This is a genomic window from Vibrio sp. Vb1127, assembly GCF_033338735.1.
Taxonomy (GTDB): domain Bacteria; phylum Pseudomonadota; class Gammaproteobacteria; order Enterobacterales; family Vibrionaceae; genus Vibrio; species Vibrio alginolyticus.
In genome coordinates, this window is sequence record NZ_JAWOTF010000003.1 from 158,536 (window position 1) to 216,206 (window position 57,671).

General features: G+C 44.8%; 48 protein-coding genes and 2 tRNA genes (2 of these 50 only partly in view). 35 read left to right on the plus strand and 15 right to left on the minus strand.

What is annotated here, in order from left to right; translation table 11 throughout:
• The 6 genes from R7H07_RS06855 to hemL all read right to left on the minus strand — a co-directional run.
• Positions 1 to 659: the 5' portion of an ABC transporter permease gene (locus R7H07_RS06855; RefSeq protein ID WP_005380038.1), read on the minus strand. The gene continues 328 nt to the left of window position 1, outside the view; the window shows 659 of its 987 coding nt (coding positions 1–659); it begins with the start codon at positions 657 to 659; its stop codon lies beyond the left edge, outside the window.
• 170 nt (positions 660 to 829) lie between these two features.
• Positions 830 to 2,512, minus strand: coding sequence for an ABC transporter substrate-binding protein (locus R7H07_RS06860; protein ID WP_005380037.1), 1,683 nt, complete (start codon positions 2,510 to 2,512; stop codon positions 830 to 832).
• Positions 2,513 to 3,293: 781 nt separating this feature from the next.
• A complete protein-coding gene (locus R7H07_RS06865; RefSeq protein ID WP_005380036.1) occupies positions 3,294 to 6,680 on the minus strand; it encodes a response regulator in 3,387 nt (1,128 codons plus the stop codon).
• Between the two features lie 226 nt (positions 6,681 to 6,906).
• Entirely contained in the window at positions 6,907 to 7,932 is a 1,026-nt protein-coding gene (gene rsmC, locus R7H07_RS06870; protein WP_025768200.1) for a 16S rRNA (guanine(1207)-N(2))-methyltransferase RsmC, read from the minus strand.
• Between the two features lie 76 nt (positions 7,933 to 8,008).
• Positions 8,009 to 9,094 (minus strand): AI-2E family transporter, encoded by a 1,086-nt coding sequence (locus R7H07_RS06875; RefSeq protein WP_005386541.1) that lies wholly within the window; start codon positions 9,092 to 9,094, stop codon positions 8,009 to 8,011.
• Between the two features lie 346 nt (positions 9,095 to 9,440).
• Positions 9,441 to 10,736: a glutamate-1-semialdehyde 2,1-aminomutase gene (gene hemL, locus R7H07_RS06880; protein WP_206959602.1), complete on the minus strand. Its 1,296-nt coding sequence runs from the start codon at positions 10,734 to 10,736 to the stop codon at positions 9,441 to 9,443.
• A gap of 246 nt (positions 10,737 to 10,982) precedes the next feature.
• On the opposite strand from hemL, the gene erpA reads away from it, so the two are divergent.
• The 3 genes from erpA (at position 10,983) to vmeK (ending at position 15,659) form a co-directional block, all read left to right on the plus strand.
• Positions 10,983 to 11,324 (plus strand): iron-sulfur cluster insertion protein ErpA, encoded by a 342-nt coding sequence (gene erpA / locus R7H07_RS06885; RefSeq protein WP_005380031.1) that lies wholly within the window; start codon positions 10,983 to 10,985, stop codon positions 11,322 to 11,324.
• A 105-nt stretch (positions 11,325 to 11,429) separates the two neighbouring features.
• A complete protein-coding gene (locus R7H07_RS06890) occupies positions 11,430 to 12,545 on the plus strand; it encodes an efflux RND transporter periplasmic adaptor subunit (RefSeq protein ID WP_206959600.1) in 1,116 nt (371 codons plus the stop codon).
• Between the two features lie 9 nt (positions 12,546 to 12,554).
• Positions 12,555 to 15,659, plus strand: coding sequence for a multidrug efflux RND transporter permease subunit VmeK (gene vmeK / locus R7H07_RS06895; RefSeq protein ID WP_005380029.1), 3,105 nt, complete (start codon positions 12,555 to 12,557; stop codon positions 15,657 to 15,659).
• 64 nt (positions 15,660 to 15,723) lie between these two features.
• Here vmeK and R7H07_RS06900 read toward each other — a convergent pair whose 3' ends face one another.
• Complete coding sequence (locus R7H07_RS06900; protein ID WP_005386530.1) at positions 15,724 to 17,016, minus strand: peptidoglycan DD-metalloendopeptidase family protein; 1,293 nt, start codon at positions 17,014 to 17,016, stop codon at positions 15,724 to 15,726.
• Positions 17,017 to 17,146: 130 nt separating this feature from the next.
• Here R7H07_RS06900 and tyrS point away from each other — a divergent pair, with 130 nt between their 5' ends.
• Together tyrS and R7H07_RS06910 are read left to right on the plus strand one after the other, a co-directional pair.
• On the plus strand, positions 17,147 to 18,334 hold the full coding sequence (tyrS, locus tag R7H07_RS06905) for a tyrosine--tRNA ligase (RefSeq protein WP_017820416.1): 1,188 nt from the start codon (positions 17,147 to 17,149) through the stop codon (positions 18,332 to 18,334).
• 418 nt (positions 18,335 to 18,752) lie between these two features.
• Complete coding sequence (locus R7H07_RS06910; RefSeq protein ID WP_005380062.1) at positions 18,753 to 19,598, plus strand: magnesium transporter; 846 nt, start codon at positions 18,753 to 18,755, stop codon at positions 19,596 to 19,598.
• Here the strand turns inward: R7H07_RS06910 and dacB are convergent.
• Complete coding sequence (dacB, locus tag R7H07_RS06915; protein ID WP_053349847.1) at positions 19,577 to 20,998, minus strand: serine-type D-Ala-D-Ala carboxypeptidase; 1,422 nt, start codon at positions 20,996 to 20,998, stop codon at positions 19,577 to 19,579. The two genes, R7H07_RS06910 and dacB, sit on opposite strands and share 22 nt — an antisense overlap.
• A 186-nt stretch (positions 20,999 to 21,184) precedes the next feature.
• Positions 21,185 to 22,207 (minus strand): porin, encoded by a 1,023-nt coding sequence (locus tag R7H07_RS06920; protein WP_005380064.1) that lies wholly within the window; start codon positions 22,205 to 22,207, stop codon positions 21,185 to 21,187.
• 545 nt (positions 22,208 to 22,752) lie between these two features.
• Here R7H07_RS06920 and greA point away from each other — a divergent pair.
• Positions 22,753 to 23,226, plus strand: a complete 474-nt coding sequence (greA, locus tag R7H07_RS06925) for a transcription elongation factor GreA (RefSeq protein ID WP_005380065.1) — start codon at positions 22,753 to 22,755, stop codon at positions 23,224 to 23,226.
• Positions 23,227 to 23,310: 84 nt separating this feature from the next.
• Here the strand turns inward: greA and yhbY are convergent, their stop codons facing one another.
• On the minus strand, positions 23,311 to 23,607 hold the full coding sequence (gene yhbY, locus R7H07_RS06930; RefSeq protein ID WP_005380066.1) for a ribosome assembly RNA-binding protein YhbY: 297 nt from the start codon (positions 23,605 to 23,607) through the stop codon (positions 23,311 to 23,313).
• Positions 23,608 to 23,745: 138 nt separating this feature from the next.
• Between yhbY and rlmE the strand changes: the two genes are divergently transcribed.
• The 17 genes from rlmE (at position 23,746) to R7H07_RS07015 (ending at position 41,825) form a co-directional block, all read left to right on the plus strand.
• Positions 23,746 to 24,375, plus strand: a complete 630-nt coding sequence (gene rlmE / locus R7H07_RS06935) for a 23S rRNA (uridine(2552)-2'-O)-methyltransferase RlmE (RefSeq protein ID WP_104975562.1) — start codon at positions 23,746 to 23,748, stop codon at positions 24,373 to 24,375.
• A 108-nt stretch (positions 24,376 to 24,483) separates the two neighbouring features.
• Positions 24,484 to 26,457, plus strand: coding sequence for an ATP-dependent zinc metalloprotease FtsH (ftsH, locus tag R7H07_RS06940; protein ID WP_017635895.1), 1,974 nt, complete (start codon positions 24,484 to 24,486; stop codon positions 26,455 to 26,457).
• Between the two features lie 52 nt (positions 26,458 to 26,509).
• Positions 26,510 to 27,340: a dihydropteroate synthase gene (gene folP, locus R7H07_RS06945; RefSeq protein ID WP_017820419.1), complete on the plus strand. Its 831-nt coding sequence runs from the start codon at positions 26,510 to 26,512 to the stop codon at positions 27,338 to 27,340.
• A gap of 19 nt (positions 27,341 to 27,359) precedes the next feature.
• Positions 27,360 to 28,700 carry a phosphoglucosamine mutase gene (gene glmM / locus R7H07_RS06950; RefSeq protein WP_005388992.1) on the plus strand — a complete coding sequence of 447 codons (1,341 nt, stop codon included), beginning with the start codon at positions 27,360 to 27,362 and terminating at the stop codon, positions 28,698 to 28,700.
• 220 nt (positions 28,701 to 28,920) lie between these two features.
• A complete protein-coding gene (secG, locus tag R7H07_RS06955) occupies positions 28,921 to 29,259 on the plus strand; it encodes a preprotein translocase subunit SecG (RefSeq protein WP_005380080.1) in 339 nt (112 codons plus the stop codon).
• Positions 29,260 to 29,275: 16 nt separating this feature from the next.
• Positions 29,276 to 29,359 (plus strand) — tRNA-Leu (locus R7H07_RS06960).
• A 56-nt stretch (positions 29,360 to 29,415) separates the two neighbouring features.
• Positions 29,416 to 29,492: transfer RNA gene (locus R7H07_RS06965), tRNA-Met, on the plus strand.
• A gap of 225 nt (positions 29,493 to 29,717) precedes the next feature.
• The gene (gene rimP / locus R7H07_RS06970) at positions 29,718 to 30,173 is read left to right on the plus strand and encodes a ribosome maturation factor RimP (RefSeq protein ID WP_005386424.1); all 456 of its coding nucleotides are present in this window, start codon (positions 29,718 to 29,720) and stop codon (positions 30,171 to 30,173) included.
• Between the two features lie 36 nt (positions 30,174 to 30,209).
• The gene (nusA, locus tag R7H07_RS06975; protein WP_005380084.1) at positions 30,210 to 31,697 is read left to right on the plus strand and encodes a transcription termination factor NusA; all 1,488 of its coding nucleotides are present in this window, start codon (positions 30,210 to 30,212) and stop codon (positions 31,695 to 31,697) included.
• Positions 31,698 to 31,719: 22 nt separating this feature from the next.
• Positions 31,720 to 34,431: a translation initiation factor IF-2 gene (infB, locus tag R7H07_RS06980; protein WP_005380086.1), complete on the plus strand. Its 2,712-nt coding sequence runs from the start codon at positions 31,720 to 31,722 to the stop codon at positions 34,429 to 34,431.
• Positions 34,432 to 34,545: 114 nt separating this feature from the next.
• The gene (gene rbfA / locus R7H07_RS06985; RefSeq protein WP_005380087.1) at positions 34,546 to 34,941 is read left to right on the plus strand and encodes a 30S ribosome-binding factor RbfA; all 396 of its coding nucleotides are present in this window, start codon (positions 34,546 to 34,548) and stop codon (positions 34,939 to 34,941) included.
• A complete protein-coding gene (truB, locus tag R7H07_RS06990; RefSeq protein ID WP_017820421.1) occupies positions 34,941 to 35,894 on the plus strand; it encodes a tRNA pseudouridine(55) synthase TruB in 954 nt (317 codons plus the stop codon). Before rbfA ends, truB begins: the two co-directional genes overlap by 1 nt.
• 141 nt (positions 35,895 to 36,035) lie before the next feature.
• Positions 36,036 to 36,305, plus strand: coding sequence for a 30S ribosomal protein S15 (gene rpsO, locus R7H07_RS06995; protein ID WP_005380094.1), 270 nt, complete (start codon positions 36,036 to 36,038; stop codon positions 36,303 to 36,305).
• 292 nt (positions 36,306 to 36,597) lie between these two features.
• Positions 36,598 to 38,733: a polyribonucleotide nucleotidyltransferase gene (gene pnp / locus R7H07_RS07000; RefSeq protein ID WP_054574827.1), complete on the plus strand. Its 2,136-nt coding sequence runs from the start codon at positions 36,598 to 36,600 to the stop codon at positions 38,731 to 38,733.
• A 178-nt stretch (positions 38,734 to 38,911) separates the two neighbouring features.
• The gene (gene nlpI / locus R7H07_RS07005) at positions 38,912 to 39,832 is read left to right on the plus strand and encodes a lipoprotein NlpI (RefSeq protein ID WP_005380101.1); all 921 of its coding nucleotides are present in this window, start codon (positions 38,912 to 38,914) and stop codon (positions 39,830 to 39,832) included.
• A gap of 99 nt (positions 39,833 to 39,931) precedes the next feature.
• Positions 39,932 to 40,354 carry a MarR family winged helix-turn-helix transcriptional regulator gene (locus tag R7H07_RS07010; protein WP_005380103.1) on the plus strand — a complete coding sequence of 141 codons (423 nt, stop codon included), beginning with the start codon at positions 39,932 to 39,934 and terminating at the stop codon, positions 40,352 to 40,354.
• A gap of 124 nt (positions 40,355 to 40,478) precedes the next feature.
• Entirely contained in the window at positions 40,479 to 41,825 is a 1,347-nt protein-coding gene (locus tag R7H07_RS07015; RefSeq protein WP_206959598.1) for an MATE family efflux transporter, read from the plus strand.
• A gap of 53 nt (positions 41,826 to 41,878) precedes the next feature.
• Here the strand turns inward: R7H07_RS07015 and R7H07_RS07020 are convergent, their stop codons facing one another.
• The 3 genes from R7H07_RS07020 to R7H07_RS07030 all read right to left on the minus strand — a co-directional run bounded on the left by R7H07_RS07020 (position 41,879) and on the right by R7H07_RS07030 (position 45,964).
• Complete coding sequence (locus R7H07_RS07020; RefSeq protein WP_065275085.1) at positions 41,879 to 42,757, minus strand: U32 family peptidase; 879 nt, start codon at positions 42,755 to 42,757, stop codon at positions 41,879 to 41,881.
• A 20-nt stretch (positions 42,758 to 42,777) separates the two neighbouring features.
• Entirely contained in the window at positions 42,778 to 43,791 is a 1,014-nt protein-coding gene (locus tag R7H07_RS07025) for a ubiquinone anaerobic biosynthesis protein UbiU (RefSeq protein ID WP_065274795.1), read from the minus strand.
• A gap of 133 nt (positions 43,792 to 43,924) precedes the next feature.
• Positions 43,925 to 45,964, minus strand: coding sequence for a bifunctional diguanylate cyclase/phosphodiesterase (locus R7H07_RS07030; RefSeq protein WP_065274794.1), 2,040 nt, complete (start codon positions 45,962 to 45,964; stop codon positions 43,925 to 43,927).
• 363 nt (positions 45,965 to 46,327) lie between these two features.
• Here R7H07_RS07030 and R7H07_RS07035 point away from each other — a divergent pair, with 363 nt between their 5' ends.
• Together R7H07_RS07035 and R7H07_RS07040 are read left to right on the plus strand one after the other, a co-directional pair.
• Entirely contained in the window at positions 46,328 to 46,855 is a 528-nt protein-coding gene (locus R7H07_RS07035; RefSeq protein ID WP_005394645.1) for a ubiquinone anaerobic biosynthesis accessory factor UbiT, read from the plus strand.
• Positions 46,839 to 47,342, plus strand: coding sequence for an N-acetyltransferase (locus R7H07_RS07040; RefSeq protein ID WP_318128761.1), 504 nt, complete (start codon positions 46,839 to 46,841; stop codon positions 47,340 to 47,342). Before R7H07_RS07035 ends, R7H07_RS07040 begins: the two co-directional genes overlap by 17 nt.
• Positions 47,343 to 47,404: 62 nt before the next feature.
• Here R7H07_RS07040 and R7H07_RS07045 read toward each other — a convergent pair whose 3' ends face one another.
• Positions 47,405 to 47,851 (minus strand): hypothetical protein, encoded by a 447-nt coding sequence (locus tag R7H07_RS07045; RefSeq protein ID WP_005380120.1) that lies wholly within the window; start codon positions 47,849 to 47,851, stop codon positions 47,405 to 47,407.
• Between the two features lie 159 nt (positions 47,852 to 48,010).
• Here R7H07_RS07045 and R7H07_RS07050 point away from each other — a divergent pair, with 159 nt between their 5' ends.
• The 6 genes from R7H07_RS07050 to R7H07_RS07075 all read left to right on the plus strand — a co-directional run bounded on the left by R7H07_RS07050 (position 48,011) and on the right by R7H07_RS07075 (position 53,295).
• Positions 48,011 to 48,412 (plus strand): DNA polymerase III subunit psi, encoded by a 402-nt coding sequence (locus R7H07_RS07050; RefSeq protein WP_005380121.1) that lies wholly within the window; start codon positions 48,011 to 48,013, stop codon positions 48,410 to 48,412.
• Positions 48,413 to 48,424: 12 nt separating this feature from the next.
• A complete protein-coding gene (rimI, locus tag R7H07_RS07055; protein WP_005380122.1) occupies positions 48,425 to 48,880 on the plus strand; it encodes a ribosomal protein S18-alanine N-acetyltransferase in 456 nt (151 codons plus the stop codon).
• Between the two features lie 285 nt (positions 48,881 to 49,165).
• Positions 49,166 to 50,755 carry a peptide chain release factor 3 gene (gene prfC, locus R7H07_RS07060; RefSeq protein ID WP_005380123.1) on the plus strand — a complete coding sequence of 530 codons (1,590 nt, stop codon included), beginning with the start codon at positions 49,166 to 49,168 and terminating at the stop codon, positions 50,753 to 50,755.
• Positions 50,756 to 50,849: 94 nt separating this feature from the next.
• On the plus strand, positions 50,850 to 51,047 hold the full coding sequence (locus R7H07_RS07065; RefSeq protein WP_005380125.1) for a DUF5363 family protein: 198 nt from the start codon (positions 50,850 to 50,852) through the stop codon (positions 51,045 to 51,047).
• Positions 51,034 to 51,807 carry a TatD family hydrolase gene (locus R7H07_RS07070; RefSeq protein WP_005380129.1) on the plus strand — a complete coding sequence of 258 codons (774 nt, stop codon included), beginning with the start codon at positions 51,034 to 51,036 and terminating at the stop codon, positions 51,805 to 51,807. The genes R7H07_RS07065 and R7H07_RS07070 overlap by 14 nt, the downstream gene beginning before the upstream one ends.
• A 204-nt stretch (positions 51,808 to 52,011) precedes the next feature.
• Positions 52,012 to 53,295, plus strand: a complete 1,284-nt coding sequence (locus tag R7H07_RS07075; RefSeq protein ID WP_005380131.1) for a NupC/NupG family nucleoside CNT transporter — start codon at positions 52,012 to 52,014, stop codon at positions 53,293 to 53,295.
• 358 nt (positions 53,296 to 53,653) lie between these two features.
• Here the strand turns inward: R7H07_RS07075 and R7H07_RS07080 are convergent, their stop codons facing one another.
• On the minus strand, positions 53,654 to 53,788 hold the full coding sequence (locus tag R7H07_RS07080; protein ID WP_005391675.1) for a hypothetical protein: 135 nt from the start codon (positions 53,786 to 53,788) through the stop codon (positions 53,654 to 53,656).
• A 90-nt stretch (positions 53,789 to 53,878) separates the two neighbouring features.
• On the opposite strand from R7H07_RS07080, the gene deoC reads away from it, so the two are divergent.
• From deoC to deoD, 4 genes are all read left to right on the plus strand, one after another.
• The gene (gene deoC / locus R7H07_RS07085; RefSeq protein ID WP_005380133.1) at positions 53,879 to 54,655 is read left to right on the plus strand and encodes a deoxyribose-phosphate aldolase; all 777 of its coding nucleotides are present in this window, start codon (positions 53,879 to 53,881) and stop codon (positions 54,653 to 54,655) included.
• A gap of 97 nt (positions 54,656 to 54,752) precedes the next feature.
• Complete coding sequence (deoA, locus tag R7H07_RS07090; RefSeq protein WP_064376470.1) at positions 54,753 to 56,081, plus strand: thymidine phosphorylase; 1,329 nt, start codon at positions 54,753 to 54,755, stop codon at positions 56,079 to 56,081.
• A 68-nt stretch (positions 56,082 to 56,149) separates the two neighbouring features.
• Positions 56,150 to 57,370, plus strand: coding sequence for a phosphopentomutase (locus tag R7H07_RS07095; protein WP_005386434.1), 1,221 nt, complete (start codon positions 56,150 to 56,152; stop codon positions 57,368 to 57,370).
• 143 nt (positions 57,371 to 57,513) lie between these two features.
• On the plus strand, positions 57,514 to 57,671 hold the 5' end (the start) of the coding sequence (gene deoD / locus R7H07_RS07100; protein ID WP_005380140.1) for a purine-nucleoside phosphorylase. It continues 562 nt past the right edge of the window; only the first 158 of its 720 coding nucleotides appear in the window; it begins with the start codon at positions 57,514 to 57,516; its stop codon lies beyond the right edge, outside the window.

Genomic DNA, 57,671 nt, shown 5'->3' on the forward strand with positions numbered 1-57,671 from the left:
AGAAGGTTGATCATGTTGTTACGCATGTTAACTAGGAAGCCACCAATTTGAACGATGGTTGCACAGAATAGAGGTAATACAGCGTGGTAACCCACGTTCTTGATGAACTCCCAGCTTGTCCAATCAGGAATAGTACCTGGCGTGTAAGCATAGCCAGATGGGAACCATTTCAGGCCAATCGCAAAGGTAAACAGCGCTAACATTGCGATAACCATTTGTGGAATAGCTTGAATGATCAATGTACCAGGCGTTACGAATGCATCGTACTTACTACCGCGCTTCCAGGCGGCAAAAATACCAAGGACAGAAGCGATGGAGAAAGAAAGTACAACCGCAGTACCAGCTAGAAATAGTGACCAGCCAAATGCACTACCTAGTAAAGAATTAACTGAAAGTGGGTAGAACTGGATTGAGGTGCCCAATTCCCAACTTAGAATGTTTTTAATGTACGAGAAGTACTGAATGTAAATTGGCCCATCAACGAAACCGAGCAGTTCTTTCATTGCTGCGATTCGTTCTGGAGTCACCTGTACTGAAGCATTAGCAAACATCATGGTAACTGGGTCACCAGGCATTGCTCGCGGAATAATAAAGTTTAACGTCGCTGCAACTAAGAGCGCGACAAGATAGAACGACAAACGTCTTAAAAAATAACCCATAACTCACACCTTACTCACCCAGATTTTTTCCCTGTTTCTGGTTTCAGGTCGCTCCTAGCGAAATTTAGAGCGAAAAATCCCCTGACGACGAGCGCCACATATTGGTTTCGTTAACAAGGGATTTTTATAGGCGGCACACGGGATGTATGCCGCTTGAAATGAACTTCTACTTATTTAACTGGTTTTAGGTCCAGTACGTGAAGTAGACGCTCTGGGATACCTGCCCAAATGTTTGGACGGCCCTTAGGGTTTTCTTCGTTCCACCAACCAGTGAAGCGAGTTGTGTTGTATTGGTACATGTACGCGCCAGATAGCACAGGAATAGTTACTTGGTCCTGAGCAATGATCTTCTGAATGCCATGAGCGATCTCTAGCTGTTCTTGCTTATCTGCTGTCTTGTAGAAGCTGTTAAGAAGACCGTCTAGCTTATCGTTCTTGTAGAAGTGCATTGCAAAGCGAGGCATGCCGTCACCAGCTTGTAGCTTCGAGTTGTAGCCACTATCCCAGTACAAGTGTGGATCTGCACCGTGGAAGTAGTTGGTGTAAGCAACGTCGTAAGTACCTTCTAGCATAGCTTGGTTGTATACCGAGAAGTCCGGTGTACGAGCACGAGCTTTAATGCCCACTTCTGCTAGTTGCTCAACGGCTAGTTGTACCGTGTTGTTGAAGTCAGTCCAACCGTTTGGTGATTGAATTAGAAGCTCGAAAGACTTGCCAGATGGTGTATCCACAAAGCCATCTTTGTTTACATCTTTGAAGCCAGCTTTAGCTAGAAGCTTTTTCGCACCTTCCGCGTTGTATGTGTTGTAGCCTTTGTACTTGTTGTGCGTCTCTTCATCAGACCAAGCTTCAAATGCGTAGCCAAGGCCAGATGCGAAGTCGTTCACTGTACCGCCGCCGTAGAAAGCGATATCAATGATAGTTTGACGGTCTAGCGCCATAGAGAACGCACGACGGAAGTCAACGTTAGTTAGTGCTTCGTTTTTCGCAGCGTCTGGGTTTTTGAAGTTCACTACAAATGCTTGAGTACCCGCTGGTGGGTACCAGTAGTGGTGATTCGGACTTGCTGCAGCGTACGTACGGTCGATGTCTGGTACGAATGAAGACGTCCAGTCCATTTCGCCGTTAACGATTTTGCCCAAGAATTGGTCGTTGTTCGCGATTTGTGGCACACGCAGACAATCTACATCTAGGTTGTCAGCATCCCAATAATTCGGGTTCTCACACTGGATATATAGCTGCGGTGTGAAAGTGTCGATTTCAGTAAATGGACCACTGCCTACTGGATTTTCGTTTGTGAATGTTGCTGGATCTTTTACTTTGCTCCATACGTGCTTAGGTACGACTGGTACTTTCGCAATTTCGTAAGGAACGTTTGAGTTTGCTTCGCTTAGACGGAATTTAACTTGGTAGTCGTTAACTTTTTCTACGCCAGTCACCCAAGAGTTGATACCAGATTGGTCTAGCTCTGGCTTCTCTTTAACTAGGTTGAAAGAGTAAACAACATCATCAGCGGTAAACGCTTTGCCATCAGACCATTTTACGCCCTTACGGATATCGAAGGTTACGCTCATCAGGTCATCAGCCATGGTAAAGTTTTCTGCTAGACGAAATACAGGCGTGTTACCGTGCATTTCGTTAAAAACAACGAGCGGCTCGTAAATAAAGTCGGTTGTTGTGTGCAGGTTAGTTGCACCCAAGAAAGGGTTAAAGTTACGAACGAAAGTTGTAAACTCTTTAGGGTGGATAGTCAGTTCACTGCGTTCAGCCGCAGTAGCTACCGATGCAAAACCTGTAGTAGCCGTTGCAATAATTGCTGTTGCTAGTGCTGTTTTTTTAATATTGGCAAGCATAGCTGTTCCTTACTATTTGCTTTCATTTCACTAAATGGAATTGAATGTCATCAATTGATAAACACTCTCTAAGACCTACCTCTTGTACATGCCTTACTCATTACAACATTGAGTTTCGCCAAGAGTGGCCTGTAGGCCTTAGGCAGGAGTAAGAAAACACCTTATCCATAAAATAATCAAACTTGATTCCCGTTAAAAACGTTAAAATCTCTGAGCTCTCCGTTATAAACGTTATTTTGGCTAATTTTAACCAGTAGAGGGACAAAAAATAAACGTTGATATGCGTCGCAGTTTATATCCTTGTTAATAATGAGTGTTGGTGATTACTAACCTGGTGATCCATTTAAAATATACGTTTCTTGCTTGGTTTCTAGGTTCGGAGATCTCGCTCACATGCAGAAATGGTGTTAATTAATCAGCTAAAAATTAATCTGCCGTTCTGTTGTGATTAAGTTCGCAATCTCTATCAATAGTTCGTCAAAATCCGCTTGTTATCTGAAAAATGGCCTTTTTTATCGACAGTTTTCTTCCGTTTGTCGTCCTTTTTTTATTGTATGAATGAAGTTTTTTGGTTGCTCGAACTTACCTAATTAAGGCCAGTTAAATGGATAAGATCGTACGTTTTGAAGACCAACAATAGATAGCGATGTCTAACCGAATGTTCGTTATTGGAAATATGTTAATGGGGTAGGAAGAGGCGGTCTCTTTTATCTCTAGGAAGGGAATACTCGAATAACAAAAAAGCCCAGCATGCACGCTAGGCTAGTTTTTTTGATAAATATTAGCTGGTCAATAGTCGCTGTAGTTTATCTCGTTGTGCTTCTATGTATGCTCTCTCGGGGCTCTGTTCTTTGCAGTGTTCGAGAATGAACTCTATCGAGCTTAGCACCGTTCTCCAACGTGGTGTTTTGGGTAATGTTTCTATACGCATGTATTTATCTAAAGTGCGTGTTTGCAAAGTACTACGGTCTAGATAAACGCGCCACAAGCCACTTTGCTCTGCAAATGCGAACTTACTTTCACCCGTTACAGATTCCCAATACTCTAAAGCATGTGTCATTGCGTCTACTAGAACTTCTCGCATAAGTTCTTGCTTGTCTTTTTTATTACCGAGCGCTTTGTCTGCAAGGCGCGTAAATTCTCCGCCAAGCTCTTTTAGCTTTTGCAATTGGTCTTTGTCACCATCAAATGCATAACTTGAAAGCACTTCTACGGCGGTTTCTAGATTATGTATGCGAGCGGCACTGGCTCCACCGCCGACATTAAAGATGTACATGATATCTAACCCTGAACCTTCAGGGAGCTTAAGAATGTCTGCTTCGATGTTCTGACGAATATCTTCAATATAGATATCAATCTTGCCACAGTAATGAGGTTGTTTGACGGTCAGATATTTAGGGGCAATCAGCTCATCAGCAGATGAACGCTTTAGCTGTTCTAAGCTGCGCTTGAATAGCTTACAAGCAGCTTCGTTAGCAAAGCGAATACGCTTGTCTTCACGTAGACAGATGATAGCTTCAGGAGCCGATTCTAGCTGTTCCAACAAACGACCTTGAGTCTCAAGTAAGCTTGCTTCAACGACTGCACGCTGTCTAAGTTCAGACTCTAGCACTTTGTTTTCCATATGGCGCATTTCTGCTTTACTTGCCGTTAAATGCGCTTGGATACGTGCCGCCAACTCTTGTTTATTAAATGGTTTCGATAAATAGTCGTTGGCTCCTGCCTCAAAACCTCTTACACGATCTTCTGTTTGACTGAGTGCGGTGAGCATAATGATTGGCAACTCGGCATGATCATAGGTTTCACGTAGTTCACTACAAACTTGGTAGCCGCTCATGCCTGGCATCATGATATCCAATAACAGAAGTTCCGGCTTCTCTTGCTCGACGAGCGCTAACGTTTCTGGCCCATCGGAGACAGTACGCACACGATAGCCCTCTAAACGTAAAAAGCTTTCAAGCACGCGTAAGTTTACTGGTTCATCGTCAGCAACATACAGTAACGGGCCGTCTGGGTTCTCTGGAAGTGATAAGTCTTCACTGTTCTCTACATTAACTTCAGGAATTTGGAAGTGCCCGTGCGCAGCTAGAGTCTGGGTTGCTTGGATTTCTTCTTCACTGGCGAGCGGTAAAGTGAAACTGAAGGTAGTTCCGACCATTGGTTGGCTACTGACGTATAACGAGCCTCCCATTAATTCGATCAATTGACGGCTAATGGAGAGCCCAAGTCCTGCACCTTGACGATAACGGCTCGCGTCTTGCCCTGCTTGGATAAGTGGTTCAAAAATATGTTCAAGTTGTTCTGCGGGAATTCCTTGTCCAGTATCCACGACTTGTACGCGTACATGATCATCTACCACATTAGCGGAGATAACAATTTTACCTTCTGAGGTGTATTTAATCGCATTGCCAATCAGGTTATATAGCACTTGTTCAAGGCGTTGCGGGTCAGCTGACACTGCTTTTAAATCCGCTGGGACTTGGTTGATGATGCGGATGGTTTTACTTCCAAGTAAATGGCTAGAAAGCTCTAAAACCAATCGTGTTGCACTGCCCAAACTCACTGCTGATTTCTGGATATCCATGCTTCCATAACGCATTTTATGATAATCCAACAAGTCATCGACTAGATTAGCGAGACGCTGACCACTTTTAATGATGATATCAAGCTGATATTTCTGGCTAGCGGGGATCGCGCCATTGGCGCCGGACGCTAAGGTTTCAGCAATCCCGACCATGCCGTGTAACGGTGTACGAAGTTCATGAGAAGTCGTGGCTAAGAACTCATCTTTTAATTTATCGGCCAATTGCAGTTCTTCATTCTGTTTCTGAATGATCTGTATGTTGCTTTCTAGTTCTTCATTTTGCTTCTTAATGGTTTGAATCTTCTCTCGAATAGAGCGTTGCATTCGTTCAAAGCTTAACGCAAGCCGACCAATTTCATCTTTACGAACCGTATTAAAAGACGTGTCATCAAGATCCCCTGCAGAGACCTTTTCGGCAACCCAAGTCAATTTCAGCAACGGAGAAGTGATAAAGTTTGATAAATAGTGAGAAGCGATCACCACAAGGATAATGGCGATCAACATAGCGATAACGAATAGTTTTTCGAGTTGATGTATACGAGCGAAAGCTTCGTTTTCTGGTAACTGTACGACGAGCGCCCAAATCACACCACGAGTTTCAATCGGTGCATAAGCCGCGATGATCTCTTCACCTAAACCGTTTGTGTAAGTGCCGACACCAAATGCACCAGAGAGTGCTTTATCGATCACTTCTAAACTGTTCTTAATGTCGTCTTGTTTCGTGTTAATTGTGCGAGGTTGGTGATCATTTCCAACCAGCAAGGTGTTAATTGATGACTCTCGGTTGGCGTCTGCGGCTAACTTAGTGATGCCATTATTTGGCAAGCGGAACATGGCATAGCTGTGTAGATAACCTTGCTGAACAATTGGTGCACCTAGCCAAGCGACTGATTTCCCCCCTTCCAGCTCGAAGTCAGACACAATCACAGGAGTGTAGTCTTCGTTTACTTTTCGACGTTCAGTCACATCATCGGCGAGACGCTTGAAAGTTTTGCCAAGTGCCGAGTCTTTGTAGGGGCCTGATAACAAGTTCGTTCCGTAGTTATCGTCTTTGTTGATCGAGTAGGTGACGTTACCATTGATGTCTACCAGCAAAATGTCATTAAAATCAGAGCGCTTGAGGAGCTCTAAGTAGGCCCAATGATAGCGTTTATGTAAAAGCCGGTAACGTTCACTTCCTACATAGTTGGATGACTCGGGTAACGTTGAGGTTTTGATTTGGTCTCCGCTGCCCTCGATGTAGCGCTGTTGGGCGTTTTTACGAGACTCTTCAATATCATTGCCTAAACGACTAAAAGCATTGACGAGACCGTAGAATCGGCCACCACTGGCGTAAGCCAACTCTGAGCGCACAAAGCCCATGACTTCGGTTTCTCGTGCCTCAAAGTAGTCGATGATTTGCTGCTGTTTTGTATCTCGAACAGACAGTAAGTGTGAGGTGCTTTGTTCTTGCAGATCTTTACTGTGGGACTGCAAGAAAAAGATCGCAGTAATGGTAAGAGGTGTGATACTGAGCACCAGAAATGCGGTCATCAGTGTACTCTGAAGGCGCTTAAATTTCTGTTTTTTGTAGAATTTAAACATGGATAAGATTACAACTCATAATGGGCAGTTCTAAAACATACTTCGCTGCCGAGGTTCTCGTTAAAAACGGATAAGATGTTCAACTAGATAGAATTAACAAAATTAACGAGTTTTTTTTCTTTGACAAGAAAGTTAGTTGTAAAGCGTGCAGGGTGACGCAGTTTTTCTTATGAGTGTTGAATTTATGAGAAAAAATCGCGCAGGTTTGTGCCTGCGCGGGGGGAAGTTATGATTTTTTCGCGTAGTAGATAGAAAATTTATTGGTCTTATTTAGCGTCTCGCAATTATTAAACGCCCGCTCGATAATTGGTGGGTATTTTAAGAAGCTATTCGCGACAATCACCATTTCGCCGTCTTTGGTTAGATATTGTGGTGCCTGACCCAACAAGGTTTCCGCTGCGTTGTAATTTGTGTCTAAACCACTGTGGAATGGCGGGTTGCTGATAATAAAGCGGTAGTCTTTTGCGGTATCCGAGTATATATCTGATGCAAATACGCGTCCGGATAAACCATTCGCTTCTAATGTGGCTTGGCTAGAAGTGATCGCATAAGCATTAATGTCACACATCTCAATCGCGATCTCTGGATTCGCTTTCGCCATAAACGCACCGAGCACACCTGCACCACAACCAAAGTCGAGCACTTTGCCCGACAGCTTAGGTAAGGTTTCAAGCAGCAATCGGCTACCTAAGTCGAACTCGCCATGGCTGAATACGCCAGGTAGGCTCTTAACCGCTAGCGACTGCTCACCGAGTGTAACAGTGTAAGACTTAAACCAATCTGCTTGGTTGAAAGGTTTTGGTTCATTGAGGCAATTACCCCAGTAAAATGAGCAGCGACGAGCAGAGTCGTACTTGTTCACAGGGCCGTATTCTTGGAACATCTTCTCGATGCTCTTGATGCCGGAGCGGTTTTCACCAACGATGACGATTTCGGTGTTAATGCCCAGTTTCGCCATCAACATCGCCAGCAAGTATTCTGCTTCAGCTTTTGCCTTTGGCCAGTATAAAAGGACCATGTCTGCTTTTGTTTCAACATCAAACACAGAGCCAAAATGACTTTTCACTTTGTCAGAGGTTTGAATTTGGCGGTAGTAGCTATAGTTGGAAGTAAACACTTCAACAGACTCACAATGAGCCACTAACTCAAGAGGAAATAGGTCTTCAACTTCACCAGCGACTAAAACGTGTTTTCCGTTGAAGTATTCAAGTTGGCGCTGAGCTATTTGGCTAGGAGCGATATAAGCAGACATAAATTTGGTTCATCAGAAATAATTTGGGGCAGATTTTCGCACAATCTGCCCCAAGCTTGAAGTGATTAAGCGGTGACTAGCTGTTGTCTTGTTGGTTAAGGAAGTCTTTGAATTCTTCCTCGTAGATATTAAACAGTACCATGGTCACGGCAAAAATAAGTGGGCCGTAGATAAGACCAATCAAACCAAACAGATGCAGACCACCCAGTAATGAGAAGAAAATCATAAGGGTATTCATGCCGGCGCTGCCTTGCATTAGCAACGGACGCAATAGGTTATCTATAGAGCCAACGACAACTACACTCCACACCGTCAAGAAGATAGCCCAAGTCATATCGCCTGTTAAGAACAAGTACGCTGCTGCAGGAATCCAGATTAGTGCGGTTCCTACCACTGGAATGAATGATGCAAAGCCCATCATTGTTCCCCAAAATAACCCAGGGAAGCCGGCGAGCCACATACCGATACCGCCAGCCAAACCTTGAGCAATCGCTGTCATGAATGAGCCCATCACGGCTGATTTAGAAACTTGCTCTATCTCTGTCAATATGCGGTCTTCTTGGCTACGTGAGAGTGGCAGGATATGACGAATCGCAGAGATAATTTTGTCGTGGTCACGAAGCAGAAAAAACAGCACAAACAGCATCAGGAAGAAGTTCATTAGGAAGTTGGTTGCGTCTCCTAAAATCTTTGCGCTGATAGCAACTAAGTTAGAGCCAAACGATGTAGCAAATTGACCAATTTTCTCAGCAATGGCTTTGGGCTCGATTTTATCAAAAGGTAAGTACTCATTAACAATCGCTAAGCCTTTGATAACGAAAGGATGTTGGAATATATCTTGGATGCCACCATTGGTAACCCAATTATATGTATTTTGTGAGAAAACAGAGCCTTGCTGAACAATGGCTGCAAACACAAATAAAAGCGGGATAACAATAATAAACGTCAAGACGACACATGACAGCAGTGCCGCCATATTGGGGTGCTTGGGAATTTTCTGCTCAAACCATTCGTGTATCGGAAACATGAGCAAAGAAATGATAAAAGCCATCACAATTGAATTGATATATGGCTCAACCAATAAGTAGCAAGCAAAAGCAGCGGCGAGTAAAGCAACCATTAGTACTCGGTGACTCGACGTTATTTTTACATTATTTGGCATGGTATTAGTCCAACTTACAGGTGACGTTTACGGTTTATGCCTTCAATGATGGCGTGTAACCTTTATTACTTTGCACTCTTAACTCTTTCAAGCTTATGACAATGCCGAATTAGAGCAGAGCAATATACCTTGTTATAATGACCACAAATCAGTCGGTTATCAATCAAGAGATGAACTATGGGTTGTTGCAACGGTGATAAAAAGTGTCAAACCGAGAAAAAAGCCAAACGAATACCGTGGTTTGGCATTGTTATTGGTGTTTTAGCAGTATTGGTTATATTGAATTGGCAATAAAAAAGGACCGTGATGGTCCTTTTTTAAATTAGTTATCGCAGCTTTTAAGCGATTATTTTGCTTCTTCTGCAAGAGTTGCAAAACAGCGGTCAGCCGCTTCTAGCGTGGCATCGATTTCTTTTGAACCGTGAGCAAGGGAAGTAAAGCTCGCTTCGAACGCTGAAGGCGCTAGGTAGACACCGTGTTTGAGCATTAAGTGGAAGAAGCGCTTGAAGCGTTCCACATCGCACTTCGTTACGTCTTCGTAGCAAGTCACTTTTTCTTGGTCAGTGAAGAAGAAGCCGAACATGCCGCCCACTTGGTTCACAACCAGAGGAATACCGTGTTTCTCTGCTAGAGACTTAAAACCTTCAGCAAGTTGTTTCGTTTTAGAAGTTAGGCGCTTTTCGTTGCCTTCTTCTTTTAGAAGGTTCAAACATGCGTAGCCTGCTGCCATTGCGACAGGGTTACCGGAAAGGGTACCAGCTTGGTAAACTGGGCCTGTAGGTGCAACGTATTGCATCACTTCTTTACGGCCACCGAAAGCACCTACTGGCATACCGCCACCAATTACTTTACCCAGTGTCGTTAGGTCGGGTTTGATGTTGTAGTGTGCTTGCGCGCCGCCTAGAGCAACACGGAAGCCTGTCATTACTTCATCAAAAATTAGTAGCGCGCCTTCTTGATCACAGATTTCACGTAGCCCTTCGTGGAAGCCTTCCACTGGTGGAATACAGTTCATGTTGCCTGCTACTGGCTCAACGATGATACAAGCAATTTCGCCTTTGTTAGCAGCAAATAGCTCGCGTACAGAATCTAGGTCGTTGAATGTTGCTGTTAGCGTGTGCTTAGCAAAATCTGCAGGAACGCCAGGAGAGCTTGGTTGACCTAGTGTTAGTGCACCAGAACCTGCTTTTACTAGCAAGCTGTCAGCGTGGCCGTGGTAACAACCTTCAAATTTCATGATCTTGTCGCGACCGGTGAAGCCACGTGCAAGGCGAATCGCGCTCATCGTAGCTTCAGTACCAGAACTTACCATGCGGATTTGCTCCATTGATGGAACAAGCTCAGAAACTAATTCTGCCATCGCGATTTCAAGTTCTGTTGGCGCACCGAAGCTGAGACCGCGTTGCGCTGCATCAATTACTGCTTCGCGGATAACCGCGTGGTTGTGGCCAAGAATCATTGGACCCCAAGAGCCAACGTAATCAATATACGCTTTACCATCGGCATCAAAAATCAGTGGACCGTCTGCTCGTTCGATAAATAGCGGAGAACCGCCAACGCCGTTGAATGCACGAACTGGTGAATTGACACCGCCAGGGATGGTTTGCTGAGCTTTTTGATACAGCTCTGATGATTTGGTCATGGGGTTATCCTCTTTTGATTGCTCGGACCAAGTGGAGCGCATTGTACCTAGCTATAATCAAGTTAGAAACGTTTTGCTTAATTTATGTGTTGTTTCGCAGTGTAATCTTATATATCCGCATCTGTTATAAAGAATCGGCGGCGAATACTTGAACGAGTTTGTCAGGTATTGGATAATCGTCTCAATTAGCACAAATTTGACGTCTTGCTTCAGGCTTGACGCATTACACGAGTGAGAGAGGTCTTCGTGAGCGAAGTAAACGTACCATTATCTTTTTCTGACGCAGCAGCATCTCGCGTTAAAGCATTGATTGCTGAAGAAGAAAACCCAGCATTGAAACTGCGCGTATACATTACTGGCGGCGGCTGCAGCGGCTTCCAATACGGCTTTACTTTTGATGAAAATGTAAACGAAGGCGATACGACAATCGTAAACAGTGGTGTAACACTGGTTGTAGACCCTATGAGTCTGCAATATCTCGTTGGCGGTATTGTTGACTACACAGAAGGGTTGGAAGGAGCGCGCTTCTTCGTAAATAACCCCAATGCAACGACAACATGTGGTTGTGGTGCATCGTTCAGTGTGTAATTAACACCTAACAGGCAGCTAATGGCTGCCTGTGCTTTATGTAGAAGGATGTCACGTAAAGCACACGCTCGCAGATATGCAGAGAAATAATAAAAAGGACTTTATATGTCTGGACTTTCTTTTGGACGCCGAATTGTCGAGCGCCCTTGGCTAGTATCTCTTATCCTCGTCTTACTTCTTGTTGCATGGCTAACCATCGGCCAACTCAAAGCACAAGATGATCATCCTAACTCTTCAACATCCACGAACACGACACCACTTGCAAAGGTGATGTTTGATACTTTTCTTGCCGAACCTACCAGTAAAACCATTGAATTGTATGGACGAACAGCGCCCAATCGTCAAGCGCGTCTTGGCGCCGAAGTTGCCGGTAAAATAGTCAGTCTTAACATAAAGAAAGGCCAAGAGGTCAAACAGGGACAAGTGATCGCAAACATCGATAAGCGCGACCTTGGCATTCAACTTAAACGGGCCCAGGCGATGCTATTGGTTAAAGAGAAAGAGTTTAATGCTGCTAAATCGCTAAAAAGTCGTGGACTGCAAGGTGAGGTTGCATTTGCGACAGCGCAAGCAGCGTTGGTAGATGCACGTGCGAATTTGAGTAACGTGCAAACGGCTTTAAGAAATACTGAGGTTAAAGCGCCATTTGATGGCATCGTAGATCACCACTTTGTTGAGTTAGGTGATTTTGTCGGGATTGGCGATCCTATTGCGACGGTCATTGATTTGGATACTTTAGTGATTGAAGCCGATGTCAGTGAACGGCATATACAATACCTTAAGGAAGGCCTAGAAGCCGACGTAAGAACCATTAACCAACAGCATCATCAAGGTCGTGTGCGCTACATTGGACGTGTTTCTTCTGCTTCTACTAATACATTTCCAATTGAAATCGAAATTGATAATCAAGACGCAAGAATTCCTGCCGGTATGAGCGCAGAAGTACAGCTGCCTTTGAGTGAAGTGTTGGCAGTAAAGATTACGGCTGCCATGTTAGCACTAGATGAAGAAGGTAACTTAGGTGTCAAGACACTGCGTAATGAGTATGTTGAGTTTGTTCCAATTCAACTCGTTAAGGCCGAGGATGATGGTGTGTGGCTCTCTGGGTTAGGAGAGCGTGCAGATATTATCGTGCTGGGACAAGGTTTTGTGCGAGATGGTGATCAAGTACTGGCCAATAAAGTTGATGACGTAGTTGTTGAAGCGGCTAGTGAGCAGTAAGGAGCACTTATGTACACTCTGATTGATGCTGCGTTATCCCGCGCTCGCACCATGCTGACATTACTGGTGATGATCTTAATTGCCGGTGTCATTACTTACGTCACTATCCCCAAGGAATCGAGCCCTGATATTACCATTCCGATCATTTATGTTTCTGTTGGACATCAAGGTATTTCTCCTGTCGATGCCGAGCGTTTATTGGTTCGTCCAATAGAGCAAGAGCTGCGTTCTATTGAAGGCGTAAAAGAGATGACCTCTGTGGCATCAGAAGGTCATGCTTCGGTGACGCTGGAATTTAGTGTCGGAGTGGATCTTGATAAAGCGATGGCAGATGTGCGTGATGCGGTTGATCTTGCGAAGCCAAAGTTACCAGAGGACAGTGATGAGCCGACGGTAAACGAAGTCACGTTTGCATCTGAAGAGCCTGTTTTGACCGTTGTGCTCTATGGCACCGTACCAGAGCGAACCATTGTTCAGATTGCCAGAACGTTACGTGATCGTTTGGAAAGTTTCCGTCAGGTTCTTGAGGTTGAAATCGCAGGAGATCGCGAAGACATCGTGGAGATAGTTGTCGATCCGCTATTGATGGAAAGCTACGGTCTCGATCAAGCGGATATCTATAATTTAATTGCCTTGAATAACCGAGTTGTGGCAGCGGGGTTTGTCGATACTGGGTATGGACGCTTTTCGGTAAAAGTCCCATCGGTTTTTGATTCACTGAAAGATGTGCTTGAACTACCGATCAAGGTGAATGGCAAAGAGGTGATCACTTTTGGCGATGTGGCGACAGTACGACGTGCATTTCGCGATCCTGAAAGTTTTGCTCGTTTAGATGGCGAATCTGCCATCGTTTTGGATGTAAAAAAACGGGCAGGGGAAAACATTATTGAAACGGTTGAGCTGGTAAAAGAAGTACTGGCTCAGGGACAGAAGCGTGCCGAGTGGCCCGACAATTTGCAAGTTAAATACACTTGGGATCAATCCGACGATGTCAAATTGATGCTCAGTGATCTACAAAACAATATCTTATCCGCAATTATCCTCGTAGTTATCGTCATTATTGCCATATTGGGGGTTAGGACCGCGCTTCTCGTGGGGATTTCTATTCCAGGATCGTTCTTGACTGGGTTGTTGGTGTTATCGGTATTTGGGCTGACGGTCAATATCGTCGTACTGTTTGCTTTAATTATGGCAGTAGGCATGTTGGTGGATGGTGCCATTGTGGTGACAGAGTTTGCAGATCGGCGCATGCAAGAAGGAACGCCACGCAAAGAAGCCTATCGAGATGCCGCAAAGCGAATGGCCTGGCCTATTACCGCATCCACAGCAACCACATTGGCTGCGTTTGCTCCGTTACTTTTCTGGCCAGACATCACTGGTGAGTTCATGAAGTACTTACCACTTACTTTAATTGCTACTTTGGCCGCTTCTCTGATGATGGCTTTATTGTTCGTTCCTGTCATCGGCGGGATCATTGGCAAGCCTCAAGTAGTCAATCAGAAAGCTCAGCGAGAAATGGTTGAGCTGCATAACGGCAACTTTGAAAAAGCGACAGGCATTACCAAGCTTTATTACCAGACTCTGTCGGTAGCGATTCGTCATCCATGGAAGGTCTTACTCAGCGCGATACTGCTAGCGGCAGGTGTCGGCTTCACTTACAACAAAGCTGGCTTGGGTGCAGAGTTTTTCCCTGAGGTGGACCCTGCCTTTTTTACCGTTAAAGTTCGTTCTTATGGTGACCTGTCTATTCACGAAAAAGATGTTGTTATGCGCGAAATCGAGAAGGTGATGCTCGGTCATGACGAGTTTGAAAGTGTCTACACGCGCACAGGATCGAGCGATAATGGGGACGAGATTGGCCAGATTCAAATAACGCCTGTGGATTGGCAGTATCGACGCAAAGTGAAAACCATTATTGAGGAACTAAAAGAGACGACAGATCGCTTTTATGGTGTTGAACTTGAGTATAAATTCCCGGACGCAGGACCGCCTGTCGAGCATGATCTCGTGATTGAAGTATCATCACGAAACTTGAGTGTTAGTGCGTTAGATGAAGCGGCCAAAAAAGTACGACATTGGGCTGATGGTAATCCTGCACTGACCAACTTGAGTGATACCACTAATAAGGAAGGGATTGATTGGCAAATTGATATCCAGCGAGATGACGCCTCTCGCTTTGCAGCGGATGCTACTTTAGTCGGGAATACCGTCCAGTTTGTTACGAACGGCTTGAAAATAGGCGATTATTTGCCCGATGATGCGGATGAAGAAGTCGATATTTTGGTGCGCTATCCGCAAGATAAGCGCGACATAGGTCGATTTGATCAACTGAGAGTGAAAACGGCAGCTGGTCTGGTACCGATTACGAATTTTGCTCAAATCAAACCAGATCATAAGCAAGACACTATTCGTCGGGTCGACGGTCATCGAGTTATCAATATTAAAGCGGATATGGTGGAAGGTTACAATTTGGCGCTTGAGTTACCTAAGATTGCCGCTGGAATGGAACAGCTCGACTTACCGGAAGGCATTGAATATAAGATTCGGGGTCAAAATGAAGAGCAGGAAAACTCATCAGCATTCTTGCAAAATGCTTTTATTGTCGCGCTTGGTGTGATGGCTTTGATTTTAATTACGCAGTTTAATAGCTTTTATCAAGCTTTCTTAATCCTTAGTGCAGTGCTGTTTTCTACCGTTGGTGTCTTCGCCGGGTTACTTATTTTCCAAAAGCCATTTGGCATCATTATGTCGGGAATTGGAGTGATTGCGTTGGCTGGTATCGTGGTAAACAACAATATTGTTTTAATCGATACTTATAATCAGATGCGTAAACGTGGCTTAGAAAAATCTGAGGCTATTTTGCGTACGGGTGTGCAGCGTTTAAGACCCGTTTTACTTACGACGGTGACCACCATATTAGGCTTATTGCCAATGGTGTTAGAAATGAACATCGACTTAGTTAATCAGAAAGTGGAGTTTGGCGCACCAAGCACTCAATGGTGGTCTCAGCTTGCGACCGCTGTTGCGGGTGGTTTGGCGTTTGCGACTTTGCTAACGTTAGTTCTGACCCCGTGTTTGCTGATGCTCGGGAGAGAGCATCACTCCGAACAGTAAGCTTTATCGTGATGATATCGACAAAACAAAAAGGGCAGCTTCGCTGCCCTTTTCAATACCTGGCTTACTTCATTGCTAGCAGTTTGCTGTAGCGTTCAAGCTTGTCCATGCTAATTTTCGCGTTTGCCATGAAAGTTTGTCTCGCTTTGCCTGTCAGGGATTTAGATTGTGGCAAATTCACCGTGCGCGGGTTTTTATGGACACCATTCACAAGGAACTCATAGTGCAGGTGAGGGCCAGTTACACGGCCAGTTCCGCCAAGCGTACCAATGGTTTGGCCTTGCTTAACGCGTTGACCAGCTCGTACAGTACGTTTGGTTAAGTGCAGGTACTTGGTAATGTAAGTATTACTATGTTTAATGAAAACGTAGTTACCATTAAATTTGTTGTAAGACGATTTTTGAACAACACCATCACCAGCCGCCCAAATCGGGGTGCCCACTGGTGCTGCATAGTCCGTGCCTCTATGAGGACGAACGCGTCCCGTCACTGGATGTAAGCGGCGTGGGTTGAAGTTAGACGAAACTCGACGGAAATCCAACGGCGCGCGTAAGAATGCTTTTTTCATTGCACGCCCATTTTCGTCGTAATACTTGCCACTTTTCTGATCCAATATTGCGGTAAAGGTATCGCCTTGGTTTTTAAAGATCGCAGCAATGATTTTTCCACGGCCGATTACTTCACCTTCTACCACTTCCTCTTGGTAAAGTACTCGGAAGCTGTCGTTTTTACGAATATCTAAAGCAAAGTCGATGTCCCAACCAAATATGCCAGCCAGTTCCATGATTTGGTTACCATTTAATCCAGAAGATATTCCTGCATTCCAAAAGTTTGATTTGATGGTGGCTTCAGCGTAGTTGTACTGGAAGTCGACTTCTTTCTTATCAACTTCAGAAACGTACTTGCCGTCTTTTAATGTGATACGAAAAGTCTCGAACGCGCTTAGTGTTCTTCTTAGCTGCACCAAGTCGTTATTTTCGTCAAAACCAAATTGCAATCGGTCACCAGGTCGAAGCCGAGTTAACTGTTTTTCCACTTCTTTGTCTGATGACACCAGTTCATGTAATAGACGAGCAGAAAGCCCTACGCGACTAAATAAGATGGCAGCACTCTCGCCATTTTTTACCTTGTATGTCTCCCAGCGCAGCACGGCGGGAACCGCAGGCGATGAACTATTTAGTGCACTGAGTTCGAGGGAAACTGGCACAGGATAATGTTGACCAACTTTTAATCGGCTCTGCTGCGGGTCTAGGTCTTGCGGATCAGGTAAAAAGAAGAGCGCGAAGATAATCAGCGCACTAAAAAAACCGATCAATACTTTGTGCAAGAGTGGAAGTCGGACAAAAATCGAATGCATGAGGTACTTGATTGCTAAATTAAACGGAAAAAGTGACAACTACCTAGTCTAACGTGTTTCAAAATGCATCGCTATTCAAGTAATATGTTCAACTATTATATTTTTGCCAAATCTGTGGGAGTGAACAAGAATGGCGAGCATTGAAGCTGCACTAGCCGAGATTAAGCGCGGTGTTGAAGAGCTGATTCCAGAAGAAGAGCTAATCGCAAAACTAAAAGAAGACCGTCCTCTACGTATTAAATTGGGCGCTGATCCAACAGCACCTGACATTCACCTAGGCCATACGGTTATTTTCAATAAGCTTCGCTTGTTCCAAGAACTAGGTCATGAAGTGACGTTCCTAATCGGTGACTTCACTGCAATGGTTGGTGACCCAACAGGTAAAAACACAACTCGTCCACCGCTAAGTCGTGAAGACGTATTGCGTAACGCTGAAACGTACAAAGAGCAAGTGTTCAAAATTCTCGATCCTGCAAAGACTAAAATTCAGTTTAACTCTGAGTGGCTGTCTGAATTGGGCGCAGAAGGTATGATTCGCCTTGCGGCAAACCAAACCGTTGCTCGTATGCTAGAGCGTGACGACTTTAAAAAGCGTTACGCGGGTGGTCAGCCAATTGCTATTCATGAGTTCATGTACCCACTTCTACAAGGTTGGGACTCAGTAGCAATGGAAACGGATGTTGAATTAGGTGGTACAGACCAGAAGTTCAACCTTCTAATGGGTCGTGAACTGCAAAAGTCTCACGGTCAAAAACCTCAGGTTGTACTGATGATGCCGCTTCTAGTGGGCCTTGATGGCGAGAAGAAGATGTCTAAGTCAGCAAACAACTACATCGGTATCAGCGAAGCGCCAAGCGAAATGTTTGGTAAAATCATGTCTATTTCTGATGACTTAATGTGGAGCTACTACGAGCTGCTCTCTTTCCGTCCTCTGGAAGAGATTGCTCAATTCAAAGCTGATGTAGAAGCGGGCAAAAACCCTCGTGACATCAAAGTATTGCTAGCAAAAGAAATTATTGCTCGTTTCCACAGTGAAGCCGATGCCGATGCAGCAGAGCAAGAATTCGTAAACCGTTTTGCGAAGAACCAAATTCCTGATGAAATGCCAGAGTTTGACTTTGACGCAGGTCGCCCAGTGAGTAATCTGTTGAAAGAAGCAGGCTTATGTCCATCATCGTCAGATGCGATGCGCATGGTTAAGCAGGGCGCTGTGAAGATTGATGGTGAAAAAATTGCGGACAGCAAATTTGCTCCAGAAGCGGGTACTTACGTGTTCCAAGTAGGCAAACGTAAATTTGCTCGTATTACTATTCAGTAATTCATAATGACTGCAAATGAAAGCGTCCGAAGGGCGCTTTTTTTGTATGAAAATTTAGCAAAAACGGCAAAGTAAAACTTCCATACCTGATGAACTTTGCTACTATACTTGCGCTGCCAATAATGGCAGCGCTATCGGAGATTTACATGAACAATACCGACCATCCTCCCAGTCGTTGGGTGAGTAAGATTAAGGGAGCGAAATAACCCGCTTCGGTATTGGCGATCTCCGCCTTACCTAAGTGGTGAGGCATCTTTTCTAATTTTCTTCTCGTTATTTCCTTCATACATTCTGAATAGACAGTGCATTCGCATTGGTTTTCTCTGTGCATCTTAATTGTTGTCTGACTTTTAGCGTGCAAGAGTGGCTTTTCATGCTTTGTCGATGGTCGTTACCAATGCCAATCGGGAGATTCGCCATGACGGTAATGAACAACACTTTTATTGAAACAACACCAAACTTTTCTGAAGTAGAAATTGGTGCAGCTCGCAATGCATTCTTGCAGTACGAGCAAGAGCAACAAGTCCATTTGCTTACGGTTATGCCGATTGATGAGGCTGTAGGTATTTTACAGCATTGCTCTGTCGGCTATGTGAATAGTCTTATTGCTCAACTTGAGCAAGCAGGTCATGACAAACGCGCACGTCATTATGCTCACCAACTGGGTCTGCATATGTCTGAAGTTGATACACCCGATGGTTATTTATCAACTAGTGTTTTAGGGCATGTAAAACAGCGTATTGGATGGATCATTGCGCTGGCTCTTTTAGGGATAGTGTCAGGCTTGATCATCGCTCAGTATGAGGACACCCTTAGTCAGCTTGTTTTACTTGCAGTGTACATGCCAGTGATTGCAGCTGCTGGTGGTAACACAGGAACACAAGCAGCAACTTTGGTGATTCGTGCTCTTGCTACTGGAGAGTTAAAAAAACGCCAATGGTTAGAAGTTTTGTGGAAAGAGAGCCGAGTCGCTCTATTTATTGCGCTAGCAATCGCTATCGTGATGATTGGACGCATTATGTTATTTAGTGCAGGACAATCAACAGGAGGCTTTGAACTGACCGATATCGCACTGGCAATAGCAGTTGCGCTGTTCATTCAAGTCACCATTTCTACAACATTGGGCGGGCTGTTGCCAATTATTGCACGAGCTTGCAAGTTGGACCCAGCCGTATTGGTGAGTCCAGTTCTTGCGTCTATCGTCGATATTTCAGGAATGTGGATTTACTTTAACGTGGTGAACTATTTCTTAGGTATTGCCTGACTAAAGTTCACAATGTCATTGTAAAAAAGCTGCTCAAAATGTGTAATCGGGGCGATGACAGGTGTGTTGTCGTCCCGTTTTTCTGGGAAGTAGTCTGAAACAAACTGAACAAAAATGGTGTTAGGTTGACCATTTTTATCCAAGCCATATCCAGCCATATTGTAAGTCCCGTAGATAGAGCCACTTTTCGCTATCAGCTGTCCTTTAATTGGAAGTTTTCGCATACTTTGTCGGTACTTTAATGTGCCGGATTCACCTGATTTCGGCATGATGGCAATCAATTTGAGTTCGTTTTCATGCTTCCAAATATAGCGCAGCATTTCAGCCATCTTGGTCGCGGAGATACGGTTATTTCGCGAAAGTCCTGAGCCGTCTTCTAGGCGCGCATTACGAATATCAATACCAGTGTTGGCGAAAATGATCTGCTTGATCGCTTCTGTACCGTTAGTAAAACTGCCTGGCTGAACGAAAAATTTAGCACCAAGTGTTTTGGTTAATGTGTCGGCAATCAAGTTGTCAGAGTTTTTGAGCATATCTTCAAGAATGTCTGGTAAGGCCTTTGATTGATGCATTGCGATGAGCTTTCGCTGCTTTTCTGGCGCCGTACCGACCCTAATCTTTCCTGATACCCCAATGTTGAGCTCCTTGAGCAAAGTCGCCAACCTTTGACTGGTGTAACGCTCAGGGTCTTGAACCGCAAATTTCAGTGGCAATGGTTTGTCTCTTTCAACCAAGCACCCTGTTAGCTTGTAGTTGTTATCGGGATTTGCAACTAAACCTAAGTCACAATGACGACTTTTCTTAATGGTTTTAGAAACTGTTTCTACGGTACTTGTGACACGAATAGGTTGATGCTCTGGTACGTAGACCCGCGTTCCACCATCTTTTTGTGTATAGATAGAGGCTTGTACACAGTTGTTATTGAGTGTGATGGTCGATGCCGGAGCGCTGTAGCAAACTCCCAAGATATCCCACGGCCAGCCCACCGCACGGTTATAACCAGTGAATGCGCTGTTATCGAGCCATAGGTCACCGTTAATCCGTTTTAAGCCATTTTTCTTAGCTAGAGTGAGAAGTGATTTTAAGTCGTTGGTTTGGAGTGTTGGGTCGCCGACAAAGTAAATCACTGCATCTGAGTTCGACGTTTCCAGCTTGGTTCGAAACCGGAAATTATCACCCAGTTCTAGCTTTGCGGCTAATGCGGTGACGATTTTTAATGTACTCGCTGGTGGGAACAGTTGTTCGGTAGGATGAACACCGTCAAGCTCAGCATTTTCACTGAGTTTCTCCGCAACTAAACTGATGCGGGCGCCTTCAGGCAACACCTCTTGATGAGGGTACGCTTGTGAAAAAGCAGAAAGTAATGAAGAGAATATGAGCAAGAGCCAACGTAAACGCATAATGATACTTTCTAAGGTGAGTTATGTGATTGAGTATACGCAAGTCCTTTCAATATGCTAGGTAACTAAAGAAATGCTTCAAATGTCTTCATGAATGAGACACGAGAGAAAGGCGCGCTGCTTAAAATGAAGTATAAAAAATGCCCGCTTAAAGCGGGCATTCGATATTCTAGTCAAAGACCGGAATTAGAAGTCGTAACGTAGACCTAGAGCTAGCTCGTCTTCAGCATCGATCTTAGTTGCAACTGTTTTGCTAGTGTCAGTTGAACCAAACTTGTCACCTGCATCAATCAGGTTGAAGTTGTAAGAAATGTAACCACGGAAGTTAGGCTTGAAGTAGTAAGAAGCATCAACAGCGAAGTTGTTTGCAGAAGTTTCGTTGTTAGTTTCTGCATTGTTGTATGATGTTGTAAATACTGTTTGGCCTAGAGTGTAAGCACCCGCTAGCTCGTAACCAGTGTAATCAACTGTGTTACTGTTGTTTGAATCTTCCATTTTCTCGCCGTCAGTGAATACACCAGCGAAGTAAAGATCAGACATTGTGTAAGATGCAGCTAGCATGTACTCGTTAGCTTTGTCTTGATCTGCGTAACCAGCACCTAGCTCAAGACCAGTGTCAGCTAGAGCGTAGATTGCAGATAGAGAGTAACCGTCTTGTTTGTTGTCGTAGTACTCACCAGTGTTTTTGTTTTCCATACGATCAGCGAAGCGGTAGCTTGCTTTTACGCTTAGGTTTTCAAACTGGCCTTTGTAAGCCATCATGTTGTCTGTACGGTCTGATACAGCTAGTTTGTCTGCTGCAGAGTTACCGTGGTAAGCCATGATATCTGTGAAGTCAGTGATAACGCCTAGTGCACCTTCAGTTTTACCGTATGCGAACTCACCGTAAGCACCGCCAAGACCAGCGTAAGCAAGACGAGTTTCTAGATCGCTCTTGTCGTCGCCGTCTACAGTACCGTTTTGAGCAGTCTCAAATTCACCTTCCCAGAAACCAACACCGTATAGGTTGTCATTGATTTCTTGTTTACCAAGGAAGTTTAGACGGATGCGAGATTTGTCTTGAGCGTCGCCATCTTTCATAGATAGACGTGCTTCAGCACGGCCGCCCATTTCTAGAGAAGTACCGTCTTGGTTGTAAAGTTCAGCTGCGTTTACGCCAGTTGCCATAGCTGCTGCAGATACAGAAAGAGCAATTAGAGTCTTTTTCATCTTATTTGTCCTAGTTAGCTGTCCATAATCATTGTTGTATGGGGGAGAGGTGATCTCTCACAAGTTGTTGGTCCAAAATTGGCTAATTGAGCGATATAGTTCGCACTTGTAAGCCATTGATCTAACAACTCGCTGGACATGTTTTACTGCTAAAGTTTCCGTATGAGTTAGTAAAATGATATAAATCCCACTGATGAACACTGTTCAATTGTGCGTTGTTTTTATTTAACTTACTGTTTTTTATTGAAATTATTGGCAATGACATTGGCCTGACATTGATTAGTTTTTATCTTTTTTGAGGTTTTTGGTGTAATGAACAGTGTTGTTTTTCAATAAATTGAGAAGGTGATTCGCCCTAGAACCGCTCTAAAAGTGAGTTATATCATTATGCCGAAAAGGCATAGTCTTGCTGTCTTTCGAATTAAGATGATTTCGTCCGGGAGTTTGTTTACACTAAACGAAATACATCTTTAAGCGCACTACCCAGTCCTATGACAGGGTGGGCTTTTTTTGTCCAAAGACCCATTTGGGCTTGAGGTTATAAAATGGAAAAAGTTCCAATGACACTACGTGGCGAGCAAAAGCTACGTGCAGAACTCGATCGTCTACTTAAACTACGTCCTCAGATCTCAGAGGCAATTGCTGAAGCTCGTGAGCTAGGTGATTTAAAAGAGAATGCTGAATATCACGCCGCTCGTGAAGAGCAGGGCATTTGTGAAGCACAAATCCGTGACATTGAATACAAACTGTCAGTTGCTCAAGTTATTGATGTAACGAAGATGGAGAACACGGGTAAAGTTATTTTTGGTTCAACCGTAACCTTGATTGATATCGACACCGAAGAAGAAAAAACGTACCAAATCGTTGGTGATGACGAAGCCGATATCAAAGCAGGTCGCATTTCAGTGAGCTCACCTATTGCTCGTGGCCTGATTGGTAAGATGGAAGGCGATGAAGTTGCTATTCAAACTCCGGGTGGCGCGAAAGACTTCGAAATTGACCGAGTAGAATATATCTAAGTCGTTTGGAGTAGCATTATTACTCTGATAAAACGCAAAAAGGTCGCCTCAGGCGACCTTTTTTCTTCAGCAACGTAAGTAGAGTTACTTACGAGGGATTTCGATTTTACGCTCTTCAGACTGGCGGTATAGCACAAGCACTTTACCAATAGTCTGAACTTTTTCAGCGCCCGTCTCACGTACGATAGCGTCGATGATTAGCTGTTTTGTTTCACGATCTTCCGAAGCAACTTTTACTTTGATAAGTTCGTGATGGTTAAGAGCGATTTCAATTTCTGCTAGCACGGCTTCTGTAAGTCCATTTGCGCCCATTAGCACAACAGGTTTTAAACTGTGAGCTAGGCCTTTAAGGTGCTGCTTTTGTTTGGTGCTTAGGTTCATTACGCGGCCAATTTTCTTTAAAATAAGGGTTGAAAAAAGCTATTTTAACGCCATCTATTGCTGAAGACTATAATTTATTGAGTAATAGGTAGCGCCTATTAAAACAATAGCTCCAATTTGTGCCTTGTTGGGATTAAAATGAGTAAACAAAAACATTCGGCTAGTTCTGGTCGTTGGTTGAAAGAACACTTTGATGATAAATACGCGAATGAAGCCCGAAAAAAAGGCTACCGCTCACGTGCTTATTTCAAGATCGATGAGATTCAAACGAAAGATAAATTGTTAAAGCCTGGAATGACAGTCGTCGACTTGGGGGCCGCGCCGGGCGGATGGTCTCAATATGCTGCTAAGATAGTAGGGGACAGTGGGCAGATCATTGCGTGTGACTTGCTTCCTATGGACCCGATTGCTGGCGTTAGCTTTTTACAAGGCGACTTTCGTGATGATGCGGTATTGGACGCTTTGCTAGAAAGGATCCAACCTTCCATGGTAGACGTAGTAATGTCTGATATGGCGCCTAACATCGCGGGAAACAATTCTGTTGATCAACCTCGCGCTATGTATTTAGTTGAATTAGCTTTAGATATGTGTCGACAAGTTCTAGCGCCTAATGGTAGCTTTGTCGTAAAGGTTTTCCAAGGGGAAGGCTTCGATCAGTATGTGAAAGAAGTCCGAGACATGTTTAAAGCCGTAAAAATTAGAAAACCAGACTCATCGCGAGCTCGCTCTCGAGAGGTCTTCGTCGTAGCCACTGGTTACAAAGGTTAACCATTTTGCTCTCTTGAGAGCGTGTTAACACTATAGCTACAGTTAATGAACTGTAGTACCCTACCTTTAATTACAATTAGTTATCGAGAGGCTTACACCTTGAGTGACATGGCAAAAAATTTAATTCTGTGGCTTGTTATCGCCGTCGTATTGATGTCGGTATTTCAGAGCTTTGGCCCTGGAGAAAGCAATGGCAGAACCGTGGATTACACCACGTTTGTACAGGAAGTTGGCCAAGGCCAGATTCAAGAAGCAACTTTTAAAGACGGTGAAATTAGCTTTGTTCGTCGTGGCGGCGGTGCCAAAATGGTCACTTACATGCCAGTGTATGACCAAAAGCTTCTAGATGACCTAATTAACCAAAACGTGAAAGTACAAGGCACGCCTCCAGAAGAGCAAAGCTTGCTTGGTACTATCTTCATCTCTTGGTTCCCAATGATCTTACTAATTGGTGTATGGATTTTCTTCATGCGTCAAATGCAAGGCGGCGGTGGTAAAGGCGCCATGTCTTTTGGTAAGAGCAAAGCTCGAATGATGAGCGAAGAACAAATCAAGACAACTTTTGCTGACGTTGCTGGTTGTGACGAAGCAAAAGAAGACGTGAAAGAACTGGTGGACTACCTACGCGATCCAAGCCGCTTCCAAAAACTAGGCGGTAAGATTCCAACGGGTGTTCTAATGGTTGGTCCTCCTGGTACGGGTAAAACGCTTCTAGCGAAAGCCATTGCCGGTGAGGCGAAAGTACCATTCTTTACTATCTCTGGTTCTGATTTCGTAGAAATGTTCGTTGGTGTTGGTGCATCTCGTGTGCGTGACATGTTTGAACAAGCAAAGAAAGCTGCACCTTGTATCATCTTTATCGATGAGATCGATGCGGTAGGCCGTCAACGTGGCGCAGGTGTTGGTGGTGGTCATGATGAACGTGAACAAACACTAAACCAAATGCTCGTTGAGATGGATGGTTTCGAAGGTAACGAAGGTATTATCGTTATCGCTGCGACTAACCGTCCGGACGTGCTAGACCCTGCGCTACTGCGTCCTGGTCGTTTTGACCGCCAAGTAGTAGTTGGTCTTCCAGATGTACGTGGCCGTGAACAGATCCTAAAAGTTCACATGCGTAAGGTCCCTCTAGCGGGTGATGTAGAGCCTTCTCTCATCGCACGTGGTACACCAGGCTTCTCTGGTGCTGACCTAGCAAACTTAGTTAACGAAGCAGCCTTGTTTGCTGCGCGAGGTAACAAGCGCAACGTTTCTATGGTTGAGTTTGAACTGGCGAAAGACAAAATCATGATGGGTGCTGAGCGCCGTTCAATGGTGATGTCTGAGGAAGTGAAAGAGTCAACCGCATACCACGAAGCGGGTCACGCGATTGTTGGTCGCTTGGTTCCTGAACACGATCCAGTGTACAAAGTGTCTATCATTCCACGTGGTCGTGCGTTGGGTGTAACAATGTACCTTCCAGAGCAGGACCGCGTGAGTATGTCTCGCCAACACCTAGAATCAATGATTTCTAGCTTGTACGGTGGTCGTTTAGCAGAAGAACTTATCTACGGTGCTGACAAAGTATCAACCGGTGCTTCTAATGATATCGAGCGCGCAACAGATATTGCTCGTAAGATGGTTACTCAATGGGGTTTCTCTGAAAAGCTTGGCCCTCTGCTGTATGCAGAAGATGAAGGCGAAGTGTTCTTAGGGCGTAGTGTAACTCAGACTAAACATGTGTCTGACGATACAGCGAAGTTGATTGATGACGAAGTTCGTCAGATCATTGACCGCAACTACGATCGTGCGAAGAAGATTCTTCAAGAGAACATGGATATCATGCATGCGATGAAAGATGCGCTGATGAAGTATGAAACCATTGATGCTCGCCAGATTGATGACTTAATGGAGCGCAAAGCTGAAATTCGTGAGCCTGCGGGCTGGAGTGATAACTCAGCAAGCAAACCAGAAGACAGCGACAAGCCTCAAGCAAAGCAAGAAGTTAAAGAAGAAGCAACGGAGACTGCGAAAGATGCAGAACAGCCTAGCTCTTCTGAAACAACTTCTAACGAAGCGCCTGAAAAGAAAGACTCTGAATAAAGAGTATCGATAATATTAAACCCCGAGTTATCTCGGGGTTTTTGTGTTTATGATGATGATTACAGCAAATAACAAATCTTTGGACCTTTCGCGTCCACATGTCATGGCCATTCTAAATGTGACACCGGATTCCTTTTCGGATGGCGGTAAATACAACTCAATTGAACTTGCTCTTGCTCAAGTTGATAAAATGATAAAGGCTGGTGTAAGTATTGTTGATGTTGGTGGTGAATCAACAAGACCTGGTGCACCGGATGTGTCTTTGGAAGAAGAGCTTAGGCGTGTTGTCCCAGTAATCAAAGCCATTCGTGAAAAATATGATGTATGGATTTCCGTTGACACCAGTAAAGCAGAAGTGATGCGTCAAGCAATTGATGCTGGGGCTGATTTGATCAATGACATCCGCTCGCTGCAAGAGCCAGGTGCTCTGGAAGTCGCAGCAGAAGCAAACCTTCCAATTTGTCTGATGCATATGAAAGGTCAGCCTAGGACCATGCAAGTTGACCCTCATTATGATGATTTAATGGGGGACGTGTCGGCTTTTCTAGAAGAACGTATCGCGGCGTGTGAAGCAGCAGGGATTGATAAATCTCAACTGATTCTCGATCCTGGGTTTGGCTTTGGCAAAACAATCGAACACAATTATCATATGCTTGCTCATCTTGAAAAGTTTCATGAATTCGGCCTGCCTATTTTGGCTGGCATGTCTCGTAAATCCATGATCTTCAAACTGTTAGACAAGCCAGCGGCAGAGTGTACGAACGCAAGTGTCGTTTGTGCTACGATTGCCGCGATGAAAGGCGCGCAGATCATTCGCGTGCATGACTTTGAAGAGACAATCGAAGCGATGAAAGTTGTTGAGATGACGAAAAACAATATTTAAAAATAATAAAGGAAAGTTTATGTCGAATGAAAGACGTTACTTTGGTACTGACGGTGTGCGCGGTAAAGTAGGACAATACCCAATCACTCCAGACTTCGTACTTAAGCTTGGCTGGGCTGCTGGTCGTGTACTAGCGAAACAAGGCACAAAGAAAGTTATCATAGGTAAAGATACACGTATTTCAGGTTATATGCTTGAATCTGCACTAGAGGCTGGCCTTGCAGCTGCGGGACTTAAAGCAACATTTACTGGTCCCATGCCAACTCCAGCTGTGGCATATTTAACTCAGACTTTCCGTGCCGAGGCTGGTATTGTGATTTCTGCATCACATAACCCATATTACGACAACGGCATTAAATTCTTTTCTTCTGAGGGTACTAAGCTACCTGACGATATCGAATTGGCGATCGAAGCTGAGTTAGATAAAGAAATTGAATGTGTGGAGTCTGCTGAGCTTGGTAAAGCAACCCGCCTAAATGATGCAGCTGGTCGTTACATCGAATTCTGTAAGAGTACTTTCCCATCTGAGTTGAGCCTTGCGAACTTTAAGATCGTAGTAGACTGTGCGCACGGTGCAACGTACCACATCGCTCCAAATGTTTTCAAAGAACTTGGGGCAGAAGTTATCGCTATGGGCGTAGAGCCTAACGGCATCAACATTAATGAAAAAGTGGGCGCAACAGACGTACGAGCTCTTCAACAGCGTGTTGTTGAAGAGCAAGCGCATCTTGGTCTCGCATTTGATGGTGATGGTGACCGCATCATTATGGTCGACCACCTAGGTAACAAAGTTGATGGTGACCAAATTGCTTATATCATCGCTCGTGATGCACTTCGTCGTGGTGAGCTAAAGGGTGGTGTTGTTGGTACACTAATGACTAACTTGGGTATGGAAAATGGTTTAAAGCAGCTAGGCATTCCGTTTGTACGTGCTGCTGTTGGTGACCGTTATGTCATGGAGCAACTGCTAGAAAAAGGTTGGAAAATTGGTGCTGAAAACTCAGGCCATGTGATCTTATTAGATAAAGTCACAACCGGCGATGCGATTGTTGCTGCACTTCAAGTACTTGCTTCTGTAATTGGCAGCGATATGTCTTTATATGAACTATCGCAAGGAATGACATTATATCCTCAGGTTTTAGAAAATGTCCGTTTCTCAGGAGAAAGTAACCCTCTTGAAGCTACAGCTGTATTAAACGCTGTCGCTGAAGTAGAGGCGACACTTGGTGATAAAGGGCGTGTACTGCTGCGTAAGTCTGGCACTGAGCCTTTGATCCGCGTTATGGTGGAAGGCGAAGATGGTGAACTAGTTCAACACTCAGCATTGAAAATCGCTGAGGCTGTTAAAGCAAGTTGTTAATCATTGCGTTAAAGCATGTCTTGAATGAAAAGGGCATCTTTTGCCCTTTTTTTGAGCGCTTAACGCATTGGCATTGATTTTTTACTAATTTTCCCTTGTCAGCGTTACTGGCTTTCGCTAGTATTGCTCCGCCTCCCGTTAGGAGGTCGCTAGCCTTGTTCATTATGATTTGTTCTTTTGAACGGCGCTGGCTCAACAATTTGGAACATAGGTGGAAAAAATGTTTTCAGTTCTACTTGTGATTTACCTGTTGGCAGCGCTTGGTGTGATTGGCCTTGTGTTGATTCAACAAGGTAAAGGCGCAGATATGGGAGCCTCGTTCGGTGCTGGTGCTTCAAACACAGTGTTTGGTGCTGGCGGCTCAGGTAATTTCTTAACCCGAACAACTGCTATTTTAGCAACCGTATTCTTTATCGTTAGCTTGTTACTTGGTCGTATGTCTACGCACCAGACTGAATCACAATGGGTAGACCCAACGTTAGGTCAACCAGTTGTTGAACAAGTTAAGGACGCAGCGAGTGAAGTTCCTGCCCCTGCGGGTGATGAAATTCCTCAATAAGCTGTAAGGTTTTGATGCCGAGATGGTGAAATTGGTAGACACGCTAGCATGAGGTGCTAGTGCCTTAGGTGTGAGGGTTCGAGTCCCTCTCTCGGCACCATGTATTTACAAACTTGTAAATCACTTGTTTGCGAGTATAATGCTCAGCAAGTCGGACGCGGGGTGGAGCAGCTTGGTAGCTCGTCGGGCTCATAACCCGAAGGTCGTCGGTTCAAATCCGGCCCCCGCAACCAATCTCTTTCTTTAAAAGGAAATCGTAGATTGGCAAGTTTGCGTAGTGCTAACCACACTACGAGTTAAGAAAAGCAATTGTTGGCTATTCTTAACGTATCAGGGTCCAGCAGCATAAAACCCCGACTATCGGGGTTTTTTGTTATCTGAGCTTTTTGAAATAGCTCAGATACTGCTTGGTTTTTTGATTGGGCTCTGAGCCCTTTTTTTGTTTCTGGAGTGGTTAAATGACTGGTTTAGAAAGACAACTTACTGAAATGCTTGACGCGCCAGTAGCGGCATCAGGTTATGAGTTAGTTGGATTAGAATTCATTCGTGCAGGCGCGCACTCAACGTTACGTATCTACATTGACCATGAAAATGGTATTAACGTAGACGACTGTGCAGAAGTTAGCCACCAAGTTAGTGCAGTTTTAGACGTTGAAGATCCAATTTCTGTTGCTTACAGCCTAGAAGTGTCTTCTCCAGGTTTAGAAAGACCACTTTTTAAAGCAGCACATTACGAGCAATTTATTGGTCACGAGGTCAGCATCGTATTGAAAATGGCTGTAGCAAACCGTCGTAAGTGGAAAGGTATTATCCACGGTGTTGATGGCGAAACAGTGACAATTACTGTAGACGGTCAGCAAGAAGAGTTTGCTCTAAGTAACATTTCCAAAGCTAACCTGATCCCTAAATTTTAGTTCCCTAAAAAAGTTTAAGCTTAGAGGCTAAATACAATGAGTAAAGAAATTTTAGCGGTAGCAGAAGCGGTATCGAACGAAAAAGCGGTACCTCGTGAGCGTATCTTTGAGGCTCTTGAGATTGCTCTAGCAACTTCTACAAAGAAAAAATACGAAATCGAAATCGACGTACGTGTTGCCATTGACCGTAAAACCGGTGAGTTTGTCACTTACCGCCGTTGGTTAGTTGTTGATGACGTTGAGAACCCTACAAAAGAGATCTCACTAGAAGCAGCGCAATACGAAGATGATTCAATCGAGCTTGGCGACTACGTAGAAGACGAAATCGAATCAGTAACGTTTGACCGTATTACGACTCAAACTGCTAAGCAAGTTATCGTACAAAAAGTTCGTGAAGCTGAGCGCGCACAAATCGTTGAACAGTTCATCGACAATGAAGGTGATCTAATCACTGGTGTCGTGAAAAAAGTAAACCGTGACACAATCGTGCTTGATCTTGGTAATAACGCTGAAGCGGTAATCCTGCGTGATGACCAACTTCCTCGTGAAAACTTCCGTCCAGGCGACCGCGTACGTGGCCTTCTTTACAAAGTCGCGCCTGAAGCACGTGGTTTCCAATTGTTCATCACTCGTTCTAAGCCAGAAATGTTGGCAGAACTGTTCCGTGTTGAAGTGCCTGAAATCGCAGAAGATATTATCGAGTTGAAAGGCGCGGCACGTGATCCTGGTTCTCGCGCTAAGATCGCTGTCAAAACAAATGACAAACGTATCGACCCTGTAGGTGCGTGTGTTGGTATGCGTGGTGCACGTGTACAAGCTGTTTCTGGCGAACTTGGTGGTGAGCGTATCGATATCGTTCTTTGGGATGATAACCCAGCTCAATTCGTTATCAACGCAATGGCGCCAGCTGATGTTGCTTCTATCATCGTTGATGAGGATGCACACTCAATGGACATCGCAGTTGAAGCTGACAACCTAGCGCAAGCTATTGGTCGTAACGGTCAAAACGTGCGTCTAGCATCTCAACTAACCGGTTGGGAACTGAATGTTATGACAGTTGCTGATCTTCAGAAGAAACACGCTGAAGAATCACAAGCATCTATTGAAAACTTCATGAAGTACCTAGATATTGAAGAAGACTTCGCTCAACTTCTTGTTGAAGAAGGTTTCTCAACGCTAGAAGAAATCGCATACGTGCCAGTTAACGAGCTACTAGAAATCGATGGTTTGAATGAAGAACTAATCGAAGAGCTTCGTGGACGTGCAAAAGATGCACTAACGACGATCGCACTAGCACAAGAAGAGTCTTTTGAAGGTCTAGAACCAGCTGAGGACCTACTTGCACTTGAAGGTCTTGAGCGTGAGATGGCATTTAAATTGGCAGCGAAAGGTGTAGCGACACTGGAAGATCTTGCTGACCAAGGTATTGACGATTTAGAAGGTATCGAAGGCCTGACCGAGGAACGTGCAGGTGAGCTAATTATGGCCGCACGTAACATCTGTTGGTTCGGCGAAGAAGCATAATTTTCGGCAAGGAGGAAGCGGCATGACACAATTAACAGTTAAAGCACTGAGTGATGAGATTGGTACGCCAGTCGACCGCTTGATTGAACAACTTGCTGACGCTGGCATTAAAAAGGCGAGCTCTGACAATGTTACTGATGAAGAGAAGCAGAAGCTTCTCTCTCATTTAAAGAAAGAACACGGTGATAAATCAGGTGATTCAGAGCCGACTCGCCTTACGCTTCAGCGTAAAACTCGTAGTACACTTAGTGTGAACGCGGGTGGTGGTAAGAGTAAGAATGTTCAGGTTGAGGTGCGCAAAAAACGTACATACGTGAAGCGCAGCACAATTGAAGATGAAGCGAAACGTGAAGCTGAAGAAGCAGCACAACGTGAAGCAGAAGAAGCAGCAAAACGTGCAGCAGAAGAAGCTGCAAAACGTGAAGCTGAAGAAGCTGCAAAACGTGAAGCTGAAGAAGCTGCAAAACGTGAAGCGGAAGAAAAAGCGAAACGTGAAGCTGAAGAAAAAGCGAAGCGAGACGTAGATACGAATGCACAACGTAATGCTGAAGAAAAAGCAAAGCGTGATGCTGAAGAGAAAATTAAGCAAGAAGCAGCGCGAAAAGAGGCCGACGAGCTTAAACGTCGTCAGGAAGAAGAAGCTAAGCGTAAGGCTGAAGAGGAAAGTCAGCGCAAGCTTGAAGAAGCTCGCGAATTGGCTGAAAAGAATAAAGAGCGTTGGTCTGCTGCAGAAGAGAAAAAGGGTGATATGGAAGATACAGATTACCATGTAACGACTTCACAATACGCACGTGAAGCCGAAGATGAAGCAGATCGCAAAGTAGAAGGCGGTCGTCGTAAGAAGAAAAAAGCAGCTTCGGGTAAAGACGACCAAGCTCGCGGAGGCCGTAACAACCAACGTGGCGGTAGAGGTCGTAAGGGCAAACTTGCTAAGCCGACTTCAATGCAGCACGGGTTTGATAAGTCAGCAACGGTTGCTAAGCAAGACGTTGTAATTGGCGAAACGATCGTTCTATCAGAACTTGCTAACAAGATGTCGGTTAAAGCGACAGAAGTTATCAAAGTAATGATGAAGATGGGCGCTATGGCGACTATCAACCAAGTGATCGACCAAGAAACAGCACAACTTGTTGCTGAAGAAATGGGCCATAAAGTAGTTCTTCGTAAAGAGAACGAACTGGAAGAAGCGGTACTATCTGACCGTGACACTAACGCGGAAGCAGTTCCACGTGCTCCAGTTGTTACTATCATGGGTCACGTTGACCACGGTAAAACGTCAACACTTGACTACATCCGTCGCACACACGTTGCTTCTGGCGAAGCGGGTGGTATTACTCAGCACATTGGTGCGTACCACGTTGAAACAGACAACGGCATGATCACGTTCCTTGATACTCCTGGACACGCAGCGTTTACTGCAATGCGTGCTCGTGGTGCTCAAGCAACAGATATCGTTGTTCTTGTAGTTGCAGCAGACGATGGCGTAATGCCACAAACAGTAGAAGCGATTCAGCACGCGAAAGCGGCAGGCGTTCCTCTAATTGTTGCTGTGAACAAGATCGATAAAGAAGACGCGAACCCAGATAACGTTAAGAACGAGCTTGCTCAATACGACGTTATTCCTGAAGAGTGGGGCGGTGAGAACATGTTCGTTCACATCTCTGCTAAACAGGGTACAAACATCGATGGTCTTCTAGAAGCAATCCTTCTTCAGTCTGAAGTTCTTGAACTTACAGCTGTAGCTGAGGGCATGGCATCTGGTGTTGTTGTTGAATCTCGCCTAGATAAAGGTCGTGGTCCAGTTGCAACAGTACTTGTTCAATCAGGTACACTAAACAAAGGCGACATCGTTCTTTGTGGTCAAGAATACGGCCGTGTTCGTGCAATGCGTGATGAGCTAGGTAAAGAAATTACTTCGGCTGGCCCATCTATCCCTGTAGAGATCCTAGGTCTTTCAGGTGTACCATCTTCAGGTGATGAAGCAACAGTAGTTCGTGACGAGCGTAAAGCGCGTGAAGTAGCTAACTACCGTGCTGGTAAGTTCCGTGAAGTGAAACTTGCTCGTCAGCAGAAATCTAAACTAGAGAACATGTTCTCTAACATGACTGCTGGTGAAGTTGCTGAACTTAACGTTGTACTTAAAGCAGACGTTCAAGGTTCTGTAGAAGCAATCGCTGACTCACTAGTTAAGCTATCTACTGACGAAGTTAAAGTGAACATCGTTGGTTCTGGTGTAGGTGGTATTACGGAAACTGACGTAGTACTAGCGGAAGCTTCAAACGCAATCATCCTTGGCTTTAACGTTCGTGCAGATGCTTCTGCTCGCCGTGCTGTTGAAGCCGCAGCTGTTGACTTACGTTACTACTCAATCATTTACCAATTGATTGATGAAGTGAAACAAGCAATGGGCGGTATGCTTGCTCCAGAATTCAAGCAAGAGATCATTGGTCTTGCTGAAGTTCGTGACGTGTTTAAGTCACCGAAACTGGGCGCTATCGCTGGTTGTATGGTTACAGAAGGTGTGATCAAGCGTAACAACCCAATCCGTGTACTACGTGATAACGTTGTTATTTACGAAGGTGAACTAGAGTCACTACGTCGTTTCAAAGATGACGTTCAAGAAGTTAAGAATGGCTACGAATGTGGTATCGGCGTTAAGAACTACAATGATGTTCGCGTTGGTGACCAAATCGAAGTCTTCGAAATCGTTGAAATTAAACGTACTCTAGACTAATTGACTAAAATTACTAATATTGTCTTTGAAAGATAAGTAGTAATTGGTTGTTGAATACACCATGGGGGGCTGGCTTTGACCAACCCCCCATTCTTTCTATATAAGAGTAAAGATATGTCAAAAGAATTTAGCCGCACGCAGCGCGTTGCACAGCAGCTGCAAAAAGAACTAGCGATGATCCTTCAACGTGAAGTTCGTGACTCTCGCCTTGGCATGGTGACGATCTCAGACGTAGAAGTCTCTCGTGACCTAGCTTACGCAAAAGTATTTGTGACCTTCCTGTGTGTGGGTGAGCAAACACCTGAATCATGTCTAGCAGCGCTACGTGAGCACGAAGTGCACATTCGCATGATGTTAGGTAAGCGTATTCGTCTACGTTTAACGCCAGAAATCCGCTTCCACTATGACAATACGCTTGTTGAAGGTATGCGTATGTCTAACCTAGTGTCTGAAGTCGTTAGTTCAGACAAACAAAAGCAAAAAGATTCTGGTCGTGAGGACGAAGAATAATGGCTCGTCGTCGTAAAGGTCGTCCAATTAATGGCGTTATACTGTTGGACAAACCAACAGGTATCTCTTCCAATGATGCACTGCAAAAAGTAAAGCGAATCTACTTTGCTGAGAAAGCAGGCCACACTGGAGCCTTGGACCCATTAGCGACAGGCATGCTGCCAATTTGCTTGGGTGAAGCGACAAAATTTTCTCAGTTTCTTCTTGATTCTGATAAACGCTACCGTGTGATCGCAAAGCTGGGTGAACGTACCAATACGTCTGACTCGGATGGTGAAGTTGTAGAGACGCGTCCAGTCGATGTTACGTTAGACAAGCTAGAAGCGTGCATCGATCAGTTCCGTGGTGAATCTGATCAAGTGCCTTCCATGTTCTCTGCGTTGAAGTATCAAGGTAAACCCTTGTATGAATACGCTCGTAAAGGCATCGAAGTTCCGCGTGAATCTCGTAAGATCACGGTATATGAGATTGTTCTTCACCGTTTTGAAGGCGATGAAGTAGAGATGGAAGTGCACTGCTCTAAAGGTACCTATATTCGTACTATCGTTGATGATCTGGGCGAAATGTTAGGTTGTGGTGCGCACGTAACTATGCTTCGTCGTACTGGTGTTGCTAAATACCCTTACGAGAATATGGTAACACTTGAGCAACTAAATGAGTTGCTAGAGCAAGCTCACCGCGAGGAACGAGCGCCTCGAGAACTACTGGACCCACTGCTTTTGCCAATGGATACAGCGGTAGAAGACTTACCAGAAGTCAACTTGGTGCCTGAACTGGCGGATATGGTCCAACATGGGCAGCCCGTTCAAGTATTTGGTGCTCCGACAGAGGGCTCACTTCGCCTTACTATGGGTGAAGAACGCTTGTTTATTGGCGTTGGCGAAATGAACGAAGATGGCAAAATCGCTCCTAAGCGATTGGTCGTGTTCCGAGATGACGTTGCATCCAAGTAAATGATTGAAAATACCGACCTGAGTGTCGGTATTTTTATATTGCACGAGATAGGAAATTTCCCTATAATCCGCGCTTCGCGTAGCGGCTGAATCAGAGATTGGCTGCTACAACTTTAAACCTACTCTTATTAGGAGAGAATTATGTCTCTGAATGCAGAAACTAAAGCAGCAATCGTTGCAGAATACGCACAAGGCGAAGGCGACACTGGTTCACCAGAAGTTCAAGTAGCTCTACTTACAGCTTCTATCAACCACCTACAAGGTCACTTCAAAGCGCACAAAGGCGATCACCACAGCCGTCGTGGTCTTCTACGCATGGTTTCTCGTCGTCGTAAGCTTCTAGATTACCTAAAAGGTAAAAACCTAGCTCGCTACCAAGACCTAATCAAACGTCTAGGCCTACGTCGCTAATCAGCGACTGCATAGCAGTTTGTCTAAAAAGGGGCTTTATGCCCCTTTTTTGTTGCCTAAATTTAGCCAAATTAGACTTATGCCGTTATAATACTGGCGGCTAAACCTTGTAAGAGGTTTTCTCAAAAGCTCATAGCATTACAGTCAACCACGTCGACCAAAAGGTCGCGACTATTCAAAAGGAACTTCCGAGTTTCTTTTTACTAGTCGCGATTCGTAATGCCTTGAGTGTCAATTAACACATCTAAGATTTCTTTAAGCACTAAAGGAAGATTAGAAACAAGGAATAACAATGTTCGAAAAACCAGTTGTTAAAACGTTCCAGTACGGTAACCACACAGTTACTTTAGAAACTGGCGTTATTGCACGTCAAGCTACAGCAGCAGTTATGGTCACAATGGATGATACGTCTGTATTCGTATCTGTTGTAGGTAAAAAAGAAGCCGTTGCAGGTCAAGACTTCTTCCCACTAACGGTTAACTACCAAGAGCGTACTTACGCTGCGGGTAAAATCCCAGGCGGCTTCTTCAAACGTGAAGGTCGTCCTTCTGAAGGCGAAACGCTAACAGCTCGTCTAATCGACCGTCCAATCCGTCCGCTATTCCCAGACGCGTTTAAAAACGAAGTTCAGGTTATCGCGACAGTAATGTCTGTAAACCCAGATGTTCAGCCAGATATCGTTACAATGATCGGTACTTCTGCTGCTCTTGCTATCTCTGGCATTCCATTCAACGGCCCTATCGGTGCGGCGCGTGTTGGTCATATCGATGGTCAGCTTGTACTTAACCCTAGCCAAACTGAACTAGAAACTTCTAAGCTTGACCTTGTTGTTGCAGGTACAGAGTCAGCAGTATTGATGGTTGAGTCAGAAGCGGACAACCTAACTGAAGAAGAAATGCTAGCGGCGGTTGTTTATGGTCATGACCAACAACAAGTTGCTATTAAAGCTATCAACGAATTCAAAGCAGAAGTTGCAACTCCTGCTTGGGATTGGGTTGCTCCTGAAGAGAACACAGCGCTTAAAAATAAGATTGCTGATCTAGCAGAAGCTAAACTTGTTGAAGCCTACCAAATTACTGAGAAAATGGCTCGTTACGACCGCATCCATGAGATCGCTGCGGAAGTAAATGAAGTTCTTCTTGCTGAAGATCCTGAAGCAGACACAAAAGAAATCCACACTATCTTCCATGATCTAGAGAAGACAGTAGTACGTAGCCGTATTATTGCAGGTAACCCTCGTATCGATGGCCGTGAAAAAGACATGGTTCGTGCACTAGATGTACGTACTGGTGTTCTTCCTCGTACTCACGGTAGCGCGCTATTCACTCGTGGTGAAACTCAGGCGATCGTTACGGCAACGCTAGGTACTCAGCGTGATGCTCAAATCATCGATGAGCTAACTGGTGAGCGTAAAGATCACTTCCTACTGCACTACAACTTCCCTCCATACTGTGTAGGTGAAACTGGTTTTGTAGGTTCTCCTAAGCGTCGTGAAATCGGCCACGGTAAACTGGCGAAGCGTGGTATTGCTGCAGTAATGCCTTCTGTTGATGAGTTCCCATACACAGTACGTGTTGTATCGGAAATCACTGAATCTAACGGTTCATCTTCAATGGCTTCAGTATGTGGTACTTCTCTTGCACTTATGGACGCGGGTGTGCCAATCAAAGCATCTGTTGCTGGTATCGCAATGGGTCTTGTTAAAGAAGGTGACGATTTCGTTGTACTTTCTGACATCCTTGGCGATGAAGACCACCTAGGTGACATGGACTTTAAAGTAGCAGGTACTAACACTGGTATCACTGCACTTCAAATGGACATCAAGATCGAAGGCATCACTAAAGAAATCATGCAAATTGCGCTTAACCAAGCTCAAGGCGCACGTAAGCACATCCTATCTGTAATGGATGAAGCAATCTCTGGTGCTCGTGAAGACATCTCTGAATTTGCTCCGCGTATTCACACGATGAAGATCAGCGCTGAGAAGATCAAAGACGTTATCGGTAAAGGTGGTGCAGTTATCCGTGCTCTAACTGAAGAGACTGGTACAACTATCGAAATCGAAGACGACGGTACTATCAAGATTGCGGCAACTGAAGGCACTGCTGCGAAAGAAGCTATCCGCCGTATCGAAGAGATCACTGCTGAAGTGGAAGTGGGCCGTATCTACACAGGTAAAGTTGCACGTCTAGCTGACTTCGGTGCATTCGTAACGGTTCTTCCAGGCAAAGATGGTCTTGTACACATTTCTCAAATCGCAGAAAAACGCGTAGAGAAAGTGTCTGACTACCTAGCTGAAGGTCAAGAAGTTCAAGTTAAAGTTCTTGAAATCGACCGCCAAGGCCGTGTACGTCTAAGCATGAAAGAAGCGGTAGAAAAGCCAGCTGAAGAAGCTGCTGCTGAAGCACCGGCTGCTAAAGACGAGTAAGACAAAATGAGACTTTCAGCCTTTTATTAGATTAAGGGCCTGAAAGCATGTTATAAAAGGGGAGCATTTTCGCTCCCCTTTTTTGGTTTGTTTCGATGTATTAACCTCAAACGAGGTTATCGCCTATATTGCATTAAGAGAAACAAATCTTGAGCGGTCCAAACAGGAGTATCAATTAGTGAAATGGTTTCAAACCGCAATTTTATGTGTTGCTATCGCGCTGACCGGTTGTGCAAATACTTCTCAACAATCAGCACAAAAGTGGTTATATCCACCGATGGCGGTGCCACTTCAGCCTAGTGTTCAACAAGAAGTACAAATCGCGCGTCTCTCGCAGTTGCTACAACGTCCCGACCTTAGTGATGAAGTGCGCGCTAAAATGCATTATGAGCGCGGTAGCTACTACGACAGCGTTGGTTTGCGTGATCTTGCCCGTTTGGACTTTAACCAGTCTTTGCAGTTGAATCCTGCTCAGCCGGACATCTTCAATCTTTTGGGAGTATACTTTACCCAAGTAGGAGAGTTTGATGCGGCATATGAAGCGTTTGACTCGACCATAGAGTTGGCTCCTGATAATACCTATGCTGAGCGCAACCGTGCGATTGCACTGTATTATGGTGGCCGAATCGATCTCGCTTTAGAAGATATGACCAAGCATTATCAAGAAATGCCAACGGATCCTTTTCGTTCATTATGGCTGTACATCATCGAAGCTGAGCAAAATCCAGAGCAAGCAAAAGCCAATCTTCAACAGCGTTATTTACGAGATCGTAGTGAAGAGTGGGGGTGGGTTCTTGTTGCCATCATGCTACGAGACGTCTCGGACGAAGACGCGCTTAAAGCAATTATGGATGGAACGAGAGAGAACTATCGCCTAGCTGAACGATTGACGGAAACGTATTTCTACCTTGGAAAGCGTAATCAGCTTGAAGGTGATATCGCAAGTGCCATCTCACTTTATAAGCTCGCGATTTCGTTCAACGTTTACGATTATGTTGAGCATCGCTATTCTTTCTTGGAGTTGGCGCAAATTTACGATCAATTACAGCAAGATAGATTGGCCAAGTTAAAGGCCGCCAAGAAGCTGGAAATTGAATGATTTAGAGCCGCTCGATGAGAGCGGCTTTTTTTATGATTGAACTTGATGAGTGACTCATTTAAAATAGTTAGTCTTGCTAACTAAGTGGTGGTGGCTTTTATGGCATTAGAAGAAAGCTTGATTGATTTAGAGCGTTTTTGCGCCAAAGCTTGGCGTGTCTATGCCAAAGAAGATCCATTATCACATCTAAGCTTTAATGAGTTCGATTATTTACGTGTGATTCAGGTTTACCCTGAGGGTGTGCGAATAACCGATCTTGCAGAAGAGCTGCAAGTGACTAAGCCTTCCGCATCGACAATGGTTGTGCGTTTGGAAAAAAAGGGTTTGGTGAAACGCATCGCATGTAATGAGGATGCTCGTGCTAAGCGTGTGTTGCTTACGGAAGAAGTCGCAGAAAAAATGTCTTTGGAGCAGGTAGTGTACAAAGATATCTCTGACCAAATGATGCAACAATTAAATCAGCAAGAAGCTGAGCAGTTACAAGCTTTATTGAATAAAGCGTTGAGTAATAAGTCATTTTAAACTAAAGCAAAGGCCTCAGCTGTATGGTTTAGTTTTTGTTGTTTCATCTTTCTTTTATTTAATTTAACCATTTAGTTAGCCTTGCTAATTAAATGGTTAGCTTTGCTAACTACTGGTGACAGTCATGCAAAACTCAATTTATAGACAGTTTTGGAAATATACGATTCCAACCGTCGCAGCAATGCTCGTGAACGGTTTGTATCAAATAGTTGATGGCATTTTTATTGGCCGTTATGTTGGCGCTGACGGATTAGCTGGGATCAATGTTGCGTGGCCTATTATCGGTTCGATCCTCGGTATAGGAATGATGATTGGGGTGGGGACTGGTGCGCTGACTTCGATCAAGCAAGGAGAGAACGATCATGAAGGTGCTAAGCGAATCCTAACGACCGGATTGACGTTGTTAGCGGCATTGATGCCGATCGTTGCTACAATATTGTTTTTGTTTTCGGATGAATTTATTCGCTGGCAAGGAGCGGAAGGGCGAGTGTTTGAACTTGCGCTGCAATATTTGCATGTTCTGATTGTCGCGTGCGTATTCACGTTGGGTTCTATCGCGGTTCCGTTTCTGTTGCGCAATGACGACAGCCCGAACTTAGCAACGATTTTGATGGTCATCGGTGCCGTTATTAACATTGTATTAGACTACGTATTTATTGCTTGGTTGGAGTGGGAGTTAACCGGAGCCGCTATTGCCACTGCACTTGCACAATTAGTGGTCACTGTGCTAGGTATTGGTTACTTCTTTACTTCAAAAGCAACATTACGCCTTCGTATCAGCGACTTCAAAGTTCAGGTTGATGCTGCACCAAAGATTATCATGATAGGTACATCAAGTTTCTTTATGTACGCCTACGGCTCTGTGATGGTGGCACTGCACAACGCGTTATTTGCTCAATACGGAAGTGCAATGTTGATCGGAGCGTACGCCATTTTGGGGTACATCGTGACGGTTTACTATCTGATAGCCGAAGGAATTGCGAATGGTATGCAGCCTTTAGTGAGCTTCAACCACGGTGCACGTAATCAGGAGAACATCAGAAAGTTATTAAAGGTCGCGATGGGGACATCTGTGCTTGGTGGGGTGGCGTTCGTTGTTTTGATGAACCTTTTTCCGTACGAACTGGTTGCGGTGTTTAATAATGCAGACCAACAGTTGATTGATAGCTCGGTGATCGGGATTCGTTTACACATGTTTGCGTTGTTCTTAGATGGTTTTTTAGTTGTGGCGGCCGCGTACTATCAATCAGTAAACAAAGGCAGCAAAGCCATGTTTGTCACACTAGGCAACATGCTGGTCCAGTTGCCATTCTTATTCATTATGCCGAAACTTTTCGGCGTGACAGGCATTTGGTTAGCTTTCCCATTGTCTAACATTGCATTGAGTTTGGTCGTGATCAGTATGTTGTGGCGAGATGTGAAAAAGCTGCTTAATGAAACTTCGGCTGAGCCAACAGTGCAAGCCTGTTAACAATGGCTGATAGAGAAAAGCGAGGTTGGGCCTCGCTTTTCTTTTTTGGGGAGCTAAATGTTTTTTACTTCTAAGCCAGCTAGCTGATGCCAATAGCCATTGCATTGGCGGCTTTCAAGTTTTTCAGGGTTGTCGCCGTGCTCGTTTGAGCGAAAATGCTCTAACTCAGAAAGTGTACTCACACCGAGAGGGCTTAATCGGACCACATCAACCAGGCCTTGCATACTTGGTAAGTCATTGATCAGGTTATAACAATACCCTGATTGTGTTTGAATGCCGTTAAGGTTAAAGACTTCTTGCCCTTCTTGGCTACTGACCTGGATTCCCGTAGGGTATTTGATACAGCAGGTTTCGCAATCGTCTTTCGCTCGGTTTTCAGCTCGGGCTGTGAAACAGCGAGCGGAATACGCTAAAGGCAAATAACCGTGGCTAAATACCTCAACTTCAAACTTGTTACGAATACCAAGCTCGTCACACTGAACTAAAGTATCGTTTAACCATTCGCGAGAGAGCTCGACAGGCATGCACCAACGCATCATACCTTGCTTCAAAAATAAGTTGAGCGTGTGTGCGTTATAAGTATTGATTGCAGGACCAACGACGAAAGGCACTTTATGCTCTGATGCCAATTGAACAGCAGATACGTCATTTGCCTCAATCGCGAAGTCACCGTTGTCGATGTACTTCTTCATTATGTTTACTTCACTCGGAGCTTCTAGTAGTGCCATCGTTGATAGCACCACTTGCTTGCCAGATGCAGACAGCTCTTTTGCGATTTCAAGCCAATGCGAAGGCTTCATTTCTCGACGTTTTGAACATACGGTTTCCCCAAGATAGATGATGTCCGCGGAGCTTGATTTCGCTTGTTCATAAAACGCTTCGATGTCTTGTTTTGGCCAGAAGTACAACAGCGGGCCAAGCGCGTATTTCATTGAATTATCCATCTTAACCTCTACTGCCATTTGCGGTGATAAGCACCAAGTGTGGTCTGCGTACCTTCAGACACGTTTGCCAATGCGGCATCCCAAGCCGCTTCGACTTGGTAAGCTTCTGGGTTTGCTTGGTAACGGTCAATCGCGGCTCGCCATGTTCGAGTGACTTGTTCTACGTAAGCAGGGCTACGTTGGCGACCCTCAATTTTTACGGAAGCCACATTTGCAGCAAATAGTTCTGGCAGCATAGAGAGGGTGTTCAAACTGGTTGGTTCTTCCAGTGCGTGGTAGCGTTTTTTCTCGCCTTCGATTTCTGCTTCGAAACGACCTTTACACAAGGTAGGGTAGCCCGCATTTTCACCGGCGCTGTAGCGATCGATCAAAATGTTGTTAAGGCGGGATTCCAGACCATTTTCTGTTTCTTGCCAGCGAACGTACTTAGCTGGAGAGCATGCTCCCACAGTGTTTGGAGACTCACCTGTCATGTATGACGATAGGTAGCAGCGACCTTCAGACATGATACAAAGGCTACCAAAAGCAAAGACTTCTAACTCGACATCGCTAGTGATGTTGCGTGAGAGCTGTTTGACCTGATGAATCGATAAAACGCGGGGTAGCACTACCCGTTTTACGTTGAAGTTTTGTTTGTAAAAATCAATGGCTGCGACGTTGGTCGCTGATGCTTGCACTGAAAGGTGTAGTTCCAGATGGGGATATTTGCGAGCCGCGTACTCCAGCACTGCAATGTCTGCAACAATCAGCGCGTCTACACCCAGTGCCGCTGCATTGTCTACTGCGTTCGTCCAGCGCTCGAAGCCATTGGGATGAGCGAAGGTATTCAACGCGACATGAATTTTTTTATTGCGGTCATGAACGTATTGCACCGCTTTTTCTAATTTCTTGCCGTTAAAGTTGAGGCCAGCAAAGTGACGGGCGTTGGTATCATCTTTGAAACCAATGTAGACGGCATCGGCACCGCAATCAATCGCAGTTTTTAACGCAGGCAGGTTACCCGCGGGACACAAGAGTTCCATATGCTCACAATCATTGAGAATAAAAAGGTGTCCGCATTTTATGAAGAATTATGAATAGCGAAATTGACCTAAGTTAGGTTTAGCTCAATAAAGTCGATATTTACCCCTTGCGAGTAAGGGTATCGGGTCGGGGTTAGTTCTTGTGACGACGATTCTGTACAAACAGCTCTTCAATTTCATGTTTTGGCTGCGGGCGATAAAAATGGAATCCTTGAATCGCATTACATTGAAGGTTAGAGAGCAGGGTCGCTTGCTGGTGGGTTTCCACCCCCTCGGCAACGACAGTTAAGTCGAGCGACTTACCTAGGTTAATGATGTTTTCAATCACAGTGACTTGTTTCGGTAGTGTGTCGATATCATTAATAAAAGCGCGGTCGATTTTTAGCTCGTCAATAGGGAAACGCGCTAAGTAGGAAAGAGAAGAGTAGCCGGTACCAAAGTCATCGATAGAGAGAGCGAAGCCAAGCTTTTTAATCGCATTCAACATTTGCAGTGTATGTTCGCTATCACTCATCACGGCACTTTCGGTTAGCTCGAAGGTAATGCAGCTTGGATCAAGCTCGGTAGTGCGAAGCAGCTTTTCCATAAAGTCGATCAGCTGTGGGTTGCCAAATTGCTCGGGAGAGAGGTTGATGGCGACACGGCCTGGCAGTATGCTTTGTTGCTTCCAACGTTTTACCGTATTGAAAACATCACGCATCACGACACGTCCAAGGTGTTCGATTAACCCAGCGCGCTCGGCGACAGGAATGAATGAGCCAGGACTAATGTACCCTTCGACTGGATGCTTCCAACGAACGAGCGCTTCTGCGCCGTTGATACTGAAGTCTCGCGCGTTAACCTTAGGTTGATACCACACTTCCAAACCGTTCTGCTGCAATGCTTTTTGCAGTTCGATTTCAAGCCACAAACGCATACGCGCTTCTTTGTTCATTTGATCGTTAAATTTGATCAGACGATTTCTACCACGATCTTTGGCTTCATACATCGCAGTATCGGCATTTTGGAGTAGGATTCGCGCATCTTGTCCGTCTTCAGGGTATCGAACGCTACCAATTGAACAGGCAAGGCGTTTGCTGAAGTGGTGTAAATCGAAAGGCTGGTTGATCAACGAGATAATGCGATCGGACAAAATTTCAGCCATGCGGGTATTTTCTGGCTCCGGCAGAATGACACCAAACTCATCGCCACCCAAATGACCAATAATCGCTTGGTTTGGCAGTAACCGTTTAAGACGGGCCGATACCTCTTGAATCACTTTATCGCCAATATGGTGACCAAGTGAGTCATTAATGTTTTTGAAGTTATCGATATCCAAATAGAACACCAGAAGCGGTGTTTGCTTTTTGATCAGCTGTTCCAAACGTTTGGTGAAGCCAAAGCGGTTGTAGAGTTTGGTGAGCGAGTCAATGTGTATGTCTTCATTCGATGCAGAAGACAGGTTTTTGGGCGCATCATCAGCATCTTGGATTAGGATAATTTGAGATTCGCTACCTAATATCGCCGTGGAATCCGCGTGTAGCTGAACTTTCCGTTCAAAGCCGCATCTTGCGCTGGTTAAGCAGACAAAAGGTTTGTCAGAAATTAATGTACTCAATCGATGACTAAATACCTTTTTACTGTTTTCATCGATGAATAAACGACTTAGCTCTTCGCCCAACAATTCATGAGGAGAGTTAAGTCCGAGAAGGCGCGCTGATGCGGGGTTCGCAGAGATGACAATATCATCTTCGATAAGCAGTAAGCCGTCTGGTAGCAGTTGTGTTAACTTCGCAAACTTACTTTCGGACTCTTCTAAGGAGCGAACGAGTATCTGCTTTTCTGAAGTATCGACAGCGTGAAAAACAACAAAGCGAATGTCGTTACCTTCAAAAACTGGCGAAAGACTAAAGTGAAGACTGGTTTCAAGGTCGGTTTCATCGAGCGTGATTTCGGCTTCGACATGTGCCCCTTTGAACGCGCGCTGATAGTATGGTGCAAGCTTCTTATAAAACTGTTCACCCAGCACTTGGCAATCGTTTAAGCCGACGATTTCCTCATGACTTAAACCTGCGATATCGCAGTAACGGTCACTTACCATTCGATAATTGTGTTTTTTATCAAGAATGGCAAAGAAGAAAGGGCTATTTGAGGTTAGCGTGGCAAACCAATGTTTTAATTGCTGGGAAGGCATTAGGGTATTACCGATCTCCAATGAGCCAGATTATTCGTCCGTGTATAAAAAGCGACACCCTGATAAGCCTGCGGCGATCTACCACCAAGCCAAAGTGTTACTTGCCATTAAAGGGCTCGCGGTTTTAGCTGTGCAGTCGACAATCACATGGATACGCTCAGATAACTATAACTTTGAAAATACGGTTGTAAAAGTGTTTATCCACCTGTTCGCATCAATAATACACGTAAGTTCAAAAAAAGAAGCGTTAGTGAGCAATAAACCACCAATCTAAAATAAGCACTTTATTGATACATAACAGTAATCTCATCGCCACGATTGCTTAATATAAGCAACCTAATGACAAAGTAACGGATAATGAACGTGTTAAACAAGATTCGCAGTCAACTAGTAAAGAACGCAGCTAATATTTTGCGTTCTCCAGTCCAGTTATTACCACAGCCAATTCAGCAAAAAGCGTTGCTGGAAGGGCTAAAAATGGTGTTTAAAGAAGCCTTGGAAGATGGTGACTTTGAGTTCCTTGAAGATAAGTGGTTAAAAGTTGCGATTAAAGACTTGAACTTAGCATGGTACATCAGCTATCAAGACGAAAAATTGGTGGTAGCTGAAAAACCAGTTCAGGAAGATGTGAGTTTTAGTGGTAATCTAAACGACCTAGTACTGATTGCTGGTCGTAAAGAAGACCCTGACACACTGTTCTTCCAACGTCGCCTTTCAATTGAAGGTGATACTGAGCTTGGCTTAGAAGTGAAAAACTTAATGGACAGTGTCGACTTAGAGCAGTTACCGAAAGCAATGCAAGTCGCTTTGAATCAATTGGCTGATTTTGTTCAGAAAGGAGTTCAAGCGCCTGCACAACCAACCGGAGTAGCGAATGCTTATTCGAACTGAAGCCCCAGCGGACATTCTTACCATTGACCGCTTATTGAAACACGCCTTCCCGACGGAAGCTGAAGCTGAGCTTGTGATGCGTTTGCGCGAAAACAGCAAATTCACGCTTTCCTTAGTCGCGTGTACAGATGAGGGAGAGGTGATAGGCCATGCTTTATTTAGCCCTGTGACCTTAAATGGTGAAGATTTGTCATGGCAAGGGCTAGCGCCATTAGCTGTTCATGAAGATTACCGTCGCCAAGGCATCGCTGCAGAGTTGATCAAAGAAGGTTTTGATTCACTGCGTTATTTTGGCTATCCAGTGTGTGTGGTGTTGGGCGATCCTGATTATTACGCGCGCCAGGGTTTTCAATCATGCGACGAGATGGGCTTTGAATGTGCTTGGGATGTCCCTAAAGGTGCATTTCGAGTCGCAGAGTTGGTCGAAGGTCAATGTGCTGGACGCTCCGGACGCATAGACTATGCGCCAGAGTTCTCTGAACTGTAAATGAAAGAAGCCCACGACTAAGTGGGCTTCTTTCTTATTCACTGAAAACTGAGATAGGGAGGTTAGGATGACTGGTTACTTTTCTTTTTGCCCCAGACCTCTATTTTCGCTTTTTTACTTACCCCTAGCAGGCTAAGTTTTGTGCTTCCCCAGCTACTGTAAGTCATTTCAATCCGTTTTAGCTTGGCTTCTTTTGTACCTGGAAGGCTCCAGGCACGAGTCGACAATCCGCTTGTTAGTACGCCCATAGAGGAAAGCTTTTTCTCACTACCATCTGTCATGACGACTTTTAAACCATTCATGTCTACCGTTCCTTGCACACATTTTAGTTTTATTTTACTGAAGCTTCGGTTTCGGAATAGGCTATTTGGTGTCACGGTATCTGTTTCTGTATGAAAGTTAACGGTTTTCGTTGCAATCAGCTCCCACTCATCGCTGTTATTAGCAAAAACACTCACGCTGGTGGCGGCTACCAGTGTGCAAAGTAGTAGCGTATTTAAGAATTTCATAATGTACCTCATATGTCATACCCAATGTGTGGCCGTTGGCAAAACGCTATGTTCAGGAATATCCAAATCATCTCATTGTGTTCAGGTGTTCCTTGAAGTCCTTTAGGTATAATCGCGATAATTTGATAGGATTGCCCTCGTTCAAATAGGTGACGGAAAATGTCAATTAACGAGAAACAGTATTTACGTGAAATGGGGATCAGCACATGGGAGCTGGTACACCCTGAAAGACTGGAAGGCTATCAATCGCCATTATTGGATTTGCAAAGTTCATGTAAACTCCTATTGGTATCGCCAATATGTCCAGAAAACGAGACGGCATTGATGTTTGAGCGCGTATTAAAAAGCATTAAGCTCACGCTTGATGATGCGCTACACCTAGAGCCTGAGCGCTTATCCATGCTGGGTGAACATCAGCTAGAGTGGGTGTGGTTTGCAGGCTGTGAGGCTGATCAAAGCATCAAGGCAAAGCACCTGACCTCGCCACTATTACAAGATATTGATGGTAATAACGAACAGCGCCGCGCATTGTGGCAACAAATCTGTTCGTACTCTTCTTAACGGAGCTAATGCGTGACAATTGAAATTACGCCGATGCGTGCAGAGCACCTCGACCAAGTTTGGCAAATCGAGCAGCAAGCACATTCTCACCCTTGGGCCGAATCTTTGGTTCGTGACTTATCCAGTCGCGGTGCTTGCCATCATGTGATGCTGGAAGGCTCTCAAGTGGTTGGTTACTTCTATGGACAGAATATTGTTGGAGAAGTGACACTATTAAATATTGCAGTAGCGCCTTCTCAACAGGGCAGAGGGCTAGGGCAAAAATTGCTGGACGCGTTTATTGAATACTGTGAACAAGCCAAAGCAGAGAGTGCTTGGTTAGAAGTGCGTGAAAGTAATCACCCAGCTATCCATATTTATGAGCAAGCAGGTTTTAATGAAGTGGACCGTCGTTACAACTATTACCCAGCTAAATCGGGAAATGGTAAGGAAGACGCCATTATCATGAGTTACTTATTTTTGAGTTAGTTTTAGGCCGTTACTAATTACCTCATCAACACTTATGCTTTAAATGCGTATCCGGATTCGAGGCTTTTGAATATGTAATAATAGTTTTTTGAATTTTTACATCTCTTTGTGTGGATCTGGCTTTCCCTTGTTAGTTGCAGGTAAAGGCTGGTGAGCCGAGTAAATTCAGTTCATGTCTTTCCAGTTTGCTAGCACAGCGATAATAAGCGAGAATACCGCACAATATCGAATAGTAGATATGCTTGCCTATTTTGTGAGCATGAAAGTAATTTAGAAGATTAACTAATGTCAAATCCCCTTTTTTTAGGCGAAGTGTCTAAGCGCAGAACGTTCGCTATTATTTCTCACCCAGATGCGGGTAAAACCACCATTACTGAAAAAGTCCTTTTATTCGGAAACGCGATCCAAAAAGCAGGTACGGTTAAAGGTCGTGGTAACGCACAGCACGCAAAATCAGACTGGATGGAAATGGAAAAAGAACGTGGTATCTCGGTAACCACTTCTGTAATGCAGTTCCCTTACAATGACTGTCTGGTAAACCTACTTGATACGCCTGGACACGAAGACTTCTCGGAAGATACATACCGTACGTTAACGGCAGTAGACTCGTGTTTGATGGTTATTGATGCGGCGAAAGGTGTCGAGGATCGTACACGTAAGCTGATGGAAGTAACGCGTCTGCGTGACACGCCAATCGTAACCTTCATGAACAAACTTGACCGTGACGTTCGTGATCCAATGGAAGTATTGGACGAGGTAGAAAACGAGTTGGGCATGATGTGTGCGCCAATTACATGGCCAATCGGCTGTGGTAAAGAGTTTAAAGGTGTGTACCACATTCACCGTGATGAAACGATTTTATACGAATCAGGTCACGGTCATGAGATTCAAGAAGTTCGAATCATCAAAGGTCTCGATAACCCAGAGCTTGATGAAAAAGTTGGTGCAGGCCTTGCGGAAAGTGTTCGAGAAGAGCTTGAGCTTGTCATGGGTGCTTGCCCTGAGTTTGATTTGGAAATGTTCCTAACAGGTGACCTGACGCCAGTTTACTTCGGTACTGCATTAGGTAACTTTGGTGTGGATCATATGCTAGACGGTCTAACTGAATGGGCTCCAGCGCCGAAAACTCGTCAAGCGGTTGAACGTGAAGTTGAAGCGACTGAAGAGAAGTTCTCTGGTTTCGTATTTAAGATCCAAGCGAATATGGACCCAAAACACCGCGACCGTATCGCATTCATGCGTATTGTATCGGGCACTTACACGCAAGGTATGAAGATGAACCACGTTCGTCTTGGCAAGCAAGTGAGTATCTCTGATGCAGTAACCTTTATGGCTGGTGACCGTGCACGTGCAGAACACGCTTACGCCGGTGACATTATTGGTCTACACAACCACGGCACTATTCAGATTGGTGATACCTTTACGCAAGGTGAATCACTGAAGTTCTCTGGTATTCCGAACTTCGCTCCGGAACTATTCCGTCGTATTCGCCTGAAAGATCCATTAAAGCAGAAGCAGCTTCTCAAAGGTTTGGTTCAGCTATCAGAAGAAGGTGCGGTACAGGTATTCCGTCCTCTACAGAACAACGATCTGATCGTTGGTGCCGTTGGTGTACTTCAGTTCGATGTTGTTGTGGCTCGTTTGAAATCTGAGTATAACGTTGAAGCGATTTATGAAGGCATTAACGTTGCAACTGCTCGTTGGGTTGAGTGTGGTGATGCGAAGAAACTGGATGAGTTCCAACGCAAGAATCAAGCGAACTTAGCATTGGATGGTGGTGATAACCTAACGTATATCGCTCCAACAATGGTTAACTTAAACTTGGCGAAAGAGCGTTTCCCTGACGTTGATTTCCGTGCGACGCGTGAGCACTAATTTGCTCGGTTAGGGTAAGCCTTAACGCAAACTAGATTTTAAAACGCCCTTGGCTATAAACTTAGCCAAGGGCGTTTTTATATAAGGATAAGATATGAATTGGTTTAAACGTGGGCTAAAGCGTTACGACAACTGGTGTAAAGAGATGGGGCTAACTCCCGATCAGAAACGCAGTTGTGTCCCATATCGAAAAGACCCAGCCCATCAAACTGAAGAGAAGAGTGAAGCCCAACCATCCTCTGATTTTCTGCCCGCAGATACAGATAAAAAGCGTCAAGATGAAGCTCTTTGATACGCACTGCCACTTTGATTTTGATGTGTTTCAAGATGACTTTGCACATCAACTTGAGCTTGCTCAAACGCAAGGCGTCGCAAGAATTTTGATTCCTTCCGTCGGTCCGCAAAACTGGGCTCGTATTCAAACTTTGGCAGAGCAACATGCCAATTTGTATTATGCGCTCGGCTTTCATCCGTATTTTCTTGAAGATAACGTTGAGCAGCACCTTACAGAGCTAGAAGGCTATCTAAATCAAAAAGGGCAGCAGTGCGTGGCAATAGGAGAGTGTGGTTTAGATTTTGCCATTGATGTTGATCCACAGTTGCAAGAAAAGATACTTGAAGTTCAATTTGAGCTGGCTAGACGCTTCGAGCTCCCAGTTATTTTACATAGCCGAAAAGCGCACAATCGCCTCATTCAAATGGTGAAAGCGGCGAATCTCCCTAGAGGTGGTGTGCTACACGCTTTTTCTGGGAGTTATCAGCAAGCCATGGAGTGGGTCAAATTAGGTTTTTTTATCGGTGTAGGAGGAACGATTACCTACCCAAGAGCCAAGAAAACACGCGACGCAATTCAAAAATTACCACTCGAAAACCTAGTAATCGAAACAGACGCACCAGATATGCCTATACTTGGATATCAAGGGGAGTCAAATCACCCAGCCAAACTCATTCACGTCTTTAATGAGCTCGTAGAGTTGCATAACGGCCGAAAGCAATCGATTGCCTCTCAACTGTGGAAAAATAGCAATTTTGCTTTCTCGATATGTGAATAAAATCTAAAGATGTGGTTTGAAATCGAAAACGTTTTCCTGCTTATTGTGAATTAACTCACAAAGCTGGTTGAATCAATCATGAATCTTATAGGAAAGTGTGAGGCTGGCATTACTTTAATTGATTCTGCATGAGTATAATTGCCCCCGCTTTATAGCTCCATTTTGTAACACGCCAATAAATAACTTATAAGGAAGTCATAAACTATGAGCCTGTTTATGAGCCTAATCGGTATGGTAGTGCTTCTTGCGATTGCAGTGGCATTTTCTAACAACCGAAAAGCTATCAACTTTAGAACTGTGGGTGGCGCATTCGCTATCCAATTCGCATTAGGTGCATTTGTTCTGTATGTACCTTGGGGCCGTGATCTACTAAACGGTTTCTCTTCAGGTGTTTCTAACGTTATCAACTACGGTAACGATGGTTCATCATTCCTGTTCGGTGGTCTTGTTTCTGACAAGATGTTCGAAGTATTCGGCGGCGGCGGTTTCATCTTCGCATTCCGTGTTCTTCCTACACTGATCTTCTTCTCTGCACTGATTTCAGTTCTTTACTACATTGGCGTTATGCAATGGGTTATCAAGATTCTTGGTGGCGCACTACAAAAAGCGCTAGGCACTTCTCGTGCGGAATCAATGTCAGCGGCAGCTAACATTTTCGTAGGTCAAACTGAGGCACCTCTAGTTGTTCGCCCATTCGTTCCAAAAATGACTCAATCAGAGCTATTCGCGGTAATGTGTGGTGGTCTAGCTTCTGTTGCTGGTGGTGTACTAGCTGGTTACGCATCTATGGGTGTTCCACTAGAGTACCTAGTTGCGGCATCATTCATGGCAGCACCAGGTGGTCTACTGTTCGCTAAAATCCTTCACCCAGAGACTGACCAGCCTCACGAAAGTATCGAAGAAGCGATGGACGGCGGTGACGACAAACCAGTTAACGTAATCGACGCAGCTGCGGGCGGTGCGGCTTCTGGTCTACAACTTGCGCTTAACGTAGGTGCAATGCTAATCGCATTCGTTGGTCTAATCGCGCTAATCAACGGTATGCTAGGTGGCATCGGTGGTTGGTTCGGCATGCCAGAACTAACGCTAGAGCTAATCCTAGGTTACGCGTTCTCTCCACTAGCATTCCTAATCGGTGTTCCATGGGCAGAAGCTGTAACAGCTGGTTCATTCATCGGTCAGAAAATCGTAGTGAACGAATTCGTTGCTTACTTGAACTTCACACCATATCTAGGTGAAAACGCTCAAGTAATCGCGGCAACTGGTGAAGTAATGTCTGAGAAGACAACAGCTATCATCTCATTCGCACTATGTGGTTTCGCGAACCTTTCTTCTATCGCGATTCTACTTGGTGGTCTAGGTAGCCTTGCACCAAACCGTCGTAGTGACATCGCTCGCATGGGTGTTAAAGCAGTTCTTGCAGGTACGTTGTCTAACCTTATGGCAGCGACAATTGCAGGCTTCTGCTTAAGCCTTGCAGCACTATAATTAGAATCGGTTCTTAATATATAGACGCCGTTTTACATCATGCCCTGTAGCAAGAGATTGCTGCGGGGCATTTTTCGTTTTTCGGGCTCCAAAATTTCATCGGGTGTTTGCCTTAGTCGAGGTATTACGCAGTCAATGGAATAGGGGCTAGGAAATTTTGAGATACAAACCGTTTGCGCTCTATTTGGTGCTACAGTTTTGCGGTGAAACTCTATAATGTATTAATCACAGGATAGTGGTTAAGCTTGATTCTTAATCACGTAATGAATATTACATAATCGATGGGCAAATGAATTGCCCTGCAATATCAGATCTAATAGGCGTTTTGCTTTGTGATGTGATATTAAAGACACCGCAATCATAGATTGTTGTGCCATAGGCCAAACTGGTACTGTGCGGTGACAAGGATAGCAATTGGCATATGATAAATTTTCGCTGTATATGCCGAGTCTTCAGGGAACCAAGTCCGTTCATTAATAGACTGTTTAGCCATTTACTCACATTGTCTCGACTTGTTGATTATAGTTAAAGACGTGATGTAAGGCTGAGTAGTGAATTTTTTGAATATTGATCGGAGATAGAAATGAGCGATTTAAAAGCAGCAGCGCTACGTGCACTTAAACTTATGGACCTAACTACGTTGAATGACGATGACACTGATGCAAAAGTGATCTCACTATGTCATGACGCGAAAACAGCAGTAGGCAACACAGCTGCAATTTGTATTTACCCTCGCTTTATTCCTATTGCTAAGAAGACACTTCGTGAGCAAGGTACGCCAGAGGTTCGTATTGCAACAGTAACGAACTTCCCACATGGTAACGACGACATTGAAATCGCAGTTGCTGAAACAAAAGCGGCGGTTGCTTACGGTGCAGACGAAGTTGACGTAGTTTTTCCTTACCGCGCGCTAATGGCGGGTGATGAGAAAGTAGGCTTCGAACTAGTTAAGCAATGTAAAGAAGCTTGTGGTGACATTCTTCTTAAAGTGATCATCGAAACAGGTGAACTAAAAGAAGAAGCACTAATCAAGAAAGCATCTCAAATCTGTATTGAAGCAGGTGCTGACTTCATTAAAACTTCAACTGGTAAAGTGCCAGTAAACGCAACACCAGAATACGCTCGCATGATGCTTGAAGTTATTCGCGACATGGGTGTTGCAGAAACTGTTGGTTTCAAACCAGCAGGTGGTGTGCGCACTGCTGAAGACGCAGCAGCATACCTAGCAATGGCTGACGAAATCCTAGGTGACAACTGGGTTGATGCTCGTCACTACCGTTTTGGTGCGTCTAGCCTGCTAACCAACCTACTAAATACATTAGAAGTATCGGACGACGTCGCTGATCCAACAGCGTACTAATTCCAATAATACGTCTGAACGGTAGCACCTAAACGGGTGCTACCAAACCTCTTCTATCCTACTACAACCATGGCTCAAAAGAGCTTGGGAGGCACTAATGTATTTACCACAAGAAATCATTCGTAAAAAACGTGACGGTGAAGTACTTACCGCAGACGAAATCAACTTCTTTATTCAAGGCGTAGCGAACAACACGGTATCTGAAGGTCAGATTGCGGCGTTTGCTATGACGATTTTCTTTAATGAAATGACCATGGATGAGCGCATCGCCTTAACGTGTGCAATGCGTGATTCGGGCATGGTTATCGACTGGAGCCACATGAACTTCGGTGGTCCAATTGTCGACAAACACTCAACCGGTGGTGTGGGTGACGTAACTTCTTTAATGCTTGGCCCAATGGTGGCAGCGTGTGGCGGTTTCGTACCTATGATCTCTGGCCGCGGTCTTGGTCATACAGGCGGTACGCTGGATAAACTTGAATCTATCCCTGGTTACAACATTACGCCGAGCAACGATGTTTTTGGTCAAGTAACCAAAGACGCTGGTGTGGCGATCATCGGTCAAACTGGTGACCTTGCTCCTGCGGATAAGCGTGTTTACGCTACTCGTGATATTACCGCAACGGTAGACAATATCTCCCTGATTACGGCGTCGATCCTTTCTAAGAAACTGGCGGCGGGTCTGGAATCGCTAGTGATGGACGTAAAAGTGGGTTCAGGTGCATTTATGCCAACTTACGAAGCTTCTGAAGAGCTAGCAAAATCAATCGTTGCGGTAGCAAACGGTGCTGGCACTAAGACTACGGCAATTCTTACGGACATGAACCAAGTATTGGCGTCTTCAGCGGGTAACGCAGTAGAAGTTCGTGAAGCGGTTCGTTTCTTAACAGGTGAATACCGTAACCCTCGTCTACTTGAAGTGACCATGGCTTCATGTGCTGAAATGTTAGTACTTGGCAAGCTTGCTGAGAACACAGAAGACGCACGCGCAAAACTGATGGAAGTGCTGGATAACGGCAAAGCGGCTGAGTGCTTCGGCAAGATGGTTGCTGGCTTAGGCGGCCCTGCGGACTTCGTAGAAAACTACAACAACTACTTAGAAAAAGCAGAAATCATCAAGCCAGTTTACGCAACAGAAACGGGCATTGTCTCTGCAATGGATACACGTGCTATCGGCATGGCAGTGGTTGCTATGGGTGGTGGTCGTCGAGTTGCTACTGATGAAATCGACTACGCAGTTGGTTTCGACGAGTTCATCCGCCTAGGTGAGGTCGCAGACAGTGATAAACCTCTTGCGGTCATCCACGCTCGCACTGAAGAGCAATGGGAAGAAGCGGCAAAAGCACTGCGCAGTGCAATCAAAGTAGGTGGTGAATATACACCAACTCCAGAGGTTTACCGCCAAATTCGTGCAGAAGATATCTAATAGAACAAGCAATTACACAAGGCCTACTCAACCATAATAAAAAGCCGAGTGGGCCTAAGGAACGAGCAATGAAAAGAGCATTTATTTTAGTACTAGACTCATTCGGTATCGGTGCAACTGCCGACGCTAAAGAATTTGGTGATGTAGGTTCAGACACACTAGGTCACATCGCTGACCAATGTGAAAAAGGCTTAGCAGATAACGACAATCGCCAAGGTGCACTTCGCCTTCCAAATCTATCGAAACTTGGTTTGGCAATGGCGCATAAAGAATCGACAGGTCGCTTCGCACCTGGACTAGACGCAGACGCTGAAATCATTGGTGCATACGGTCATGCAGCAGAGCTTTCTTCAGGTAAAGACACGCCGTCTGGTCACTGGGAAATCGCAGGTGTTCCTGTTCTGTTTGACTGGGGTTACTTCACTGACAAAGCAAACAGCTTCCCGAAAGAATTGACTGACCGCATTCTTGAGCGTGCAGGTCTTGACGGTTTCCTGGGTAACTGCCACGCATCTGGTACTCAAGTTCTTGACGATCTTGGTGAAGAGCACATGAAGACTGGCAAACCAATCTTCTACACGTCTGCTGACTCTGTATTCCAAATCGCATGTCACGAAGAGACTTTCGGTCTAGACCGTCTACTAGAGCTTTGCCAAATCGCACGTGAAGAGCTAGAAGATTACAACATTGGTCGTGTTATCGCGCGTCCATTTGTTGGTGCTGGTAAAGGTCAATTTGAGCGTACCGGTAACCGTCGTGACCTTTCTGTTGAGCCACCATCAGCAACGGTTCTACAGAAACTTGTTGAAGAGAAGCAAGGCAACGTGGTTTCTATTGGTAAGATTGCTGATATCTACGCAAACTGCGGCATCACTAAGAAAGTGAAAGCGACAGGTATCCCTGCATTGTTCGAAGCAACGCTAGAGCAAATCAAAGAAGCGGGCGACAACACGATCGTATTCACTAACTTTGTAGACTTCGACTCAGCTTACGGTCACCGTCGTGACGTAGCGGGTTACGCAGCGGCACTTGAGTACTTCGATGGTCGTATCAACGAAGTGCTAGAGATTATGGAAGAAGACGATGTGCTTATCCTAACGGCAGACCACGGCTGTGACCCAACATGGCCAGGCACTGACCATACTCGTGAGCACATCCCAGTATTGGTTTATGGTCAAAAAGTACCAGCTGGTTCTCTTGGCCGCCGCGAAACATTCGCAGATATCGGTCAAACATTGGCAAGTTACTTCGGTACTTCTCCAATGGATTACGGTAAGAACTTCCTATAATTAGTTAGGTTTTTGAAAACTAGGAGCTTGATTGCTCCTAGTTTTATGTTTGCAGTATGTAAATGCTGCTTGTCGGAAATGAGAATACTCTGGCTTATATCGCCTTAAGCGCGGAGCGCTAGAGAAAGGTTAAGGAAAAGAAAATGGCAACTCCACATATCAATGCTGAAATGGGTGCATTTGCAGACGTCGTACTGATGCCTGGCGATCCACTACGTGCAAAATACATCGCAGAGACTTTCCTTGAAGATGTCGTTCAAGTGTGTGACGTTCGTAATATGTTTGGTTACACAGGCACATA

Coding starts and splice junctions, on each gene's coding strand:
- R7H07_RS06860 (WP_005380037.1), bottom strand. CDS start 2,512: ATGCTTGCCAATATTAAAAAAACAGCACTAGCAACAGCAATTATTGCA.
- R7H07_RS06865 (WP_005380036.1), bottom strand. CDS start 6,680: ATGTTTAAATTCTACAAAAAACAGAAATTTAAGCGCCTTCAGAGTACA.
- rsmC (WP_025768200.1), bottom strand. CDS start 7,932: ATGTCTGCTTATATCGCTCCTAGCCAAATAGCTCAGCGCCAACTTGAA.
- R7H07_RS06875 (WP_005386541.1), bottom strand. CDS start 9,094: ATGCCAAATAATGTAAAAATAACGTCGAGTCACCGAGTACTAATGGTT.
- hemL (WP_206959602.1), bottom strand. CDS start 10,736: ATGACCAAATCATCAGAGCTGTATCAAAAAGCTCAGCAAACCATCCCT.
- R7H07_RS06890 (WP_206959600.1), top strand. CDS start 11,430: ATGTCTGGACTTTCTTTTGGACGCCGAATTGTCGAGCGCCCTTGGCTA.
- vmeK (WP_005380029.1), top strand. CDS start 12,555: ATGTACACTCTGATTGATGCTGCGTTATCCCGCGCTCGCACCATGCTG.
- R7H07_RS06900 (WP_005386530.1), bottom strand. CDS start 17,016: ATGCATTCGATTTTTGTCCGACTTCCACTCTTGCACAAAGTATTGATC.
- tyrS (WP_017820416.1), top strand. CDS start 17,147: ATGGCGAGCATTGAAGCTGCACTAGCCGAGATTAAGCGCGGTGTTGAA.
- R7H07_RS06910 (WP_005380062.1), top strand. CDS start 18,753: ATGACGGTAATGAACAACACTTTTATTGAAACAACACCAAACTTTTCT.
- dacB (WP_053349847.1), bottom strand. CDS start 20,998: ATGCGTTTACGTTGGCTCTTGCTCATATTCTCTTCATTACTTTCTGCT.
- R7H07_RS06920 (WP_005380064.1), bottom strand. CDS start 22,207: ATGAAAAAGACTCTAATTGCTCTTTCTGTATCTGCAGCAGCTATGGCA.
- greA (WP_005380065.1), top strand. CDS start 22,753: ATGGAAAAAGTTCCAATGACACTACGTGGCGAGCAAAAGCTACGTGCA.
- yhbY (WP_005380066.1), bottom strand. CDS start 23,607: ATGAACCTAAGCACCAAACAAAAGCAGCACCTTAAAGGCCTAGCTCAC.
- rlmE (WP_104975562.1), top strand. CDS start 23,746: ATGAGTAAACAAAAACATTCGGCTAGTTCTGGTCGTTGGTTGAAAGAA.
- ftsH (WP_017635895.1), top strand. CDS start 24,484: ATGGCAAAAAATTTAATTCTGTGGCTTGTTATCGCCGTCGTATTGATG.
- folP (WP_017820419.1), top strand. CDS start 26,510: ATGATGATTACAGCAAATAACAAATCTTTGGACCTTTCGCGTCCACAT.
- glmM (WP_005388992.1), top strand. CDS start 27,360: ATGTCGAATGAAAGACGTTACTTTGGTACTGACGGTGTGCGCGGTAAA.
- secG (WP_005380080.1), top strand. CDS start 28,921: ATGTTTTCAGTTCTACTTGTGATTTACCTGTTGGCAGCGCTTGGTGTG.
- rimP (WP_005386424.1), top strand. CDS start 29,718: ATGACTGGTTTAGAAAGACAACTTACTGAAATGCTTGACGCGCCAGTA.
- nusA (WP_005380084.1), top strand. CDS start 30,210: ATGAGTAAAGAAATTTTAGCGGTAGCAGAAGCGGTATCGAACGAAAAA.
- infB (WP_005380086.1), top strand. CDS start 31,720: ATGACACAATTAACAGTTAAAGCACTGAGTGATGAGATTGGTACGCCA.
- rbfA (WP_005380087.1), top strand. CDS start 34,546: ATGTCAAAAGAATTTAGCCGCACGCAGCGCGTTGCACAGCAGCTGCAA.
- truB (WP_017820421.1), top strand. CDS start 34,941: ATGGCTCGTCGTCGTAAAGGTCGTCCAATTAATGGCGTTATACTGTTG.
- rpsO (WP_005380094.1), top strand. CDS start 36,036: ATGTCTCTGAATGCAGAAACTAAAGCAGCAATCGTTGCAGAATACGCA.
- pnp (WP_054574827.1), top strand. CDS start 36,598: ATGTTCGAAAAACCAGTTGTTAAAACGTTCCAGTACGGTAACCACACA.
- R7H07_RS07010 (WP_005380103.1), top strand. CDS start 39,932: ATGGCATTAGAAGAAAGCTTGATTGATTTAGAGCGTTTTTGCGCCAAA.
- R7H07_RS07015 (WP_206959598.1), top strand. CDS start 40,479: ATGCAAAACTCAATTTATAGACAGTTTTGGAAATATACGATTCCAACC.
- R7H07_RS07020 (WP_065275085.1), bottom strand. CDS start 42,757: ATGAAATACGCGCTTGGCCCGCTGTTGTACTTCTGGCCAAAACAAGAC.
- R7H07_RS07025 (WP_065274795.1), bottom strand. CDS start 43,791: ATGGAACTCTTGTGTCCCGCGGGTAACCTGCCTGCGTTAAAAACTGCG.
- R7H07_RS07030 (WP_065274794.1), bottom strand. CDS start 45,964: ATGCCTTCCCAGCAATTAAAACATTGGTTTGCCACGCTAACCTCAAAT.
- R7H07_RS07040 (WP_318128761.1), top strand. CDS start 46,839: ATGCTTATTCGAACTGAAGCCCCAGCGGACATTCTTACCATTGACCGC.
- R7H07_RS07045 (WP_005380120.1), bottom strand. CDS start 47,851: ATGAAATTCTTAAATACGCTACTACTTTGCACACTGGTAGCCGCCACC.
- R7H07_RS07050 (WP_005380121.1), top strand. CDS start 48,011: ATGTCAATTAACGAGAAACAGTATTTACGTGAAATGGGGATCAGCACA.
- prfC (WP_005380123.1), top strand. CDS start 49,166: ATGTCAAATCCCCTTTTTTTAGGCGAAGTGTCTAAGCGCAGAACGTTC.
- R7H07_RS07065 (WP_005380125.1), top strand. CDS start 50,850: ATGAATTGGTTTAAACGTGGGCTAAAGCGTTACGACAACTGGTGTAAA.
- R7H07_RS07070 (WP_005380129.1), top strand. CDS start 51,034: ATGAAGCTCTTTGATACGCACTGCCACTTTGATTTTGATGTGTTTCAA.
- R7H07_RS07075 (WP_005380131.1), top strand. CDS start 52,012: ATGAGCCTGTTTATGAGCCTAATCGGTATGGTAGTGCTTCTTGCGATT.
- R7H07_RS07080 (WP_005391675.1), bottom strand. CDS start 53,788: ATGGCTAAACAGTCTATTAATGAACGGACTTGGTTCCCTGAAGACTCG.
- deoC (WP_005380133.1), top strand. CDS start 53,879: ATGAGCGATTTAAAAGCAGCAGCGCTACGTGCACTTAAACTTATGGAC.
- deoA (WP_064376470.1), top strand. CDS start 54,753: ATGTATTTACCACAAGAAATCATTCGTAAAAAACGTGACGGTGAAGTA.
- R7H07_RS07095 (WP_005386434.1), top strand. CDS start 56,150: ATGAAAAGAGCATTTATTTTAGTACTAGACTCATTCGGTATCGGTGCA.